The sequence below is a fragment of the Alcanivorax sp. IL3 genome (genome assembly GCF_047495465.1).
GTDB lineage: Bacteria > Pseudomonadota > Gammaproteobacteria > Pseudomonadales > Alcanivoracaceae > Alcanivorax > Alcanivorax jadensis.
On record NZ_CP179931.1, the window covers coordinates 173,015 to 230,685 of the forward strand.

The window sequence follows — 57,671 nt, forward strand, 5'->3', positions numbered from 1 at the left end:
AGAAGGAAGGGCGGCTGTGCTACCTCACTCGCCGCATCGAGCATCAGGTCACCGCCGGCGAACTGGGCGCGCTGCTGCTGGAGAATCGGGAAATCAAACAACGCCAGCCGATTTTCAACCGTCGCCAGCGCCGGTATCGGCAGCTGCACACCTGGCGACTGGAAATCGATGCCCGCGGTTTTCTGGTTCCGGTTTTATACCGACCGCTGGTGGATGACGATGGCTGGCAACAGGACAGCTTCGGCCTGTTTCGCAGCCCTCGCCAGGCAAAGACCATGCTGGACAGCAAAGTGCGCGACGCAGCTCTTTGCCCGCGTATCTGCGGGATGGAAACGGGACGCCACGGTGCCTGCTTTGCGCACCAGCTGGGCCGCTGTCAGGGTGCCTGTTGTGGCAAGGAAACCAGGAATAGCCATAACCAGCGGTTGCGGAAAACGCTTGAAGACCAGCATATCCACGCCTGGCCTTACTCTGGAATGCTGGTGATTCGTGAAGAGAGCCCCCGGCAAACCGACTACCATCTGATTGATCAGTGGTGTCATCTCACTACCTTGCAGCGTCAGCCTGAATCCGCTGTGATTACGCCGGATGCGGATGCCAGCTTTGATCTGGACAGCTACCGCATGTTGATCCGGTTTCTGGATCAGGGTGTCGAGCATTTTGTGTTGCCGCCGGAAACCTAGGGCGGAGGCACCTTGGCAATGATTTCACTGTGCCAGGTGCCACCGGGCATGGCGATGCGACCATACTGCTGATCGCCGAATCCCACCTGCCCGACCAGCGGGTTGCCACCGCCGCTCTGACCAAAGTCGGCACTCTGCCCCAGCAACAGTTCGTTTTCGATGGTCAGGCTGGGCAAGCCGTCACTGTTCTGATCGCCGGATTTCAGCACCACGTTGCCGTTTCGCCAGCCGATACTACCGCTGACATTGGATAGCCGGAACGCTGACTGGGGGCTGGATACTTCTGCCAGTGACAGGTACGCATTGCCATCCAGATTCATATAGCCCTCAAAGCCCAGAGTTGCCAGACCATCGGCAGTGGCCGGGTAGAGCACGAAACGAAACTGGTCCGCGGACAGATTGAAATCCCACAGTGCCACATTGGCGGTGGTTCCCCCCAGGTCACTGAGACTGCCCGCCCCGAGCAGGCCCCGTACCTGGTAGTGAGACAGGGTATCGGTGCGCAGCATGATCCCTGACGCCAGATCCGGAAAGGCCGGGTCGGTGTCCCCCAACGTAAGGTACAGGTCCCGGGCTTCCCAGAGCAGGTCATTATTGAGCAGGCCTACCGCCACATCGCTGGCGGTGTTGGCGAACAGGAAATGGGAATGGGTCTGCCAGTTATCCGCCGCCGCCGCGCGCACCAACGGATCTGCGCTATTCGCCGCGTCCCAGAATCCTGGCGACTGCACCATAACGGTAGCGTCTGCCCGCAGACCCACATTGCCGGCGGGCCCTTGCGGATAAGCCAGGATATCGGCATCGAGCTTGCCCAGAGTGAGAACAACGCCCCAGTCATAACTGTCCGACCAGCCGCTGGTGGGGTTGGCAACGGTCAACTGTTCACTGTAGGCATGCAGATGGCCATTGCGCAGCAGGACGGCAAACGCCGATTCCCCGGCGGCGACCCGGGTCGGATGAAACCCGCCCCCCGCACTGGTACACAAACCACTATCCGGCTGCCCGCCGCTAAAGCCGCCACCAAAGCACAATCCAGCCGGGCCGGTGTTGTTCTGCACCACATCCAGAATGGCATCCAGTGCGAACATGGGACCGGAACCATTTCCCAGTCGGCGCCAGTTCACCAGTTCCATGCGGGTACGGTCACCGTCCGCATGGCCCAGGCGAAGCTGGAAATCCGTGTCGTAATCCCACTGGGTCTGTATCGTCAGTCCTTCTGAGCGGGGGGTATTGATTCCGGCATAATCCCAGTTGCCATTTGGCGCTGTACCATCATAGCCATAGCCGAGCCCACCAGCAGACACCCGCACACGAGCGTCCTTCAGCCCACCGAGCCAGGCGCCGTAGAGCAGAGGCTGACGATCCGTTCGATCAAAATTTGTCGGCGCTGCCTTGTACATCAGGTCGAATTCCAGCGCGGTATAAGTGTGATCCGCTTCCAGCAACAAGCCATTGCTGTCGATACCGATGACGCCAGTGGCTGGTGCATGTCCCCCGGCGGGGCCGTTGGTAAACCGGTTCTGTATGATCAGATTACCAATGCTCATCTCCGCACTGCCGGCTCCGCCCTGGCGGTATATCCAGTCACCAGTCATGGAAAAGTCCAGATTGGCATGCTGGCCATTCGTGCTAAATAGCCCTTGGTTCACCAACGTCAGGTTGCCTTGCGAATACAACCCAACCTGGCCCAGAGAGTGGCCCGCATAAGCCGGATTGGTCCCGGTTTGCAGGGTCATCCCGTCCAGGGTGAACAAGGAAGGCTGCCAGTCATACTGCAATGCCAGTAACGGAACGCCGCCATCGCTGCCCACATCCAGCTGTAGTTGTGCACTCAGAGGATTGCCGTCACCTTGCAGGGTGAGGCCATTCAGTTGTGTGCAGGCATGCTGGTCAGTCACACCGCCACTGCAGGTTCCGGCTGGTGCGTTACCCCTATCGGTTATCCAGTTCAGCTGTTGGGCTTGAATGGCGCCATTGCTTTCCAGATTGACGGTGAGACCGTCCTGACCGCGGATATCAGCCAGACCACTGTCATCAATAGGCGTCATGGCAGTGACCGCAGCGGACAGTGGCAATAGAGTCAGGATCCACAGACGTCGGTGATCAGAAACCATACAGAAACGCCCTCCCGTCAAAACGCATCTGCATGTCGCCGTTGGCGCTCGCCGAATCACTCATTCGAAACGCCAGTGCACTACCAGGATTGTTATCCAGCATGAAACCGGGCGTAGCGCCATCGTCCACTTCCACAGCCATGCGTCCGATATTCAGAAAGGTATGCATATCCTGATACTCGCCCGGCCCTTTCGCAAAGGGGTAATCCAGCTGAATTGCCGGCAGACCATCAGGGTTACAGGGGGAAAGCAGGCAGTTACCGTCAGCATCTTCAAAACGACTCAGGTCACGGTAGCTGGATCCGCTATTACTCAGATATGCCCCTTCCAACCGGACATCTTCAATGGCCAGGCTGCCGTAGAATTCTTTCAATACCAGCCAGTTTCCTTCCCTGGCGACAAACTCCAACCCAAGACGACAGGGGTCCGGGGTGCCGCCACATGCAGTATCCGGTGCATTGTCCTCACCAACATTATTTCGCAGCCGCAGGGTTAGCTGAATGGCATCACCGCCAGTGACTGACTGAAGCTCACTGTCGTTAAGAGGAACCATGGAATCGGTTTTCCCCGTCTGCGGATAAATAATGCTTAGCAGCAACCATAGCGCCACAAACATAAAAGGGATGTATTTCGATGGCATACCATATCCAGACATATTTCCCTCTCTCAGCAGAACATGGTGCTGCCGTAGCAGTTTTGTTTCGGCGCCAGATCAAACTCGGGGTGCTCCAGCAGCAACCCCGGCGCCCCCAGCAATGCAATGGCTTCATCAATGCCGCGGTTACCAAGATCCGCATTGGGGTTGTAAACATCCAGCAGCTTCACGGAAGGGGCGTTGAGCCACCATCCGGTATTCGCCGGAACCGCATAACTGCTTGAGCAACGGGGGGTAGCATTACTGGTGGCACAGATATCAAAAGCGCCAGGAGGCAACTCTTCCGTCGGCGTCAATTTGCTGTAACGGGGGTATGCAATGGGCTCTCTCTGGAAGGAAAGAAAGAAATCCGAGGTATCTTCAAATGTCAGTTTATGAACGTTACGAAGATCGGTATTGAGGCTGGCGAAAACCGTATCCATTACTGCTTCAGCGGCACAGGCAAGGGGGTTAAAAAAACCACAACTTCCCCCCAGGAACTCAAGGTTGTTGGTTTTCAGTTCTGCAGCTTGCAGGCCAAGCGTCTGCATTCTTGTGCCGGCAATATCAACAAAGAGTGCATCAGAAAGATTATTGCCACAGTCATCATGTCCTATGCTGGTCCTTCCCGTACATCCTGTTGCTCTTATTGTAAAAATACTCAGCAACCGAGCCTCAATATCCATGGTCAGTGATAACTCAGAACCCAGAAATCCGCTGACACTGTTTATCCCGGAATGGCACCCCACAACGCCAGAACCTGTTACGGCACTGGGGTTACAGGTAGTGGCAAACGCTGTATTTTCCTGATTCACCGCATTGTTCGTGTAGTACCGCCGCCCTGCACTGATGGCTCCATCTGCGGATTGCGCGCCAATCTTTATGCCGGCAATCTCCCGCAAAGTTGTGGAATTGTCATTCTTTACCGCAAATTCAATATAGGGCCTGTCCAGTGTAAATGGGCTTCCTGGATCGCCGATATCCGTGCCGTTTCTTCCCATCAGGCTCAGGTAATCAATATCGATATCACAACCTGCATGGCCGGAAAGGTGGTCGTTAATTCCACCGCAACCAAGTTGCAACTTTGAAACATTAAGATTCAACTGAAGCTCACCGTCCAGGCCAATTCGATAAAACTCAAAGGGTGTGGAGTAGGCATTAGGATTCGACAATGCGCTGCCTGATATTTTGTCGGAAACGATCAGTCCCTGACCCGTAACAGCTCTCATCTGATCCTCATCAAGAGGACTCATACCTCCAGCATTGAACGCGTAGGAAGATGAAAACCAGAACAATATGAGCGCAGCTGATATTTTTACTGACGGAATTTTTTTTGTTTTATTTTCCATAAAAATTCTCTAATTCCCTGCACCATAGCTGGTAAATTTCATGTAATTCACCTGTAAACCTTCTGCTCTGGCATCTCCAAGGTTTGCAACACCAGTACGAATAACGGGAAGGGTGTTGGTACCGGGAACCCCCAACAACGTTGATGGGTTCATCTTGTTCACCGTGGTGTAATCAGACCCGGCACTGATGTTGTAGCTGCCTCCATAGCCACATTGGTAATCACTCCCGCTATTAGCGGTACAATTAACTGCCTGACGATAATAGCGATCCGCAACACCTCCGGAGCCTCCACGCGGGGCATAATCACCACAGTTGCTTCCCCCCGGGCAGGAGTACTGATCCTGTCCTGGCCGAACATCCACCGCCGTGATCATGTAAGCGAACGCATCAAAGTCATCGCAGCTTTCACACTTGCGAAAGAAGATGCCGTCATCGGTATCGTTGTAGGTATTGCGATTGGGAGAAACCGTTGTCGATACCGCTGGACAACCAACCCCACGACAGGGATACCAGTCCCCCCAACGTGAGTAGCCATGGGTAACAAAGTAGGAATCATCCACCGCATGAGAAGGCGTTGCGCCAGGGGTGTTGCTCAATAACGCTGCCCGGGCAGTGATATAGCCGGCATCCGCACTGTCCGGTACGGCCAGCGAGTAGAAATGATCATGAACCGCTGTATGGGTAGAGACATCGGGTAGACGCGGAATTTCCAGAATGAAATTACCGTCCTGAGACGGCACCGTATCCAGGGTCAGCGCCTGATAGTAAAGCTGTCCCAGCGGAACATAGGCATCCACATTTTTGAAATGCAGACCTTCGAGGGCATCAAACCTCACCGGTTGCCCCACCACATCGCTGGCGCCCGGACCATCATGCTGTGCTGCAGAAAACCGGAAGTCGCCCTGCAGGCGACTGTGGTAAAGGATGGCAAAGGTTTCGTTACCCGGTTGGGTAAACTGGAAAAGGCGGAAGGCTGAATTGGCCGCATTACCGCGAATGATGGTCTGGGTTTTCAGCAAATCCCCGGTACCGACGGCCAGGTTGTCATTATTACCGGAGCGACCTACTTCCAGTTCTCCCCAAAAGGAAAAGGTGTATTCCGGCTGGGCACTGGGCGCCAGATATTCATAGATGGTGCTGTCCGGGTTATTGGGATCACTGTTGAGGACGGTGCCATCGTAGCTGACCCCGCGGGGCGAAAATGCGCGCAACAGGTACGGGTTATCATGGGGCGCAAAGTCACTGATCAGTCCACCACGAGGGCAGCCGAGGCTGGAGGCATCACAGGACGTGCCGAAATTGCCGCCGCTTTCATCCCAGTGAAATCCCCCGCTACCCGCACCGGAAATGTTCACGCCATACCAGCGCAGGTCCCCCCGTTGCAACGTGGTGCTGCCTACCGGATCCGAGCCTACCTGCTCGAAATAACTGGTGGGCTTGATCAGCCAGCGAAAATCCTCGAAGCCAATAGCCAGGCCCGTGCCGGTCACCTGAGACAGGCTTTCTTCATCCAGGGATTCCAGTGCAGCCTTACCCACCATGGGGCCAGCCGCGAGGACAACCAGCAAAACACGGAATAACCTTATGCAGTGTCTGTATTTGGGTCTGGTGAGCATGCTCACCTCATTGCGTTGTTATTGTTTTATGTACAGCCGTTCACTTTTGTGACCGCCCGGTCACAACCAAACCTAGCGCAATGAATATGCAACTCAATGCTCAAAAAAAACAATATGTTTACCAGGCAGATAGGCTTTTGATTTGAAAGGGCTTCGCCACTTATTTCTGTGATGAGCGGTTTGGTCAGGAATGGGGGATATTTGGCCAACCGGGAAGGTTGTGGGTAACTATTGCGGACGGGAGAGTGCTCCGCCCTGAATCCACGGCGGCTATGGCTCTTTCTTATTTACCAATACAGAAGGAGGAAAAGATACGCCCCAGCAGATCATCGGCAGTAAAGGCACCGGTAATTTCTTCCAGGGCTTTTTGAGCGGCGCGCAGGTCTTCGGCCAGCAGTTCGCCGGCGGCATGGCCGTGCAGTTGCTGCTCCCCTTTGTCCAGGGCGGCCAGGGCTTGCTCCAGAGCAGTGATGTGGCGGCGGCGGGCGGAGAACCGGCTCTGCCCTTCGCCCTGGCCCGCACCTTTAAACCCCGCAGCGGCTTTCAGGTGATCGCGCAGATCAGGGAGTCCATCACCGGTGGTCGCAGAGATCACGAAACAGTCGCTATCAAGGGGGCCAGTGGCCATACCGGACAAATCTGCCTTGTTGAGCACCACGGTGACCGGCAGATCCAGGTTTTCCAGTTGTTGCTGACTCTGCGGCAACAAGCTGTGGATATCTTGTGGATTAACCTCACCCTCACGGGAATCCACCATCACCAGCAAACGGTCCGCTTTTCTCATTTCTGCGTAGGCGCGGCGAATCCCCTCCTGCTCCACCACGTCAGCGCTGTCACGCAGGCCGGCGGTGTCGATCAGGTTAAGCGGCATACCATCGAGCTGGATGGATTCGCGCAACACATCCCGGGTAGTGCCAGCGATATCTGTGACGATGGCGGCATCGAAACCCGCCAGGGCATTCATCAGCGAAGACTTGCCCGCATTGGGTTTACCGGCGATTACCAGAGTCATGCCCTCGCGGACCAGGCGGCCCTGGTTGGCTTCATCCAGTACCCGCAGGCACTGCGCTCGCAGTTCGCGCAGATCGCCGGCCACCTTGCCGTCGGAAAGAAAGTCTATCTCCTCTTCCGGGAAATCGATCGCTGCTTCCACATAGATACGCAGGCCGATCAGGTCTTCCACCAGGCGATTCACTTCGTCGGAGAACACCCCTTGCAGGGAATGTAGAGCGGCACGGGCCGAGGCGCTGGTACCTGCGTCAATCAGATCGGCAATGGCCTCGGCCTGGGTCAGATCCATCTTGTCATTGAGGAACGCCCGCTGGGAAAACTCCCCGGCACGTGCCTGGCGGGCGCCGGCGGCAATGCAGGCCGCCACCAGCATATCCAGGATCACCGGACCGCCGTGGCCTTGTAGCTCCACCACATCTTCGCCGGTAAAGGAATGGGGGGCGGGAAAGGCAATCACCAGCCCCTCATCGATAACCTCGCCACCCGCACCCCGGAATCTGGCGAAATGCGCCATTCTCGGGGTCAGTGAGCGATCACGAACAATCTTGCCCGCGATACCTTCAGCGTCAGGCCCTGACAGACGCACCACGCCAACACCACCTCGCCCGGGCGCAGTGGCAATCGCAACAATGGTGTCCTGGGCTGTATTCGACATGAAGTGATTCTGAAAGGCCGGAAAAGGAGCATCAGCATAAAACAAAACCGGCCGGGAAATCCCGGCCGGCTTGCAAAGAATAGCGGGTTGAGCCCGTTATCCCTCGTTTTCGATCTTGCGGGTGATTACCCACTGCTGGGCAATGGAGAGAATGTTGTTGGTCAGCCAGTACAGCACCAGACCGGCAGGGAACCACAACATGAACACGGAGAACACCACCGGCATCCACTTCATCACCTGGGCCTGCATGGGGTCGGCCGGGGTCGGATTGAGGCGAGTCTGCAGGAACATAGAGGCGCCCATCAGGATCGGCAGGACGAAGTACGGATCCATTACTGACAGATCGTTGATCCACAGGAAGAAAGGTGCCTGACGCAGCTCCACGGATTCCAGCAACACATAGTAAAGAGCGATAAACACCGGCATCTGAACCAACATCGGCAGACAACCACCAAGCGGGTTGATCTTTTCGCGCTGGAACAACTTCATGGTTTCCATTTGCGCTTTCTGCTTGTCGTTCTTGTTCTGCTCCTTGATGCGCTGCATTTCCGGCGCCACCTTGCGCATTTTCGCCATGGAGCGATAACTGGTGGCGCTGAGCTTGAAGAAGATCGCCTTGATAATGAGCGTGAGCAGGATAATGGCAACACCCCAGTTACCGACGCCCATACCAATATCGATATCCATGCCGAACACGGACACTTCACCACTTTGCAGGAATACCAGCAGGGCGAAGATGGGCTGGGAGATAAACCACAACCAGCCGTAATCCACAGTCATATTCAGACCGGGGCTAATTGCCTCCAGCTTGTCCTGCTGCTTGGGCCCGGCATAGAACTCGGCGTAAAGCACCTTCTCTTCGCCTGGTGCCACCTTGAGGGTAGGAGACACAAACCGCAGCAGGTACTGACCGCGTTTTTCCAGGTGCACGCTGGAGTAATGGTTCTTCTGCTGGGCATCAGGCACCCAGGCAGTCACAAAATAGTGCTGCGCCATGGCCAGCCAGCCGCCCTGGACCGTCAGGTCCAGCGGGTTTTCTGACATGTCTTCAAAATCGAGTTTGTTGTAAGGCTTTTCACTGTCCCAGTAGGCACCCCCCAGATAGGTGGGCATGGGGATAAAGCCACTGTTGGACAGACCAGGATCTTCGCTGCCATCACGCTTGATCTGGCCATACAAGGCACCGGACCACTCGCTGTTGCCCTGGTTACGGACAATATGGCTAACGCGCACCAGGTAGCTGCCGCGTTCAAAGGTGAAACGCTTGACCAGCTCGGCGCCATTATCCTGACGCAAGGTCAGGTCCACGTTCAGTTCCTGGGTGCCTTCATCCAGCTGGTAGCTCTGTTTGGCTGCACTCCATAGTGGACGGCCGGCGCTGGAATCGGTGCCGTTCTTGCCAATCAGGCCACTCTGAGCCACATAGGTGCGGCTGGCATCCTGCTCAAGCAACACGAAGGGTTGGTCCGGGGTATCCACATGATGGGGGAACTCAGGCAGCGCCAGGCGAACGATATCACCGCCTTGGGGATCGATTTCCACTCTCAACACATCGGTGTTAACTCGAATGCGTTGCTGGCTAGCTGTGGTTTCCGTGGATTCGGAAGAAGGGGCTTCAACCCGCTCTGACGGTGCAGAGGGAATACCGTTATCCACCTCATCTGCCTGAGGGGAAGGCAGGTCGAGTCCGTCGCCATTGCCTTGCGCGCTCTGCGCAACCTCCTCAACGGGGGCTGGCTGGGTCGGGTTGGCATAATCCTGTTGCCAGGCCTGAATCATCAGGTAGGAAACGATGGCAATGCCGGTAATTACAAGGGCGCGCTGGATTTCCATAACAGACTATTCTGTGGCGAGAAAAACGGGCCGCAGTTTCTCAAGCTTGCCCGCACTTAGCAAGCAGCTTGTCGAATAGCTTGCCAAGCTGGTCTGTGACTTCTGCCGGGTCCGGATGATCCACTCGTCCGCGAACCAGCAAAATAATGTCCAGACCTGCCAGTTGATCCTGCCTCAATCGGAACTGTTCCCGGGCTCTGCGTTTGACGCAACCACGGTCAACGGCACGTTTGGCACGCTTGCGACCAATCACCAGTCCCAATCGGGGCAGAGCCTGCTGGTTGGGACAGGCCAATAGCAAAAACGCCGCATTCCCCACCTTCCATTTGGAGTGGTCGAATACGGTCTGATATTGGGGTCCGGTGAGAAGTCTGTGCTGGCGGGTAAAAGCCCGGGTTATTGGCACTGTTACCTCAGCCAGGAGGGCAGAGTAAAACGGTTGGCTCAGGCAGCCAACCGCTTACGACCCTTGGCACGACGAGCGGCCAGGATTTTGCGACCGTTTTTGGTCGCCATGCGAGCACGGAAACCGTGGGCACGTTTGCGCTTGAGTACGCTGGGCTGAAATGTGCGTTTCATGGTGTCTTCCCCATGGAATGAGACAGCAATTGGAAGGCCGGCAAGTCTAGGGAAAGCGAAATCCCCTGTCAATCAGCTTTTCAGGCAAGTTCAAGACGCGCTGGAGAGAACTGTTAATAGAACTTAAATATTTAAATGTTTTTTGTAGTAGTAGTTATTATAGGGGAAAGCACTTTTTGTGGATAAGCGTGAAATCCCTATTTATATCATTAGGTTGCGCCGTTAATAACTTGCGTACCATTGTGTGTAAGTACTGGGGACGAACGGGGGACGACCTGTCATTAAATGTGGGTATAAGTTGTACCTCCATTTGTCCACCGGGTTGTACCTGCATTCCCGCACAGGGTTATGGTCCTAGTTATCCACAGAAATAAAGCCGGAAAAATCCCGGCTGCCCTGTGGATAGTTATCGCTCTGAGGGGGTAGAATGACGGGCTCGATTCCGGTTCTTTGACCGAATTTTCATTCAGTTCATAAAAGACGATTCAGGGCCCAAGAGTGCCGCTGGACTGTGATTTCTGTCGCGGTCGGGTCCCTTGTTCTTCCTCTTTTTGCCTTCGTGTAGAGAGAGGGGCGCAGTATCGTTCCAGGATAATAAGGCGTGTGCGTGTCTGAAGAGCTCTGGCAACGCTGCCTGACTCGACTCGAGGATGAGTTGCCGTCACAGCAGTACAATATGTGGATTCGGCCATTACAGGTGGCTGCATCTGCGGATGGCGCCGAGCTGACGCTGTTTGCACCCAATCGGTTTGTGGTTGACTGGGTTCGTGACAAGTACATGGATCGCATCGGCGAGGTACTGGGCGAGCTGCAAAGTGGCGCGCTGCCCCAGTTGCGGCTGGAGGTGGGATCCAGCCGGATGCCCGCTCCGTCTGCCCAGTCGTCCTCTCCTGCCCCTGCCAGCCCCGCTACGCCATCTTCCGGCCATATGCGCACACCGGAGCTGGCGGAGAGCAAACCGCAGCCTACGGAGCTGGGAGGCGCCCGCAAGCATCGCAGTAATCTCAACACCGGGTTCACCTTTGCCACCTTTGTGGAGGGCAAGTCCAACCGCATGGCAGCGGCGGCGGCCCAGCAGGTGGCTGAGAACCCGGCCAGCCACGGCTACAACCCCCTGCTGTTGTACGGGGGCGTGGGCCTGGGTAAGACCCACTTGATGCATGCGGTGGGCAACGAGTTGCTGCGACGCAACCCCAACGCCAAGGTGGTCTATCTACACAGTGAGCGTTTTGTCGCGGATATGATCTCGGCCCTGCGCAACAAGACCATCAATGAGTTCAAGCGCTTCTACCGGTCAGTGGATGCGCTGCTGATCGATGATATTCAATTCTTTGCAGGTAAAGAGCAGTCTCAGGAAGAGTTCTTCCACACCTTCAATGCGCTGCTGGAAAATGGCCAGCAGATCATTCTCACCTGTGACAAGTTTCCCAAGGAAGTGGATGGTCTCGAGGAGCGGCTCAAGAGTCGGTTCGGCTGGGGGTTGTCCCAGCCCATGGAGCCACCGGAGCTGGAAACCCGGGTAGCGATCCTGAAAAAGAAGGCGGAAGAAGCCAAGGTGGATCTGCCCAATGACGCGGCCTTCTTTATCGCGCAACGAATCCGTTCTAATGTACGGGAACTGGAAGGGGCGTTGCGCCGGGTGATCGCCCATGTGCGTTTCACTGGTGCTCAGATAGATATCGGCCTGATCAAGGAAGCGCTAAAGGATCTGATTGCCCTGCAGGCGCGACAGATCAGCATCGACAATATTCAGCGTGTGGTGGCCGAGTACTACAAGATCAAGATCAATGATCTACTCTCTCCACGACGGACCCGTTCGGTGGCGAGACCGCGGCAGGTGGCCATGGCGTTGTCCAAGGAACTGACCAGCCACAGCCTGCCGGAGATCGGTGAAAATTTTGGTGGCCGTGATCACACCACCGTGTTGCATGCCTGTCGTAAGGTGTTGCAGCTGCGGGAATCCAATCCGGAAATCGAGGAAGATTACCAGAGCCTGTTACGGACGCTGACGTCCTGACAGGGAACCCCGGCCCGGTGGCCGGCTCTGTGCATCATATGTAAAGGAAGGGCCTGGGAGCCTCTGGCCCAAATAACCAGAACGGGAAAGCGCGATGAAATTCTCAATCAATAGAGAACAACTGCTCAAGCCCCTGCAACAGGTGGCTGCAGTGGTGGAAAAACGGCAAACCCTGCCGGTGCTGTCCAATGTCCTGCTGGAGGTGGGTGACGGGCAGCTTTCCATGACAGGCACCGATCTGGAACTGGAGCTGGTGGCTCGCCTGCCACTGGAAGGGGAGCATCAGGCCGGGGAAACCACGGTACCGGCACGCAAGCTGGTGGACATTGCCAAGAGTCTGCCGGCGGAAGCCGACATCCGTTTCGAGGTGGATGGCGAGCGCATGCTGGTTCGTTCAGGTCGCAGCCGTTTCACTCTCTCCACCCTGCCCGCGTCCGAGTTTCCCAATCTGGAAGAAGATGCTGCCGGTTCCAGCCTGGATATCCAGCCAGGCGTATTGCGCAGCCTGATCGACCGTACTGCCTTTTCCATGGCCCAGCAGGACGTGCGCTATTATCTCAATGGCATGCTGTTCGAGCTCAAGCCGGGCCGTCTGCGTGCCGTGGCCACCGATGGCCACCGCCTTGCCCTGTGCGATGCGGAGCTGGATGTGCCGGTAGAAGAAGCCTCTGTGATCCTGCCACGCAAAGGGGTGATGGAGCTGTCCCGTATCCTGGGTGATGCTGGCGAAAATGCCCGCCTGACCGTGGGTCGCAACCATGTCCGTATTGTGGTGGGCGCGATTACGTTTACCTCCAAACTGGTTGATGGCAAGTTCCCCGAGTACGACCGGGTGATTCCCAAGGAAGGCTCGCGCACCATCATTGCCGACCGGGAAACCCTGCGCCAGGCCCTGGCTCGGGTAGCGATTCTGTCCAATGAGAAATACCGGGGTGTGCGGGTTCAGTTGTCCGAAGGCAGCCTGCGCATCGTGGCCAACAACCCGGAGCAGGAAGAAGCGGAAGAAGAAGTGTCCGTAGACTTCAATGGGCAGCCCCTGGAGATTGGTTTCAACGTGAGCTACCTGCTGGACGTGCTCAACACCATGGCAGGGACCCAGGCAGAGCTGGAGATGGGCGACAGCAACAGCAGCGCCCTGGTGCTGGATCCCGAGAGCAAGGCAGCCCTGTATGTGGTCATGCCCATGCGGCTCTGATCAGCAGCCCTTGCTCCTCCCCAATACCCGGCCACCGCGCCGGGTATTTTTTTGCCCGGCATCAGCCGGCTGCGGTAAAGGTATCGTTACCACAGAGCGTTCAGGGGTGAGGATCCTTTGTGAAGCAACACGGCGCCCTTTTGGTCGGAAATGGGGTTTCCTCAGTGAGCTCGGTGTCCTCTGTGGTGGAAACAGGTGTTAGCATCATCGCCCCTGCCCTCTCCCTGAGCTACAATCGGTGCAGTCATTTCTTGCTGCTGCGGCGGCTTCCCTGGTTGTTGTGGGTGGATTCCTTTCTATGTTGAGCCGTCTCCAGCTTGGAGATTTTCGCAATTACCGCCAGTTGGATATTGCCCTCTCCCCTTCCCTCAATGTGATTCTTGGTGATAACGGCAGCGGCAAGACCAGCCTGCTGGAAGCCATCTATTTTATTGGTAGCGGCGGGCGGTCATTCCGTGGCGGCAGGTTGTCCCGGCTGGTCCGCGACGGTGCGCCCGCGGCCACCCTTTATGCGGAAGTGTCGGCAGGCGAGAAGATCCACCGTTTGGGTGTGCGCCGGACTCCGGGTGGGATTGATGCCATCAAGCTCAACGGGGAAACCCCCGGGGCCCTCAGTGAAGTGGCGGGTCTTCTCCCTGTTCTGGCCTTGCATCCCACGTCGGTAGAGCTGGTGTTTGGGGCTTCAGCCCTGCGCCGGCGGTTTATGGACTGGGGAATGTTCCACGTGGAACATGAATTTATGCCCGTATGGCGCACGGCTTCCGCGGCCCTGAAGCAGAGAAACGCCCTACTCCGTACCGGGCGTCCGAACCCCCGTGAACTGGGGTTTTGGGACCAGCAACTGGCGCAGACTTCTGATAGAATCGAAGGGTTGCGTCGTAGCTATCTACAAGCCCTGCAGTCAGGGCTGGATGCGGTGTTGTCTCATCTTGCGCCGGAGTTGAAAATTCGGGTGCATCTACAGACGGGACTACAAAAAGACGAGAGCTATGCGGATGCCCTGGCTCGCCTCCGTCCTGACGATATCCGACGTGGGTTCAGTCAGGCAGGGTATCACCGCAGCGATATTCGTATCGAAACCCGGGGAGTGGTGGCGCGAGATCGCCTTTCCCGGGGCCAGGCCAAGCTGGTTGCCTATGGTCTGGTGCTGGCTCAGTTGCCGTTGATCAGCCAGGCAGGAAAAGTTTGTACTCTGCTGGTGGATGATCTGGCTGCTGAGCTGGATGAAGAACACCGTAATCAGATGCTGGGGTATCTGGCTTCCACTGGCCACCAGACCCTGATTACCGCACTGGATCAGCCCCAATGGGAGGCTGTGGTGCAGCAGAATAAAGCGTTACGGGCGATCGAGAGCAAAATGTTCCACGTGGAACATGGCCAACTTCGGCCCCTCACCGGGAGTGAATAAGGAAATACCATGGCGGAGAAAAATTACGATTCATCCAGCATCAAGGTGCTGAAAGGGTTGGACGCCGTTCGCAAGCGCCCTGGCATGTACATCGGGGATACGGATGATGGCACTGGCCTGCACCATATGGTCTTCGAGGTGGTGGATAACTCCATCGACGAGGCGTTGGCTGGTCACTGTTCCGAGATCAAGGTGGTTATCCACCCGGATGAATCCGTGTCCGTCCAGGACGATGGCCGGGGTATTCCCGTGGATATGCATGAAGAAGAAGGCATGTCCGCCGCCGAAGTGATCATGACCGTGCTCCATGCCGGTGGTAAATTTGACGACAACAGCTACAAGGTGTCCGGCGGCCTGCATGGTGTGGGCGTTTCCGTAGTGAATGCCCTCTCCGAAGAGCTGAAGCTGACCATTCGTCGTAATGGCCAGGTCCACGAGCAGCTCTACCGCCACGGTGTACCGGCTATGCCTCTGGAAGTGGTAGGCAATACCGACAGCAGCGGGACGGCCATTCACTTCCGCCCTTCTCCGGAAACGTTTACCAATATCAAGTTTCACTATGACATTCTGGCCAAGCGCCTGCGGGAACTGAGCTTCCTGAACTCCGGGGTGCGTATCCACCTGCTGGATGAGCGCAATGGCGAAGAGGATGTGTTCGAGTATGACGGCGGTTTGAGTGCCTTCGTCAGCTACTTGAACCAAAACAAGACGCCCCTGAACCAGGTGTTCCACTTCCAGTTCGACCGGGAAGAAGATGGCATTGCTGTGGAAGTGGCCATGCAGTGGAACGATTCCTACCAGGAGAACCTGTTCTGCTTTACCAATAACATTCCCCAGCGGGATGGTGGTACTCACTTGGCGGGTTTCCGCGCGGCTCTCACCCGTACCCTGAATAGCTACATGGAGAAGGAAGGGCTGCTCAAGAAGGAAAAGGCCAACCCTACCGGTGATGACGCCCGTGAAGGCCTCACCGCGGTGATTTCCGTGAAGGTGCCGGATCCCAAATTCTCCAGCCAGACCAAAGACAAGCTGGTCTCGTCCGAAGTGAAAAGTGCGGTCGAGCAGACCATGGGTGAGCTGTTCCAGGATTATCTGCTGGAAAATCCTCAGGAAGCCAGGGCCATTTCCTCGAAGATCATTGATGCTGCTCGCGCCCGGGATGCGGCGCGCAAGGCGCGGGAAATGACCCGTCGTAAGGGTGCCCTGGATATTGCCGGCCTGCCCGGCAAACTGGCGGACTGCCAGCAGAAAGACCCTGCCCTCTCCGAACTCTATATTGTGGAGGGTGATTCTGCGGGGGGCTCTGCCAAACAGGGCCGTGACCGCAAGAATCAAGCGATCCTGCCGTTGAAGGGCAAGATCCTCAATGTGGAAAAGGCGCGTTTCGACAAGATGCTTTCTTCCCAGGAAGTGGGCACCCTGATCACCGCTCTTGGCTGTGGCATCGGCCGCGACGAATACAATGTGGAAAAGCTCCGCTATCACCGCATCATCATCATGACGGATGCTGACGTGGATGGTTCCCACATCCGTACCCTGCTGTTGACGTTCTTCTTCCGCCAGATGCCCGAGCTGATCGAGCGGGGCTATATCTATATTGCCCAGCCGCCGCTCTACAAGGTGAAGAAAGGCAAGCAGGAGACTTATCTGAAGGATGATCCGGCCATGGAGGAGTACCTGACCACCCTGGCTCTGGAAAAAACCGCCCTGTATCCGGGTGACGATGCGCCGCCAATCAGCGGGGAGCCTCTGGCCAACCTGATTGCCGAATATCGCAACGTCATGAAGATTGTCGATCGCCAGTCCCGGGTGTTCCCCAAGGAAGTGCTGGAGCAGATGATCTATATGCCTTCGGTCAGCGAAGAAGGTTTGAAGGACCAGGCGGGCATGGAAGACTGGTGCCAGGTGCTGGGCAAACGGGTAGACGCCATTACCGATGCCACCCAGACCTTTACCATCACCGCCGCTCGAGACGAGGAACGTGGCTTGTACCTGCCACGTGTGCAAGTGCTTGCTCACGGTGTACCCCGCGAGTATCGCGTAACCCTGGATTTCCTGCAGTCGCCGGATTATCAGAAGATCAAGGCTCTGGGGGAAACCCTGGAAGGCTTGCTGGCCGCTGATGCCTATATCCAGCGTGGCGAAACCCAGCGCCCGATCCGCCACTTTGCCGACGCCCTGGAGTGGCTGATGATTCAGGCCCGCCGCGGCACCAGCTTCCAGCGCTACAAGGGGCTGGGGGAAATGAACGCGGAGCAGCTGTGGGAAACCACCATGGACCCGGAAAGCCGGCGTATGCTGCAGGTCACCATCGAGGACGCCATCGCCGCAGACCAGATCTTTACCTGCCTGATGGGTGACGATGTGGATCCGCGTCGGAAGTTTATCGAGTCCAATGCGCTGCAGGTCTCCAATCTGGATGTCTGATAACGAGTCGTTTTGATCGCAAAAAAAGGGGCCGTTTGGCCCCTTTTTTGTTGCTGCCCTCCTCTCTTCCCCTTCTTCCCGTTCCTGTTCCGTTATTCCCGGCGTTGCCAGCAATCGTAAAAGCTGATTTGAACAATATTCAAATTGTAACTATGTACGTGTATTTTGTAAATGTGGCTGACACAGTACCAGCTGAAAGGGCGTTCATGAGGGTCAGTGCCCTGGTAGCCGTACAAGGATGTTGTGAATTATCCGGACTCTTTTGCCCGGACTATCCGCTGCTATGTGGCGGCAATGCGAGGACCCGTAAAACCTCTCTGGTGATTAGGGATTCAAGGAGTCGCATGGTGAAAAAGGAAAGGGATTACCGCGGCCGGCAGCGCCGCAGGGAAAAGCGGAGTGTCGGGATACACCTGTTACGGCAGTTACCTTTGACCGGTATCGCTGGCTTGCTGCTATTGGCAATGGTGACGGTATTGATTCCGGCTTGTAAGGGGCTCAAGCCATCGGTTGGGCAGGAAGGCACATTGCCGCATAACTGGTTACCAGCGGCGCTAAGGGGGTAATAAGCGCATAAAAAAAGCGAACCCTGACGGTTCGCTTTTTTGTCGCGTGGTGCATAAACGTTGTCGCTTACTCGACCGCGAAATCTTCCAGCTTGGCGCCCTTCTCCAGTGCGCCTTGCAGCCACAACGGACGTTTGCCGCGGCCGGTCCAGGTGTTGCTACTATCGTTCGGATCGCGGTATTTCACCTTGGCCGGACGACGCACACCGGTTTTCTTCTTGGCGGCTTTCTTGCGGGTGGCTTTCTTATTGCCGGCGGTATCCTTCAGCAATGCTTCCGGAGAGACGCCCAGATCCTTGGCCATTTTCTCAAGTACCGCCTGAGCATTCTTCAGCTCTGCCTTGCGCTTCTTGTCCAGTGCGGTTTCCGCTTGCTTGATCAGTTTTTCCAGTTCATCAACGGAAAGTTCATCAAGATTAATGCTCATTGAGTAGCCCTTGTTATCGATGATTAACAGCGGCACAAACTCTAGTTATTTTACCGGGGAAAGGCAATTAAACTCGTGGCAGGTGGACAATAAAAAACGATTTTAAAATTATTGAGGGTAATGCTGGCGAATCCAGTTATTGGCTTCTTCGGTAATTTGTTTTGCCTTTTTGCCGTCACTGTCAATTGGTGGACTGATGCGCAGGGTAATCGTACCGGGTAAACGCATCCAGGAACGCGCTGGCCAGCAATTGCCACTGTTATGGCTGATGGCCACAACCGGGACGCCAGCCTGACAGGCCAGCATGGAGCCACCATGATTGAACTTTCCCAAGGTGCCTGGTGCCTGGCGAGTGCCCTCCGGATAAATCACCACGGGGATACCATCGTGCAGCCGTTGCTTGCCTTGCTGCAGTACGGATTTTAGTGCGGCACTGCCATTGCTACGATTGATGGTAATCGGTTTGAGCAGGGCCAGACCCCAGCCGAAGAACGGGAGCCACAGCAACTCGCGTTTGAGCACGGTGGCCTGTGGTCTGATCAGCAGTTGCATATAAAAGGTTTCGAAACTGCTCTGGTGATTGGCGAGAACCACGAAAGCCCCGGCAGGCAGGTTCTCACGTCCTTCCACTTGAATGCGTACGCCGTTAAGCCGTTGCAGCAACCACATGGCAAAGCCGGTCCACAGATTGACGAAATTATAGCGGCGGCGGTAGGGAAGGAAGGGGCCAATCAGTACGCAGAAAACACTGTGGATAATGCCGGCCAGGTTATACAGCACAAAAAACAGAACGCTGCGGATTTTGATGGGCAGCGAATAATGCGTGTGCTGGGTCATGCCTAATCCTTCAAAATATGATCCGTAAAATCCGCCAGGGAGTCGTATACATCGACATGGCCCAGCGCAGTCGGCAAGCCCTTGTCCTGTGTCTTTGCTCCCTTTCCGGTTAATACCAGTACAGGTTGGCAACCACGGGCTACCCCGGCTTCCAGGTCTCGTAGGCTATCACCAATCAGGGGTGCGCCGGTGACATCGCCATACTCGGTAACAATCTGGTCGATCAGGCCGGGAGCGGGCTTGCGGCAGTCGCAACCATCGTCCGGCCCGTGGGGGCAATAAAACACCTTGCCCATCTCGCCGCCCGCTGCACGGACCAGTTCGCCCATCCGTTCATGCATGGCATCCAGTGTTGCCACATCAAAGTAGCCCCGGGCAATACCGGACTGGTTGGTAGCCACCACCACGGTATAGCCTGCCCGGCTGAGACGGGCGATGGCGTCAATGCTGCCCGGTAATGGAATCCACTCGTCCAGGGTCTTGATATAGGCGTCGGAGTCTTCGTTGATGACACCGTCACGGTCGAGGATGATGAGTTTGTTCATGGATTCTTGCCCAATACCAATCATGTCCGTAGGAGCCATGCTCGCATGGCGAAAGGGTTACAGGTTACCAGCACGCTAGCGGAAAACGGGAAAGCCTTTCGCCATGCAAGCATAGCTCCTACAGCGGGTTTCGCTTCGCGTTCAAATCACAAAGGCCGCTGGAAAGCGGCCCTGTGTTTTTGCGTGCTTGCGTGCAAGCGCCAATTTATTCCTGCAGCAGACTGATATCCGCCACATTCAGGAACAGGTCGCGCAGGAACGCCAACAGTGCCAGACGGTTGTTGCGCACGGCTTCGTCTTCCGCCATCACCATGACGGTGTCGAAGAAGGCGTCCACCGGCTCACGAAGTTCGGCGAGCATTTCCAGTACGCCCTGATAGTCGCCTTTTTCCAGCAACGGTTCGGACTGCTCGTAGCTGGCCACCACCAGATTGGTGAGGGTCTGCTCGGCCTCGTCTTCCAGCAGGGCGCCGTCGATTTCCTCCGGCGGTGCCTGGTCCAGCTTGGCGAGGATATTGGACACCCGCTTGTTGGCAGCGGCCAGGGCCTGGGCTTCTTCCCGTGGCTGGAAGGCGGCGACTGCTTTCACCCGGCGATCGAAATCCAGCGGTTTGCGGCAGGCATCGTCGATAGCCAGCACCGACAGGATCACCGGGGTGGCAATGCCCTGCTCCTGGTAGATAGCCCGGTAGCGACCCTTGATAAACTCGAACGCCTCGGCAGCCTCGGCGCGGTTGATGCGCAGCTCAAGCTGGTCACCGGCTTTCTCCAGCAGATGCTGCAGGTCCAGATCCAGCTGGTTTTCGATGATGATACGCAACACACCCAGGGTAGCCCGACGCAGGGCGTAGGGGTCCTTGGTACCGCTGGGCTTCTGGCCGATGCCGAAGATGCCCACCAGGGTGTCGATCTTGTCGGCCAGAGACACGGCCATACCGGTCTTGCTCTGCGGCAGCTTGTCGCCGGCGAAGCGTGGCAGGTACTGCTCGTAGAGGGCCTGGGCCACCTCTTCCGGCTGACCTTCCTGACGCGCCAGATAGAAACCCATGATGCCCTGCATGGTGTCGAACTCACCGACCATCTCGCTGTTCAGGTCAGCTTTGCTCAGCTCGCCGGCCAGCGTTGCCTGCTCGGCATCGCCACCGATCTGTTCGGCGATAATGGCTGCCAGTGCGCCAATCCGTGCGCACTTGTCTGCCACGGTGCCCAGCTGTTGCTGGAACACCACATTGGCCAGACCCTTGCCATGCTGGGCCAGGGTTTTCTTGCAGTCGTTGTCGTAAAAGAAGGCCGCATCCGCCAGACGGGGACGAATTACCTTCTCGTTGCCATGGATCACCTGTTGAGGATCCTTGGACTGGATATTGCTGATAGTGATGAAAAGGGGCATCAGCTTGCCGTTGGCATCCAGTACCGAGAAATATTTCTGGTGCTCTTCCATGGCGCTGATCAGGGCTTCCTGGGGAACACGCAGGAAGTCTTCATCGAAGCTGCCCATCAGGGCCAGAGGCCATTCCACCAGGGCGGTGACTTCGTCGAGCAGGTCCGGGTCGATCTGCGCGGTACCGCCGGCTTCCTTACCGGCGGCGATGGCCTGTTCTTCAATCATCGCCTTGCGGCGAGCGAAGTCGGCAATCACATGACCGTCTTTTTCCATGCGCTCGGCATACTCGCTGGCAGTAGCCAGCTCGATGGCGCCGGGGGCATGGAAACGGTGGCCGTAACTGGTGCGGCCGGCCTGCAGATCCAGCAGCTCGAAGGGCACCACGTCATCACCGAACAGGGCCACCAGCCAGTGGGCCGGACGCACGAACTGTACCTTGCGTTTGCCCCAGCGCATGCGCTTGGGAATCGGCAGCTTCTGTACTGCCTGGGCAAAGAAATCGGGAATCAGCTCGGCGGCGGGTTTGCCCTTTTCGGTGATCTGCGCCACCAGGCGCTCCCCTTTGCCGGTGTCCTGACGACCCAGCTGGTCCACGGTCAATCCCAGAGAGGACGCAAACCCTTGCGCCGCCTTGGTGGGGTTACCGTCCTTGTCGAAGGCAGCCTGAACGGCAGGGCCCTGGCGTTCGATATCCCGATCCGCCTGCTTGTCATCCAGGCCACGCACCAGCACGGCCAGACGGCGCGGGGCGGCAAAGCTTTCTACCTCACCATGGTTGAGGCCGGCTTCATCCAGTTGGCGGACAAATTCTTCCGTCAGCGCCGCACTCAGAGTGGGCAGCGCCTTGGGGGGCAGTTCTTCGGTGCCCAGTTCAATCAGCAAATCCCGGGACATTATTGCTTCCCCTTCTTTTTGGCGGCCTGCTTTGCGGCCTTTTCATCCTGCTTTTTCAATTCCGTCTCCACTTCCTCGCGGATGCTGGCATCCGCCATGGGGAAGCCAAGCGAACGACGCTTGTCGAAATAGGCCTGGGCAACGGCCCGGGCCAAGGTGCGCACACGCAGAATAAAGCGCTGACGTTCGGTGACGGAGATGGCCTTGCGGGCATCCAGCAGGTTGAAGGTATGGGAGGCTTTCAGCACATACTCATAGGCGGGCAACGGCAGGCCGGCCTCGATCAGTTTGGTGGATTCGCCCTCGAACAGGTCGAACTGCTTGAACAGTTCATCCACGTTGGCGTGTTCGAAGTTGAACGTGGACATCTCGATTTCGTTCTGCAGGAACACGTCACCGTAGGTGACCTTGCCGAACGGGCCGTCGGACCAGACCAGGTCGTAGACCGAATCCACGCCTTGGATATACATGGCCAGACGTTCCAGACCATAGGTGATCTCGCCGGTGACCGGGTAGCAGTCGATGCCGCCCACCTGCTGGAAGTAGGTGAACTGGGTGACTTCCATACCGTTGAGCCACACTTCCCAACCCAGACCCCAGGCACCCAGAGTGGGTGATTCCCAGTTGTCTTCCACGAAGCGGATATCGTGGACCAGCGGATCAAAACCCAGCATCCGCAGGGAACCCAGATACAGCTCCTGAATATTGTCCGGGGACGGTTTCAGTACCACTTGGAACTGGTAATAGTGCTGCAGCCGATTGGGGTTTTCCCCGTAGCGGCCATCGGTGGGCCGGCGGGAAGGCTGCACGTAGGCACTGTTCCAGTTTTCCGGGCCGATGGCGCGCAGGAAGGTGGAGGGGTGAAAGGTACCCGCGCCCACTTCCATATCCAAGGGTTGTACGACCACGCACCCCTGTTCGGCCCAGTACTGTTGCAGGGCCAGAATCAGGCCCTGGAAGGTCAAAATATCCGTCTGCGGTTGTTCCGCCATGCTGAATCCTGTTGTTCGAGTTCGATTGCCGCGAAAGGCGCCAAGTATACCGGGCCGACCGGGCCGGTGATACCGCTGGCCGGACGACTACTGACAGCAGGGTGTCAGGAGTGAACCGGTAGAATGACGCACCAGGCCGGCTCGGGTAATGTCGATGGCCAGAGTGGCATAACCAGTGCGATAACAGGGAAAGAGCATGCGACGCGCGGAACGCTTGTTTCAGATCGTGCAGATTATCGGTGCCAGCCAGTGGACTACCGCCCAGACATTGGCGCAGCGATTGGCGGTATCGGAACGGACTATCTATCGGGATATTGATCACCTTTCTGCCAGTAGCGTGCCCATCTATTCCCAGGCGGGTAAAGGCTATGCGTTGCTGGAGGGCTATCAGCTGCCGCCGTTAATGTTTAGCGTGGAAGAATGGCAGGCCTTGCTTACCGGCCTGGCCATGGCGCAGGGCTGGGCGGGCCGGCGCCAGGCGCAAGCCCTGCGGGCGGTACAGGAAAAGCTGGCCATGGCGGTGCCGGCCCAGTTACGCGCCATGACGCCACCGGTGAGCGCCCCGCCGCTACCGGAGCGGCGCATGCTGGGCGCCATGCTCGATCCGTTGCAGCAGGCCATCGCCGAACGGGCCAAGGTACGCCTGCATTACCGGGATCTGCAGGATCAACATAGCCGGCGAGTGATCTGGCCTCTGGGACTATACTTCTGGGGCCACTGCTGGACCCTGGCGGGCTTGTGTGAACTGCGCGGCGCCTTCCGCCATTTTCGGGTGGATCGCATCGTTATCCTGCAGACCCTGGAAGACAGCTACCCGGTACGTGCGGGCCAGACCCTGGCCGATTACCAAGCGTCTTTTGACTGTGCAACAACGGAAGAGAAAAGTGATGAACGACCGCTGTCCCTGGTGCGGGGATGACCCGCTCTACCAGCACTACCACGACCATGAATGGGGGGTTCCCGAATACGATGATCGGGCCCTGTTCGAATGCCTGAACCTGGAAGGTGCCCAGGCCGGCCTGAGCTGGATTACCGTGCTGCGCAAGCGTGAGCACTATCGTAAGGTATTCGACGGTTTCGACGCGGAAAAGATCGTTCGCTATGACGACCGCAAGGTAGCCGCCCTGCTCCAGGATGCGGGGATTATCCGCAACCGTCTGAAAGTGGCTGCCACCATCGGCAACGCCCGGTCCTATCTGGCCCTGCGCGACGAGGGCCTGACCTTGAGCGATTTCCTCTGGGACTTTGTCGATGGTAGCCCGCAGATCAATCATTTCCACACCCTCAAGGAGGTACCCGCCGTTACCCCGGTGGCTGAAGCCATGAGCAAGGCGCTGAAAAAACGCGGCTTCAAATTTGTCGGCCCTACTATCGTCTATGCCTTCATGCAGGCTACCGGCATGGTCAACGATCACCTCACCACCTGCCCGCGGCATCGGGATCTCCGATAGCGCCCTCCAGCCGTGACGCGGCGTGATAGCCTGTATCGAAGCCCCTGTAGGAACGTAGCGTAGCGGAGTAACGCACGTAGTTCCGTGCGGCCCGAAGGGTGAGCGAAGCGAATAACTCCTCTTGAGGGGCGAACCGAGCGTAGCGAGGCAATATGGCAAGGCGGGTCGGCAATGGAGCCTGCCTTGTTCTGATATTCCTGATCGCCCTGCGGGCGATTTCCACGCTGACGCGTGGTTCGCCCCTCAAGAGGAGCTCCTACAGGGGCGTCGTAGAAAGTGTGGCGGTGTTCAAGACGCTGGTTATCGCGCCTGAAAAGTTGGTACAGCCCTTGCTCTGTATAAGGAAAACCAGACAAGGACAGTACGGTGGACAGGCCATGAATCAGAGCAAACCCATTGCCATCATCAAGACCGGCAGCACCTTCCCGCAGATCAGCGCCCACTACGGTGACTTCGAGGCCTGGATACACCGAGGACTGGGGTCGGTCACCGATGTCATGGTCATTGATGCGGAACAGGGGGGGCCGTTTCCTGCCCTGGGCGAGCTGGCGGGCGTGGTCATTGCCGGTTCCCACGCCATGGTCACCGATCAGGCGCCATGGATGCGGACGTTGATGCGCTGGTTATACACCCTGGTTCACGAGGCGGTGCAAGTGCCGGTCCTGGGGCTGTGTTTTGGCCACCAGCTGTTGGCTCACGCCCTGGGTGGCGAAGTGGCGGATAACCCCATGGGTCTGGAAGTGGGCACGATTGCCCTGCGGTTGACCGGTGCCGGACGACAGGATGCCCTGTTAGGCGCCATCGCCGGACATCCGTGGGCACAAGTGGTGCATCGTCAGTCAGTACTGACTCCGCCCCCCGGCGCCATGGTCCTGGCCAGCAACGGCCACGATGCCTGCCAGGCCTTCCGCTATGGAGAGCAGGTCTGGGGGGTGCAGTTTCATCCGGAATTCAGCGCCGATGTGATGCGCGCCTACCTGCAGGCCTTGCGTGGTGAGGGACTCACCCAGCAACAAGTGGATAGTCACCTGCCGGAAGTGCGCGAATGCGATGATGCCCGCACCATCCTGAATCGCTTTGCCCTGCTCACGGCAGCGCAGGTGGCGTAACCAACCTATGGCGTAGGAGCGTAGCGACGTTCCTACGGCCGCCCCCCGCTTTTTACCCGCCCTTGCCTGAACCAAACACCGCACCGATCAGCGCACTGCCCTGTTGCATGGGGTTCTGGCGGATCAGGGATTCCTGTTCGCCGATGCGGGTGTAGAGTTCGTCCATGCTGTTGTCGATGACGTAGCTTTCCAGGTTCATACTGGGCTTGTTAGTGAGTGGTAACTTATCGTACACCGCAAGCAGGCTCTTATACTGGTCGTAGAAGCCGGTCTTTTTCAGGTTGTCTTCCACAATCGGCTGGTAGCGCTGGCGCAGGCTGCTTTCGGTCTCACCCCGAAAATAGGCGGTGGCCGCGGTATCGCCGCCACGGATAATTCCCAGGGCATCATTGACGCTCATGCTGGTGATGGCCTGCTTGAACACCGGTGCCGCTTCCGCCACCGCCTGCTCCGCGCCACGGTTCATGGCCGTTTCCACCTTATCCACATAGCTGCCGAAACCGAACTGGCGCAGGGTATCGGCAACTGGCTGGGCGGCCGCGGGCAGCTTCAGATTGAATGCCCCGGTCTGGGAGAGCTGGGTGCTGGCCCGGTCGGTGCCGGTGATCAGGGCTTCCTTGATGCCGGCGGCCAGTTTCGAGTCGGTGTCGTAGCCGGCGTTCTTGGCCATCTGGTTGCCCATGTCCACCCAGGGCATGGCGGCTTCCATGGTCTTGCAGCCGCTCACCATGCTTACTATCAGTAACCCCGCCAGAACCCGAAGCTGTTTCATACCGTGTTCTCCTTATGATGTGCGGCCAATGCTACTGCATTCCGGGCTGGCTGCTAAACTCATATTGTTAATTGTAGGAGCGGCGCTTGAGCCGCGAATCTGCTTGCGAGAAGGCCTTCCCAAGTACGATTCGCGGCTCAAGCGCCGCTCCTACGCAGGGAGTGACGAGGGAATGACCGAAGACGACTACCGCGAACAACATAAAAAACGCCTGGCCTACATGCCCTGGCTGTACGGTCGCCTGAAAGCGAAGCACCGTGCCTGGGCAGAGCCCTGGCAGCGGGATATCCAGCAAAGCCTGATGGCGCTGGAAACCGTTCGTTTCGGGCAGGACTGTTTTGTGGCACCCCAGGCGGTACTGTTGGCTGAGCCTGGTCGCGACATTATCGTGGCTGATGGCTGCCAGATCGCTGCAGATTGCGTCATTCATGGCCCGATCCGCCTGGGCGAACGGGTCAGCCTCAACCATCATGTGACCCTGGATGGCGGTGCCGCGGGCATCCAGATCGGCGACGACAGCCGCATTGCCGCTTACTGCACCCTCTATGCGTTTAACCACGGACTGGACGCGAACCGACTGGTCCGCGAGCAGCCGGTGACCTCGAAGGGGATCCGAATCGGTCGGGATGTGTGGATCGGGGCCAGGGCCGGCATCGTCGATGGGGTCACCATTGGCGATCATGCGGTGGTCGGCATGGGGGCCGTGGTCACCCGGGACGTGGAACCCTGGACCATTGTCGCCGGCAACCCGGCTCGCCCGGTAGGCCGCCGCCCGGGTGGTATCTGATTTATCGCGCTTCCCCCTATTGAACACCCCGCCACATAATCGGTAACACCCTCTTTGTTGAACGATGTTTAGCAATGTTGTTTATTAAACATCGTTAAACAAACAACAACACAAACCGAGAGGGAAACCCCATGGACGAGAGCGCGATTCAACGTCATTCCGGCGGCTGGTTGTTCTACGTGAAAGCGGCCTTCGGCATCAGCCTGGGCCTGATGATTATGGGTATCGTCTGGTTGCCCACGGACCTGTGGATCAAGGGCTACCTGGTGATGGGCATCATGTTCGTGGTGGGCTCCACCATCACCCTGGCCAAGACCCTGCGCGACGACCACGAAGCCCGGCGACTGATCAACCGCATCAGCGAGGCGAAGACCGAGCGCCTGCTCAAGGAATACACGGAGTGAAGAACGCCTGACGCCGGCCTGGGACAACCCCCAAGGTTTTGTCAGGCCCCTGGATAACGACCAAACTCTGGAGAATCATCATGGCGACCGCCTGGAACAAACTGAAAACCCTGATGCGCGGCCAGGCCCGTGTCAGCATGGAACAGATCGTCAATGCCAACGACATGCTGTTGCTCGATCAGCAGCTCTATGAAACGGAACAGTCCCTGCGTGATGCCCGCCGACAGCTGGCGCGGTTGATGGCTGAGCAAAAACTTAACCGCCGCCGCAGCGACGAGTTGCTTGGTCAGATAGGCTACTACGAAGATGGTGCCCGCCAGGCTCTGGCCGCCAGCGAGGAAGCGCTGGCTCTGGATATCGGTAAACGGCTGGCGGACTTGGAACAGCAGCAGGCGCGCCTGGAACAACAGGGCATTGCCCTCAACCAGCAGGAAGCGGAATACCAGCGCTTCATCCAGCAAGCGGCAGACCAGTTGAAAACCCTGCGCCACGAACAGTCCCTGGCCAGAACCCAGGAAGCGCTGTTCGGGCAGAGTCAGAATCGGGATGCTCAGGGGCGCGGTCTTGCCGAACGGCTCAGCGACAGCAAGCAGACGCTGCAGCAAATCCAACAACGGCAGGAAGAATGCCGTCTGTTGTGGCACAGTGAGATTCACTGTGACTGGCAGACAGGCGATGGTCAGATCGACAGTCTGGACAGGCGCATGGCCGATGCCGGCATCGGTGACAGTCAGGCCGAGCGGGCGCGGGTGATTCTGGCCAGGTTGCAACCGTCCTGAATCAGATCATCTGTGGGATGGGTCGAGCGATCGCTCCCACAAGGTCCATGCGGAAAATGGCATCAGCAATAAGGAATACCGGTGGCACGTCGTAACCAACACAGCCGCGAGGAACTGCAGGCGCTGGCCGTTCATGCGGTGCGCGAACTGGTGGCGGAACAGGGGCTGGCGAAACTCAGTGTGCGCAAGGTGGCAGAGCGCATCCGTTATACCCCGGGTATGCTGTATCACGTTTTCGCCAATCTTGATGACCTGATTCTGCATGCCAACGCGGCCACGTTGGATGCCCTGCTGGCGGATATGGAAACCGGCAAAACCGTCTCCCCGCAGCAGGCCCTGCACCACATGGCCAGCGCTTACCTGGATCTTGCCCGGGAGCAGACCGCCCTGTGGCAGATGGTCTTCATGCATCGCATGCAGAAGGCGGCGCCGGTACCGGACTGGTATCTGCAGCGCACCGCCCGGTTGTTTGCCCAGGTGGAGCAACAAGTGGCCCGACTGGCCGACGGCCAATCCGGCCCGGCGATTCACCTGGCTGCGCGGACGCTGTGGAGCAGCGTCCACGGTATTGCCGTACTGGCGGCGGAAAACAAACTGGATGTGGCCGGGGATGTGGATGAACAGGCCATGCTGGATTCATTGCTGGAGCATTATCTGAATAGCTGGCCGGGAAAGTAACAAGCGACAATGCGAATCACAGCTACTGGTAATTGTTAACACAACAGCCGCGCCCGGATTTTCAGCGCGCAACGATCAGTCTTCAGGCGGCTTGCCGTTTCTCCTGAAATAAGAATGAAAAGGCGACAAAATGAAAAAAGGGTTGTTCTCTCTGCTGGCGTCACGCCGCTTCGGGCCTTTCTTCTTTACCCAGTTTCTCGGAGCGTTCAACGACAACGTGTTTCGCCAGGCCCTGATACTGTTGATTGCTTCCGGGGCGGTCACCGCCGTCAGCGTCAACACCCTTAATAATGTCGCTCTGGCCCTGTTTATCCTGCCCTTCTTCCTGTTCTCCGCGCTAGCGGGTCAGGTGGCGGATAAATACGACAAGGCGTCTCTGGTCCGCAAGATCAAGTTCGTGGAAGTCTGCATCATGTCCGCCGCCGCGGTGGGCTTCTTTTTCGACGCGGTGTATTTCCTGCTTGGCGTCCTGTTTTGTATGGGCCTGCAGTCCACCTTCTTCGGGCCTATCAAATACTCCATCATTCCCCAGCAGCTGGATGACAAGGAACTGGTATCCGGTAATGCGCTGGTGGAAATGGGCACCTTCCTGGCCATTCTGCTGGGCTCCATTTCCGGGGTGTTGTTGAAGATGGATGGCGTGGGTGATGGTGTGGTGGCGATCACGGTGGTGGGGCTGGCCTTGCTTGGCTACCTGGCCGCACGTGGCATTCCCTCGGCACCGGCGGCGGACGATGGCCTGAAAATAAACTGGAACCTGTGGAAGGAAACCTGGCATATCGTTGGCTATGCCCGGGAGGTGAAATCTGTCTGGATGTGCGTGCTGGGGATCTCCTGGTTCTGGTTTCTCGGCGCCGCCTATACCACCCAGCTCAAGGTCTACGTGGACGACTACCTGCTGGGTACCGACGGTCTCTACGCCGTGCTGCTTGGCACCTTTTCCATCGGCATCGGGCTGGGCTCTTTTCTCTGTGAAAAGCTGTCCGGCAAACGGGTAGAGCTGGGGCTGGTGCCGCTGGGTTCCATCGGCTTGAGCGTGTTCGGGGTGGATCTGTTCTTTTCCTATGCCGGGCTGCAAGGCAATGGCCAGGTAGATATCGCCGGCTTTCTGCAACAGGCCGGGGGCTACCGGGTACTGATGGACTTGCTTGGCATCGGTGTGTTTGGCGGCTTTTATATTGTGCCGCTGTTCGCCTTTATCCAGCACCGCAGCAATCCCAAGCACCTGTCGCGAATCATCGCCGCCAACAACATTCTCAATGCCCTGTTGATGGTGGGGTCGGCAGTGGCCGGCATCGTGCTGGTGGGTGTGCTGGAACTGACCGTGCCGCAGTTCTTCCTGGCGCTGGCGTTGGCCAATGTGCTGGTGGCCAGCTACATCTATACGGTGGTGCCGGAATTTCTCATTCGCCTGCTGGTGTGGATGCTGACCCACACCATGTACCGGGTGAAACACCATGGCATGGAGCATATTCCCGACGAAGGGCCCTGCATGCTGGTGTGCAACCATGTGAGCTATGTGGATGCCCTGCTTTTGGCCGGGGCAATCCGTCGTCCGGTGCGCTTTGTCATGTTCAAGCCCATCTATGACATGCCACTGCTCAACTATATTTTCCGTACCGGCAAGACCATCCCCATCGATTCCAAAATCCGCAATCCGGTGATTTATGAGCGTGCGTTCGTGCGCATCCGTGAGGAGCTGGAGGCAGGCGAAGTGGTGTGCATCTTCCCGGAAGGCAAGCTCACCGACGACGGCGAGGTGGCCGAATTTCGCGCCGGGATTGAAAAGATTGTCGCCGATTATCCAGTGCCGGTGATCCCCATGGCCCTGTCCGGTCTGTGGGGCAGTTTTTTCAGCCACAAGGGAGGCAAGGCCCTCACCCGGCTGCCGCGCCGCTTCTGGTCGCGGATCAAACTGGCGGTGGGGGACGCGGTGGCACCGGAACAGGTACGTGCGGATGATCTGCGCGAACGCGTCATGACTTTACGCGAACGGCCGTGAATCCATGGCGTTGCGTAAAACATACGGACAGTAACTTGCACTAAAATGAAAACCGAGCACACTCAATAATAAAGCGGTCTTTGTTTATTTTCGGCGATATCGGGAAACATCGGTAAGCCAGCAAGACCCGAAACCACAATAAGAACAGGAAACAACCGTGTCTGATTCCCCACTCTCGCCCGCCGCCCTGCGGGCGCGAATACAGCATTTGTTGTATCAGTTACCACCGGTGCAGCGTGCCGATGAACGCCTCCATCAAGTGGAACAGGATGTCCTGCAGGGGCTGAAACATCGCCTGGAAGGGTTGGAACCGCCCGGCAGTCTGGGGGGCGCGGCCGACAGTTTTCAGCAGTTGCTGGAAGTGTCCATGGAGCAGAGCCAGGAGCAGGCTCGCGCCATGCTGATCAGCCAGGTTCTGGCCGGCACCACGGCCGATGAAGCCCGCTTGCTGGCCGCCCTGTCCGATGGCAGTGGTTTTCCCATGCTGACGCTGTTCACCGGCGGTCGTCTGTCACGCGGGGAAGTGTTGCACCGACATTCCAACATCGGTCGGGCTGCCGGTATCCAATGCACGGATTTCATCGCCTTTTATCTTAGTCGTCTTTTTGCCCGCGGCCTGGTGGTGGCATCCGGGTTCAGCGAGGAGCGGCGCACCGATTACGAACTGCTGGAAGGCGACAGCGATTATCGCAACGCGGAAGCGGCGCTGAAGGCGCACTCCCCGAAATTGAAAGTGCGCCGTGAAACTCTCCACATCAGCCCGGTGGGCAGCAAGGTGTGGGCGTTGTTGAGCGAAGCCGCAGTGAGTGAGGAGTAGCCTGTGATTACCGATCCCAATCTGATTCTGGCGGACCTTCAGGCCAACTGGCTGCTCTATCTGGCGATGCCGTTTGTGGCCGCTGCCATTGGTTATTACACCAAGGTGGTGGCCATCAAAATGATGTTCAAACCACTGAAGTTTGTGGGCTGGCGACCCTTTCTGGGCTGGCAGGGTATCGTACCGCGCAAGGCCGCCACCATGGCGAGCGTGGCCTGCGATCTGATGATGGAGCGCTTACTCAAACCTGAAGATGTGTTCGATAAGTTGGACCCCCAGCGGGTGGCTGCCGAGATTCGCGATCCGCTGATTCGCGCGGTGGAAGACATTACCCGCGAGGTCGCTGCCGAGTACCAGCCAGGGCTATGGGAGTCCGCCCCGGAATCCGTGAAGAACCTGCTGATCCAGCGTATCCAGAATGAAGCGCCGCACATGGTCGAGCAGATCATGACGGATATCAAAAGCAACATTACCCGGGTGTTCGATCTCAAGGATCTGGTCACCAGCGCGCTGGTGCGCGACAAGGAACTGCTTAACCGGGTGTTTCTGGAAGCCGGTCATGTGGAATTCAAGTTCATTCGTAACTCCGGCATCTATTTCGGTTTTGCCATCGGTATTGTTCAGGCCATCGTCTGGGCCTTTACCCATAACATCTGGGTGATTCCGTTGTTTGGTCTGTTCACCGGCTGGTTTACCGACTGGCTGGCGCTGAAGATGATCTTCAACCCGAAACAGCCGGTGCGTTATCTGGGACTGTTCGAATGGCAGGGCCTGTTTCTGCGCCGCCGCAAACAGGTGGCGGCTCGTTATGGGGAATTGGTGGCCACGGAGATCGTTACTCCGGCGGCGGTGATCGGCGCCATCCTGACTGGCCCCATGTCCGACCGGTTGTTCGGCCTGGTCCAGAAACAGGTGCAGCGCACCATGGATGAACAGGCCGGTCTGGCCAAGCCGCTGGTGGTGTTCGCCGTGGGCAGCACCCGGTACCAGGAAATGAAGCGCTCCGTGTCCGAGAAGGTGATGCAGCACCTGCCGGAAACGCTCACCCACATGGAAGCCTATGCCGAAGAAGCCATGGACCTGAAGAACCTAATGGTAGAAAAAATGCAGGAGCTTACCGAAGAGGAATTCGAGGGATTACTCAGGCCGGCCTTCCAGCAGGATGAATGGATTCTGATTACCGTGGGGGCGTTACTCGGCTTCCTTGTTGGTGAGCTGCAGGTGCATGCGATGATTCACTTTGCGGTGCCGGTGGGGTGAATCGCGAGTAACGAGGTACCAGTTGCGACAAGCCGGCACGTCAGGGTTTTCGCAACTGATCCCTCGCTCATCAGACTCTTGTTCCCCGCCCTGTCACGCTTTCCCCTTCTATCCGCAAGATCGCAAATGTAAGACATTGCCCACTATTCTTTCCCGGAATGCTCACTAAAATATTCCCCTTTCACATTGACTCTCTGGGGGAAAATCATGCTCAAGGACAAGCTCAAGGGTGTATTACCCTTGCCGGGATTGGTTGGCACGGTCATCGCTGTGCTGGTACTGGTGTTTGTGGCGAACAAATCCATCTTCTATGCCGAGCCTGGCTATGTATATCACGTGCGCACCATCACCGGTCAGGAACAGGTGGTGTCCGATGTGGGTTACCAGTTCTTTTTCTTCGGTCGCTGGAATTCCTGGAAGCGCGCGCTGACCGTTCAGGCGGTAAAGGGCGGCACGGAAGATCTTGCCTATGTGGAAGTAGAAAGTTCTGAAACGTCAGCCGCACTGCCACCCCAGAACATCATGTTCCTTGATCAGGTTGACGCTGATGCACAGGCTACCGTGCGTTTTACCATCCCCACCGACAAGGACAGCTTCCTGCAACTGGCTCATGAATACCGCAACCCGGAAAACTTGCTGCGTACGGCACTGATTCCGGCTTTCAAGGAAACCTTGCAGGCCAATGCGTCGTTGATGAGCGCTGAAGAGTATTACTCCGGTGGTCGTACCGAGTTCAACACCGAGTTCGAAAACCAGATGATCAATGGCATCTATATTGTTCGTCGCGAAGAGATCAGCGAAAAACGGGTCAACGAAGTCAAAGGCAGCGCCAATGTCGCCTTGGGCACCCAACAGAAAGATTACGGCGACGACTCCAAAGTGGTGTTTGTGGTGCGAAAGATGCTCGATGATACCGGTATTCCGCGGCGCAAATCCCAGAGGTTTATCGATTACGGGGTTTCAGTAGTGGAAGCCCGTATCACCCAGATGGACCCGAACCAGCGTTTTGTAGAGCGTATGCAACTCAAGCAGAAAGCCTCAGCCGACCGTGCTATTGCCCGCGAGCAACGGGTGCAGGAAGAAGAGCAGCGGTTGCTGGCCATCGCCCGGGGTGAGCGGGAAGTGGCGGAGCGTCAGGCCAAGGCCAAGGTGGACCAGATCCAGCGCACCACGGAAGCGGAGACCGAGAAACAGCTGGCCATTACCGAAGCGCAGAAAAAACAGGAACAGGCGGAAATCGACAAACAGACCGCCCAGGTCAACCTGGAAAAAGCGCGCATCGAAGCGGAAACCCGTCGTACCCTGGCCGATGCAGAAGCCTACCAGAAGAAAGCGGTGCTGCAGGCGGATAACGCCCTGGCGCAGAAGCTGGATGCGGAAATCGAAATCCAGAAAATCTGGGCTGAAGCCTTCGCCCAGCGCAAGGTGCCGCAGTATGTCTTTGGCGGTGGTGACGGTAATACGCCTACCGGCTCGGATTCCGAAACCAAGGCCTTCATGCAGTTGCTGACCCTGGATGCGGCCAAGCGGCTCAACTATGACCGTGATGTGAAGAATTAAAGCAAACGCCTGCAGCAGTATCGAATACGCTGCAGGCGTTCCTCATCGGCACTCGGGTTCACACCTTGAGAGGTCGTTCATGCAGCGGCGTCACTTGCTCCTCTTTCCCCGAAGCCGCTACAGTACCCCTCATGCTGCAAATCACTCCCAACCTGTCCCTGGCGGAACAGGAAATCGACCTTCAGGCAATCCGCGCCCAGGGCAGCGGCGGCCAGAATGTGAACAAGGTCGCCTCCGCAATTCATCTGCGCTTCGATATTCGCGCCTCCTCCCTGCCGGAACGCTACAAGGAACGCCTGCTAGCCCTCAGTGATCAGCGCATCACCAGCGATGGCGTGGTGGTGATAAAAGCACAGCAGTTTCGCACTCAGGAAATGAACAAGGAAAATGCCCTGGCCCGGTTGGCCCAGTTGATCAAGAGCGTGACGGTGGAACAGAAAAGCCGTAAGGCCACCCGCCCCACCCTGGGCAGCAAGCGACGGCGCATGGACAGCAAAACCAAACGCGGCAGAACCAAATCCCTGCGCGGCAAGGTGGATCCGGGCTGAAAGCTGCGTCGCGGCTCAGCCCATTCTCATACCTGAAGTAGTTACCGGCATTGCAGCGTATGCTTGGCTTGCCGTTGTATTGACACAAACCGCCGCTTCCTTGGCGCTATCTGACCGCTCCCTTCACGCCCTCCTTTGTTAAGCTTGAATTCGCTGATTTCACCACGGAGCCGTATCCATGAAAGCGATCACCACATCAGGCTGGGGCCTGTCTGCCGAATTGGTCCTGAACACCATCTCTGCGCCCACCCGCCTGGGAGCCAATGATGTGCTGGTGCAGGTGCATGGGGCGTCCGTGAACCCCAAGGACTGGAAGTTGAACTACCATGCGGCCGTGGCGTTTACCCCCCTGCTGGTTAACAAGCTGCCGCCCTTCTTCGGTGACGATCTGGCCGGCGTGATTATCGACAAGGGCAGCAAGGTGCGGGACTTCGAGATCGGCGATGCGGTTTACGGCATGGATATGCGCCCGCGCACCGCGTCTCTGGCGGAACTGACGCGCATCGACCAGAAGCGCATTGCCAAAAAGCCGCCGTCGCTAACGTTCCAGCAGGCAGCTTCCATGCCGTTGGCGGCACAGACGGCGTTACAGGGACTGCGTAAGGGCAAGGCGGAAGCCGGCAAAAGCGTATTGATCATCGGCGCTTCCGGGGGGGTCGGTACCTTTGCCGTGCAGATTGCCAAGGCAATGGGTTTGCACGTTACCGGGGTCTGTAGTGGCCGCAATGCTGACTTCGCTCGCGAACTGGGTGCCGACGAGATCATCGATTACACCCAGGGTGACTACCGGAACACCGCCGGTTCCTTCGATCTGGTCTTCGACGTGACCTCCTACGAATCCCCGCGCACCTGTGATGCCCTGATCGCTGAAGATGGCTGGTTCATCTCCACCGGCGGTGACACCCGCTCCATGCTGATCACACCGTTCTACCGGGTGTTCGGAAAGCACTGCGGCACCGTGGTGGTGGAATCCTGGACACGGGATCTGGACACCCTCTCGGAGCTGGTGGAAAGCGGCAAACTGCGCCCCATCATCGACAGCGTTTTTCCTCTGGCGCAGAGCCAGCAAGCCTATGATCGCAGCCGCACGGGTCGCTGTCGGGGCAAGGTGGTGATTGAGGTGATGGCCTGAGAGTGAATCATCCGTAGGGGCTATGCTTGCATGGCGAACCCTTCCGCAAGCTTGTTCGCCATGCAAGCATAGCTCCTACAGTAATAGGTATTGGGGGGCTGGTTACGCTAGCCCCGCCTTGGCCGCCCTCGCAGCGTGCAGTTTCTTGTAGCTTTCAATAAGACGCTGGTGCTTCTCCAGTCCTTCAAGCTGCATGTTGGTGGGGGTAAGGCCGTGGAAACGCACCGTGCCATTCACTGAGCCCACCACCGCTTCCATGGTCTCCTTACCAAACATACGCTGGAAGTTAACCAGATAATAATCCAGCTCAAGCTCGTCATCCAGAGTGATCTCCAGCACCGCGCGCAGGGCCTGGTAGAACAGCCCGCGCACTACCGTGTTGTCGTTGAACTGCAGGAACATATCCACCAGTTCCAGGGCTTCTTCATGGCGCTGTAGCGCCAGGTTGATCAGCAGCTTCAGCTCCAGCACGGTGAGCTGGCCCCACACGGTGTTCTCGTCGAACTCGATACCGATCAGGGTAATGATGTCGGTGTAGTTGTCGATCTGGCTTTCTTCCAGGCGCTCAGTCAGCTGGCTGAGCTGGTCGTCGCTGAGGCGGTGCAGGTTGAGAATGTCTTCCCGGTAATCCAGCGCCATATTGGTGTTGTCCCAGATCAGGTCTTCCACCGGGTAGACCTCGGAAAAGTCCGGCACCAGAATCCGGCAGGCCGATGCACCCAGCTGGTCGTACACCGCCACGTAGGCTTCTTTTTCCAGATCGTCGAGAATGGCGAAAAGTCGCGCAGCTTCTTCCTCATTGCTGCCGGAAAAATCCCATTCGCAGAAATCTTCATCCGCCGTGGCGCTGAAGAAGCGCCAGCTCACCACCCCGGTGGAATCAATAAAGTGCTCCACGAAATTGTTGGGTTCGGTGACTTCCTGGCTGTTGAAGGTGGGCGGTGGCACGTCGTTGAGACCTTCGAAACTGCGGCCCTGCAGCAGCTCGGTGAGGCTGCGCTCCAGCGCCACTTCAAAACTCGGGTGGGCGCCGAAGGAGGCAAACACCCCACCAGTGCGCGGGTTCATCAGGGTCACGCACATCACCGGGAACTGGCCGCCCAGGGAGGCATCCTTCACCAGCACCGGGAAGCCCTGTTCTTCCAGTGCCTGGATGCCTTCCACAATCGCCGGGTACTTGGCGAGCACGGCATCAGGAACATCCGGCAGGGTGATTTCTTCCTCGATGATGTGCTTCTTCACCGCCCGCTCGAAGATTTCCGACAGGCACTGCACCTGGGCTTCGGCCAGGGTGTTGCCCGCGCTCATGCCGTTACTGAGGAACAGGTTTTCGATCAGGTTGGAGGGGAAGTACACCGTCTCACCATCGGAGTGGCGTGTGAAGGGCAGCGAGCAGATGCCACGGTCCACCCGACCGGAGTTGGTATCAATCAGGTTGGAGCCACCCAGCTCCCCCTCCGGGTTGTAGATACCCAGGCAGTAGTCATCCAGGATCTCTGTCGGTAGCGCATCGTTGGGGCCGGGCTTGAACCACTTCTCGTCGGGATAGTGGACGAAGTCGCTGTTGGCGATCTCCTCACCGAAGAACTGGTCGTTGTAGAAGAAGTTGCAGTTGAGCCGCTCGATAAACTCGCCCAGCGCCGAGCACAGCGCCGCTTCCTTGGTGGCGCCCTTGCCGTTGGTAAAGCACATGGGCGAGGCCGCATCGCGGATATGCAAGGACCACACATGGGGGACGATATTGCGCCAGGAGGCGATCTCGATCTTCATCCCCAGTTCTTCGAGGATGGCGCTCATGTTGGCGATGGTCTGCTCCAGCGGCAGGTCCTTGCCCTCGATAAAGGTGCGGTGCGCTTCATCCGGCGTCACCATCAGCAGCGCCTGGGCGTCCTCGTCCAGGTTGTCCACTTCCTCGATCTGGAATTCCGGCCCGGTCTGGATCACCTTCTTCACCGTGCAGCGGTCAATGGAGCGCAGAATGCCCTGCCGGTCCTTGTCGGAAATATCCTCCGGCAGTTCCACCTGAATGCGGAAAATCTGGTTATAGCGGTTCTCCGGGTCGACGATGTTGTTCTGCGACAGGCGGATATTGTCCGTAGGGATATCCCGCGCCTTGCAGTACACCTTCACGAAATAGGCCGCGCACATGGCCGACGACGCCAGGAAATAGTCAAACGGGCTGGGCGCCGAGCCATCACCCTTGTAGCGGATGGGCTGGTCGGTGATGACGGTGAAGTCGTCGAACTTGGCTTCCAGTCGAAGGTTATCGAGGAAGTTGACGTTGATTTCCATGGCGGGGCTACCGGAGTTAAGAAATGGTGAGCTAGGGGCGCCATTATCCAGCTTTTACCCCCTACCGTCTGTAGGGGCGACCTTCCAGGGTTGGAATCCGGGCCTCCCCCTACGGTGTTCAAACATTGATCTATGTCTACATCGCCTGATCTACCCCTTGCTAGCGTAACTATCCATCACAAACCGGAGACAGATCATGCGCATCGTATGGAGCCCCGACTACGAACTGGGAATATTGCTGATCGACCAGCAGCACCGTCGTATCGTCGACTACATCAATGATCTGGACCGGCTGGCCGGCCAGCCCGACGCCCAGATGGGCGTGGCCCGGGTCCTCTATGATCTGGTGGACTACACCGAATCCCATTTCAGCTTCGAGGAAGCACTCATGGAGCGGGCCGGTTATGAAGGCCTGGATGACCACCATCACCTGCATCGAAAGTTCACCTTCCACATCGAATCCCTGATGCGTCGCCATGAAGAAGGCGTCGACGTGGCAGAGCCGCTATTGCAGGTGCTGGAGAAGTGGCTGCTGCACCATATTCTTGAAGAGGATCGTGACTATACGGAACAGGTGCGGGACTTTATCGACAGTATTGGCCGTGAGCGATTGGGTGGCTGGGTGAATGATAATTTGCGCAAGCATTTCCGGGTGTCATAGTCGTCATGGCGCCTAGCGCGCTATTGGCGTGCTGATATCAGCGGCCATGGAGGCTGTGTTGTTGCGTTAAGCGGGGGGTTGCGCGGAGAATCAACCGAGGACACACACCAAGTGAGGGAGTCACGAGTGGCAGCGTCGCGCAGCGTAACCGTGTTTTATGACGAGGTAATGCTCGGCCATGATCCGCAAGTGGATTTGCCCTTTCTGCCCAGCCGGGTGGAAAAGCGGGTAAGGAATATTCTCGGTGGGCTGAATTTCAAATGGAACTACCCGGAACACCCCGGCCGGCTCTCCGCCATCATGGACCTGCTCAAGCAGGAGCCCATCCCCGGTGTACAGTTCCAGTCCGGTCCGCGCGCCACCTACGAACAACTGGGCCGTGTCCACACCACCACCTATCTGGACCACATCTTCTCCCTGGAAGGGCAGCGCGCCTGGCTGGACAGCGATACCACCGCCGTCTCGCCGGAGAGCATTCCGGCAGCCACCTCTGCGGCGGGCAATGCCATTGCCGCCGTGGAGAGCGTGGTGAAGGGGGAAACGCAAAGCGCGTTTGCCCTGGTTCGGCCCCCCGGCCACCATGCCGAACCGGTGCGGGCGCGGGGCTTCTGCCTGTTCAATAACGTGGCCGTGGCCGCCGCCCATGCCCAGGCAAAACTGGGTTGCCAGCGTATCCTGATCGTTGACTGGGACGTGCACCACGGTAACGGCACCCAGGACATCTTCTGGGCCGACCCGGATGTGCTGTTTTTCGACACCCACTGCGCCGCGCCGTTTTACCCGGGGTCCGGAAATTTGAATGAGGTGGGTGCCGGCCTGGGTGAAGGCTATACGGTCAACGTTCCTCTGCCGGAATCTGCTGGCGACATCGCCATGGAAAAGGCCTTCCGCGATATTCTGATCCCCGCCGCTGACCGCTTTGAGCCCGACCTGGTGCTGGTCTCCGCAGGCACCGATCCCCACCACAACGACATGGCCTTCAATCTGAGCTACGACGGCTTCGCAGTACTCACCAGCATCGTCCAGAGCATTGCCGACAAACACTGCGATGGCCGCCTGGTACTGGTTCTGGAAGGCGGCTACAACCTGACCTCTCTCGCCCGGGGGGTGCATACCATGTTGACGGTGATGGCCGGCGGCGACGTGCCGGAACTGATGGAGTGCGGACTCCGTGAGGTGAGGGAAGCGGCGGAGTTTCATCGGGATGCGTTTGAGGAGGAATAGGTGGTGTCTTCCATGCCCAAATAGAACCCGCCTCAAAGTGCGTTCAAGCAGCGACGCCACTTCAATACCCAATGGCTAAATATCATCAATGTTGACCGTATTCGCTGCGTTCCAACAGTGACATTTGTTCAGTGGGAGCGGTGGCTGCGTATCAGGCGACGGAGCCGAACACCTGAATGATATTGCCCAGTCGCGCGGTAAACTTGTCGCCGCTGTTGAGCGGGCCGACGCCGGCGGGGGTGCCGGTGAAGACCACATCACCGGGTTCCAGGGTGAAGGTCTGGCTGATTTCGCTGAGCAGCTCGAAGGTGGGAAACAGCATCTGGCCGGTGTGACCGTGCTGGCGTACCTCGTCGTTGATTTCCAGGGTGACGTTGAGCTTCTGCTTCACGGAGATGCCGCGGGCATCGATGAAGCCGGAGACCGGGGCCGCGCCGTCGAAGGCTTTTGCCCGTTCCCAGGGGTGGCCTTTTTCCTTCAGGGTGTTCTGTACCTCACGCAGGGTCAGGTCCAGGCCGACGGCGTAGCCGGCGATGCTGAAGCGGACGTTGTCCAGGTCGGTTTCCTTGTGAAGCCGTTTGCCGATCAGCACCACCATTTCCACTTCATGGTGTACTTCGCCCTGCCCTTTGGGCAGCTCGAGAGGTTCATGCAGGCTCACCAACGAGGTGGCCGGCTTCATGAACAGGATGGGGGAGTCCGGCACGTCATTGCCCAGTTCCCTGGCGTGGTCGGCGTAGTTGCGGCCCACACACACCACCTTGCCCCCCGGGATGTCGATGGGAGCACCGTCGATCCAGCGATGTTGGTAGCCGTCCTGATCCACAGGGGTGTTCACTTCATCAAACATCGAACAGTTTCCCCGGGTTCATGATGTTGTTGGGATCGAAGACGTGCTTCACCGCTTTCATGCAGGCGATTTCTTCCGGGCTGCGGGAATATTCCAGGTAGGGTTTCTTGGTCATTCCCACACCGTGTTCCGCAGAGATGGAGCCGTTGTATTTCTCGACGATCTCGAACACCCACTTGGACACGTTGTTGCACTGGGCGAAGAAGTCTTCCTTGGCCAGGTCGGCGGGCTTGAGGATGTTCAGGTGCATGTTGCCGTCGCCGATGTGGCCGAACCAGACGATCTCGAAATCCGGGTAGGCCTCTTGCACCACGGTGTCGATGTCTTCCACGAAGTCCGGCACCTTGGAGACAGTGACCGAGATGTCGTTCTTGTAAGGGGTGTGCGGGGCGATGGATTCGGAGATGCGCTCACGCAGCTGCCACAGCTGATCCAGCTGCTGCAGGGACTGGCTCATGACGCCGTCCAGTACCCAGCCTTCTTCTACACACTTTTCAAAGATGGCCATGGCCTGATCGCCGGTGGCCTCTGACAGCTGTTCGAATTCCAGCAGGCAGTAGAACGGGCACTCGGTGTCGAAGGGTTTGGCAACGCCGTGTTCGAGTACATGGGCCATGGCCTTGTCGGAAAAGAACTCGAAGGCGGTCAGGTCGATGTCCTGCTGGAAGGCGTGCAGGATCTTCATCACTTCCCGGAAGCCGGGGGCGCCCAGTACCAGGGCGGTCAGGTCTTTCGGTTCGCGGGCCAGTTTTACCGTGGCTTCTACCACAAAGCCCAGCGTGCCCTCGGCGCCGATGAACAGATGACGGAAGTCGTAGCCGGTGGCGTTCTTGATCAGGCCCTTGTTCAGGTCCAGCAGTTCGCCCTTGCCGGTGACCACTTTCAGGCCGGTGATCCAGTCGCGGGTCATGCCATAGCGGATCACCTTGATGCCACCGGCATTGGTGCCGATGTTGCCGCCGATCTGGCTGGAGCCGGCAGAGGCGAAGTCCACCGGGTAGAACAACCCCTTCTGTTCGGCGAATTCCTGCAATTGCTGGGTGATGACTCCGGGCTGCACGGTGACAGCGCGGTCGAATTCGTTGAATTCCAGGATCTTGTTCATGCGATCGAAGGCCACCACCAGCTCGCCGTTGGCGGCCACCGCCCCGGCGGACAGGCCGGTGCGGCCCCCGGAGGGCACCAGGTGCAGGCCGTGGTCGTTGGCGATTTCCACGATCTGTTGCACCTCGTCGATGGTCTCCGGCAGCGCTACCGCGCTGGGGGCCGGGGCCCATACCTTGGTCCAGTCGACCCCGTAGCGCTGGGCGCTTTCCGGGTCGGTAAGGAGGCGATTGCCAAGCAAATCAGTCAGTTGCTCCAGCGCAGCATGGGCATGGGCGGTCATCAACAGGTCTCCTGCAGGGGTAAAACGCACGATGTTGAGGCGTTCTCACGGCAACTTGAGCAATCCGACGGCGCGGCTGCTCTCAATTTGAGCGGGCTATGTTAACATACGCGCCCATTTCACAGGCTACCGAGACTTCAATCATGGCCGATACTTCTCTTGAGAAGGACAAGATCCGCGTTCTCCTGCTCGAGGGCATCCACGAAAACGCCGTGGAGAACCTGAAAGCGCACGGCTATAGCAATGTGGAGCTGCTGCCCACCGCGCTGACCGGCAACGATCTGGCAGACAAGATCAAGGATGCCCATTTCGTCGGCATTCGCTCGCGCACCCAGCTCACCGAAGAGGTGTTCCAGGCGGCGGAGAAACTGATCGGTGTGGGTTGTTTCTGTATCGGTACCAACCAGGTGGATCTCAACGCCGCCCTGAAGCGTGGTATCCCGGTATTCAATGCCCCCTATTCCAACACCCGCTCGGTGGCCGAGCTGGTGATTGCCCACACCATCAACCTGATGCGTGGCATTCCCGAGAAGAACGCCTCTGCCCACCGCGGTGGCTGGCTGAAGTCTGCCAAGGACAGCTACGAGATCCGAGGCAAGACCCTGGGGATTGTGGGTTACGGCAACATTGGCGCTCAGGTGTCCGTGCTGGCCGAATCCATGGGCATGAAAGTGAAGTTCTACGACGTGATTCCCAAGTTGCCGCTGGGTAATGCCGAGCAGGTGAGCAGCCTCACCGAGCTGCTGGGTCAGTCCGACGTGGTCAGCCTGCACGTGCCGGATACCGCCGCCACTCGCTGGATGATCAAGGAAGAACAGATTCGCGCCATCAAGCCCAAGGGTTACCTGATCAACTATGCCCGCGGCAAAGTGGTGGACATTGATGCCCTGGCCGGTGCCCTGCGTGATGGCCACCTTCTGGGCGCTGCCATCGACGTGTTCCCGGAAGAGCCCAAGGGCAACGACGACGAGTTCATCAGCCCGCTGCGTGAATTCGACAACGTGATCCTGACGCCGCATATCGGGGGCTCTACCCAGGAAGCCCAGGTGAACATTGGTACCGAAGTGTCCGAGAAGCTGATCCGCTACTCCGACAACGGCGCCACCCTGGGTGCGGTGAACTTCCCGGAAGTGGCCCTGCCGGCCCACCCGGACATGCACCGCCTACTGCACATTCACAAGAACGTGCCCGGCGTGCTCACCCAGATCAACACCGTGTTCTCCGAGAACGGCATCAACATCTGCGGTCAGTACCTGCAGACTAACGAAGAGATCGGTTACGTGGTCATTGATGTGGACAAGGGCTACAGCCAGCTGGCGCTGGAGAAGCTGCGCACCATCGACGGCACCATCCGTACCCGGGTGTTGTTCTAGACGACCCGGTGTTTCCGCAGGAGCGTTCGTTCGGGCGCTCCTGCGGAACTGTGAAACACTCGACAAAAAGTCGGTGGCGGGCTACCTTGCTTGCTCCGGCTTTTTTCGTATTTAACCTATGAGACGACTCAGGAAAGGATGCCTGTTGGTTGCAGGGCTGCTGGCATTGTCCGGCTGTGCCACAAACTCCCTGTTTGTGCCCTACCCCAATCAGGCCCAGCAATGGAAGGCCTCGCTGGCCACCGCCCCGGTGACCCCGGCGGCCACCCAGAAGCTGGAAAAAGCGGCCAGTGGCGGCGATGGCGTGCTGTATCTGCAGGAACTGGGTCGAGTCAGTCAGCTTACCGGCCAGCGTGAGCAGAGCCGCGAAGCCTTTGCCGGCGCCATTCAGAAATATGACGACGAAGACGCCAGTGCTCGCATTCAGGTGTCATCCCTGACGGCTTCCGCCTCCTCATTGATTACCAACGACAATGCCCGCGGCTATGTGGCGCCGGACTACGAGCGCATCTTCACCCATGCCTATCAGGCCCTGAATTACTGGGATGCCAACGATCCTACCGGCACCGCCGTGGAATTGCGTGGTGCGGCCCTGGAGCAGCGGGTAGCCGCCGACAAGCGCGACAAGGAAATTGCCAAGGCCGAGGAAGCCGCAGAAGAAAACAACGTGGACCTGAGCCAGTTCGATGGCTATTTCCAGGGCATCAATGCGGTGGCCGGGGAGGTCAAAGCCAGCTTCCAGAATGCCTGGACCTTCTACCTGTCCGCCCTGTTCTGGGAAGCCCACGGCGAATACAACGATGCCCTGGTGGACTACAAGAAGGCCCTGGAGATCCACCCGGAGCTGGACATGCTCAAGGAAGATGTTGAGCGAGTGTCCAATGCCATGAAGGGCCGGCCTGAAAAAGACGGCATGGTGGCAGTGCTTTACGAGCAGGGCTTTGTGCAGGCCCGGGAAGAATTCAGCCTGCCCATTCCCACCGTCCACGGCATCTTTTCGGTGGCCTTCCCCACCTATTCTCTGACCAGCAAGCCGCGCCCCAACAGCCTGCGGGTGCTGGACAGTGCCAGCCAGCCACTGGGGGAAACCGTGGTGCTGGCCGATGTGGGAGCCCTGGCCGCCAAGGATCTGAAAGAACGTCTGCCTGGCATGTTGGTGCGCCAGACCCTGCGCGCCACCGCCAAGTACAATCTGCAGAAAAAGGCCAATGACGATTTCGGCCCGCTGGGGGCCTTCGCCACCCAGCTGTATAACCTGGTCAGTGAGCAGGCGGACCGGCGTAGTTGGTTGACCCTGCCTGCCTACGCCCAGGCAACACGATTTTCACTGCCCCAGGGGGAACATACCCTTGTATTGAGCACCCCCGAGGGCAATGCTACGTTGACGGTACCGGTGGTAAACCGTGGCCTCACCGTGATTCATGTGGCGGCCGTTCCCGGCCAGCTGATTACCCGCGTGTTACCCGTTCAGGAGGGACCCTTATGACACTGTTACGCCCGATGCTGGCGCTGCTGCTGGCTGCGATGCTGGCGGCCTGTTCGGCCACCAATATGGGTCGCATGGAAGTGGATGAAGACGGCCAGACCATCACCAAGGTCTATTCCAGCAACAGCCTGCTGGCCAGCCGTATTTCCGTGCAGGATCTGAAGCAAAAGACCGTGGGGGACCTGCTCTATATACAGGCCACCCTGGAAAATGACTGGAAATTTGAACTGGATTTCCAATACAAGTTCAAATGGTTCGATAAGGATGGTTTCGAGCAGGCGCCGGAAGGCCAGCCCTGGCGGCAGGTGGTGATGGCGGGTCGTAGCCAGAACAGCGTCCAGGCCGTTGCCCCCAACCCGTCCGCGGTACGCTTTGAAATCTGGGTACGCGAATAAACGTCGTGTGCCTTTCTAAAGGGAACAAGGAGAAAATCATAATGCTACGCGTACTTTCCATGCTGCTGCTGGGCAGCGCCCTGGCCCTGTCCGGCTGTGCCTCCAAGGTGGATTACGGTGATGCCCAGGCCCGCGAAACCGTGAACACGGATTTCGGTTCCACCGACCTGCAGATGATCGCCGCCAAGATGGTGGATGACATGATGGTGTTCCCGCCCATCGTGCAAATGACCCAGAACCGCCGTCCGGTGGTATTCGTGGATCGCATCAAGAACAAGACCACCGAGCATGTGGACACCGAGTCCATTACCGACACCATTCAGTCCAAGCTGATCAACTCCGGCAAGTTCCGTTTTGTGGACATGTCCGTGGTCGATCGTGTGCGTCAGCAGCTGGACTACCAGAGCGATTCCGGCCTGGTGGATCCGTCCACTGCCGCCGCCATGGGCCGCCAGATCGGCGCCGAAATGATGATGTACGGTAACTTCTCTTCCATCGTCAAACGCGATGGCAGCACCAAGGACGTGTACTACAAGTTCACCCTCAAGCTGCTCAACATCCAGACCGGCATCATCGAGTGGACCAACGAAAAAGAAATCCGCAAGACTCGCAGCAAGAGCCTGTTCGGGTTGTAAGGACGCTGCACGCCACCGGTGTTCCCGGAGGCGTGCATGCTAACCAGACATGGAGGCCGTTATGACCAAGCACCTGTTCGCTCCGTTATTTTTCATCCTGTTGCTGTGTGCGTCACTGGCCCAGGCAGCCACGGAAACCATTTCCGTGTCGGCCCGGGGTTACGGCGACAACCCGGAACAGGCCATGACCAATGCCCTGGTGGCGGCGGTGCGACAGGCTGGCGGGGTCAGCGTGGCGGTGGACCCGAACTTCCGCACCAATGTGCTGCAGTGGGTGGTTCGCCAGCAGGGTGATGTCAGCACCTGGATCGGTACCGAGACCTCGGTGCCGGAGCCGCAGCTGCCTACCCTGGGCAATATCAAGAGTTACCAGGTGCAGTCGGTGAAGCAAGTGGAAGACGGCCTGTGGCAGGCCAACGTGCAGGCGGGGGTGCTTCGTCCCAAGACCCTGGGTGCGGACCGCTCGCACCTGCCCGGTATTGCCATTACCACCTTCGACAGCCGCCAGCCCCGCTATGATCTGGGCGATCTGCAGGTGCCGGCCAGCCAGGTGCAGCGTCAGTTGCGCGATGATCTGGTTACCGCCTTTACCCAGTCCGGTCGCTTCCGGGTGCTGGACCGGGCCAACCTGGATGCCATTGATCAGGAGCAGTCCGTTGTCGCCAGCGGCAGTGTGGCGCCGGAAGAGCTGGTCCGTCTGGGACAGCGCAAGGGTGCCGATCTACTGCTGGTAGGCACCATCGAGGACTTCAGCATTGGCGACAGCCAGCGGGAATTCTACGGTGCCAAATTCTCCGGCTACGAACCGCGTATTCGCGTTCGTTATCGGCTGATCGACACCACCACCAGTGAAATTCTGTGGGCAGATCTGTTCGACTGGAACAAGTCGGAAGCCTCCATCCGCGAAGTGGCCCGTCAGCTCAATATCGACGACCGCAACCACCCGGAACGGCTGGCGGATGAGCTTTACCCGGCCATTGCCCGTGCCATGGCCGGTGCTGCCACCGACGTGCTCTACCCGGTGCAGATCATCAAGGTGCAGGGCGATACCGTCTTCCTCAGTCAGGGCCAGGGCCGGCTGGAGCAGGATGCCAGCATGCAGGTCTACCGCCCCGCCGGGGAAATGAAGGACCCGGACACCGGCCTGACCATCAAGCTGGAGGGCAACGCCCTGGCCACCCTGACGGTCACCGACGTGCGCCCGGATTATGGTGTGGCCCGTCTGGAAGGCCCGGCCAGTAGCGCGCTACAGGCGGGTGACCGTGTGCGAACCTCGCACCAGTCCAGCGCCTCAACGGCTCAACCTGCCGGGCAACCGCCCAGCCCGGGCTCGTCGGAAGCGCCGATTCAGTGGTAACGACAAGCCCCCTTCCCGGGGGCTTTTTATTGGCTCAGCCGGAGATAACGTGTCCCGCCCCGACATCTCACGCCCCGAGATCTTGCTGGTCTACGACAAGGAATGCCCGGCCTGCCATGCCTACTGCCAGGTGGTGCGGATTCGCGAAAGCGTGGGTGAGCTGCGCATCGTGGATGCCCGGGAAGACAGTGAGGTGATGCGCGAGATTACCGGCGCTGGCCTGGATATCGATCAGGGCATGGTGCTGAAGATGGGCGACCAGCTCTATTACGGCGCCGATGCCATCCATGCCCTGGCCCTGATCGGCAGCCGCTCTGGCGTGTTTAACCGCTTCAACTACTGGATGTTCCGTTCCCGGCGCGTGTCGACAGTGCTCTACCCGCTACTGCGTTTCTTCCGCAATCTGTTGCTGAAACTGCTGGGCAAAACGCGAATCAACAACCTCAACCAGCCCGGCCGCGATCGCTTCTAATGCTTGCTGTTGAGTGCCTGCTCTCGTTCGCTTGATCGTGCCGCCTACAGAAAATTCAGCGATATCGACTTTGCTGCCTTGTGCTTAAGCGCAATCCTTTTTGCATGGCGAAGCGATATCAGGGAAACCGTCTCAGGCAGGGGCGTTACTCCGAGGCGGGAAGGATTTATCACGTCACTGTGGTGACCAATGGGCGGCATCCTTGGTTTGAAGACGCACAGCATGCGCGGACCATGTGCCGGACATTGCTCTGGTCCGATAAGCAAGGCATGACATCCTCATTCTGTTTTGTCGTGATGCCGGATCATATCCATTGGCTCTTTACGCTGGAGGGGAAGTACCCACTTTACACAACCATGAATCTCGTCAAAGGTAGGAGCGGTCGTTTGTCAGGGGGGCGCATCTGGCAAAGGGGCTACCACGACCATGCGATCCGCTACCAAGAATCGATCAAGGATATTGCCCGTTATATCGTTGCCAATCCCTTGCGTGCCGGCCTGGTCAAATCCCTCAGATATTACCCTTACTGGAATGCGATGTGGCTTTGAGGGTTGCTGTAGGAGCGCCACTTGAGGCGCGAAATATGCTTGCGACAAGACGATAGAACGGAGTGGCTATTAAACCACACGGTTCGCGCCTCAAGTGGCGCTCCTACAGGGCGGTTAGCAGGCCGTTCAGGTTGCTGATGTGGCGGCGGATGTGTTGATCCGCTTACGCTTTCTAATGGCCACCCTGGCCTTGCGCTTCTTCCACCAGATCACTACGCCGGTAATCGACAGCATGGCCACGGCGATGCCCATGATCGACACGATGATGCGCCCTGGCATGCCGGCGATGCGCCCGGAGTGCAGGGGGAACTGTAGCTGGTTGAAGACGTCGGCGGCAGTGCCCTGCCAGGGGACTTCATCACCGATCAGATTGCCGTTCTTGCCGTCGTAATAGAGGCTTTTGACTTTCATGCCGCCGCTGTCATGGTCTTCGCCCGGGTAGTAGAAGCGCACCCCGAAGACGGCAAAATTGTCGCTGTAGAAGGTGTCGCCGATGGGCTCTTGCCAGTTGCGGTTATCCGCTTCGGTGCGGGCCTTATCAAACAGGGCCGGCCAGCTTACCCGGGGTTCCACCGGGTCATGCAGGGCGGTGGGGGTGCGGGTCTCGAAAGGCCCGGGGGTGGTCTCTGAAACCATGGACATCACCGGGTAGAAAACTTCCCGATACAGGTTCAGGGAGAAAGAGGTAAAGGCCAGGATGAGTAGCAGGCCAAACACCCACAGCCCGACCGCCGTATGCAGATCAAAATTCAGTTTGTAGGCGCCAGCGCCGCGACGAATCATCCAGGCAGGCTTCCAGCGTTGCAGCCAGCTCTTGCCGCCGGCTTTCCGGGTACGGCGCTTGCGCGGCAGGGTCAGCGCCATGGCGATAAAGGTATCGAACAGCCACACCATGGCGGCGGCGCCCATCAGCCAGATTCCCCAGCGGTTAATGCCGTTCCACTCCGGCAGATGCAGGGTGAAGTGCAGCTTGTAGAGGAATGACATCAGGTGTTCCGGGTGCAGGGAGATCTTGCCCCACAGACGTTTGCCGACGATCTCGCCGGTGACCGGATCCACGAACGCGTGGTCGTAGTCCAGATCATAGCGCTGTCCGGTTTCCGGGTTCTCCCTGGCATCTACCCAGATTTCCGCGTTATGGCCGGGTTCCGCCTCCAGATTGAAAAAGCTGGCGCGTACCCGGGGATCGGCTTGCTCCACCCGGTCCACCAATTCCAGCATGGGCAGCGGTTGCCCTTCGCTCTGGCTCTCGAACAGGTGCGGATTGAGCCATTCATCCAGCTCGTGGTCCCAGGAAATCAGCGCCCCGGTAAGGCCGGCAATAATCAGGAAGCCGGCAATAAAGAGGCCGAACCAGCGATGAAGAACCACCAGAATTGCGCGCATGATGCACCTGTCACGATCAGATTGAGCGCGGCAGTCTAACAGTAATAAAAGTAATTCTCATTACGAAAGTGGCTCAGTCGTGTTGCCTGCGACTGCGCCATAGCGGATAGGGAATCCCGGCTATCCGGTTGATGATGAAGGCCTGGGCGACCAGCAGGGCCACGGCGCTGATCAGTACCGGCAGTTGCTGCAGTTCGTGCATCAGGCCCAGGGAAACAATCAGTGCCGTGGCCCCGGCCGGTGGGTGGGCGACCCGGAACAGGATCATCAGCGCACTGGTAAAGCCCAGCGACAGACTGGCGGCTACCACCCGTGGCCATTCCACCCCGGTCAGGAAGGCGGCGGGGGCATCATGCAGCCCGCATAGCCATAGCGCGGCCCAACCACAGAGGGCGCCAATCACGTGGCCGCTGAGTACATTGCGCGGTGAGGCCGCTTCCGCCAGGGGCAGGTGGAATAACAAAAAAGCAGTGGCGCCCAGGGACGGAAAGATAAACGACTGCTGGGTGATCAGCGCGACGATGGCGATCAGGGCAATACTCAGCCCGCCGTTGACCAGATTGAACAGCGCCAGCACCAGGCGGGGGTTGAACCGCTGGCTCATCACATCCAGATGCAGTTGCCGCAGCAGGCCGCCGACCAGCTGCTGGCGCAGCCGGTCATTCTGTTCACTCATCTCGCGCACTATTCCGGGGCGAATAAAGAGCGCGCATGGTAAGGCTTTGGTAATGGTTGAGCAATTTTGGTGCACTGCAGGCCGATAGCGCTTTTTAACAACGGCTAATGGGCAAATCCGCTAGCATGAGCGGATCAGAAAAAGGAGATCACCGTGGAAGGCTTTTTCTCTCAGGCGCTGGTTCTGCTGGCGGCTACGCTGTTGTTATTGCCGCTGTTCCAGCGATTGGGTCTGGGCAGCATTCTTGGCTATCTCGCCGCCGGGATTGTAGTGGGGCCTCTTGGGCTGGCGCTGGTCAGCGGCGGCACCGATGTGCTGCACTTCGCCGAGCTGGGGGTGGTGCTGATGCTGTTTCTGGTGGGGCTGGAACTGGCGCCGCAACAGCTGTGGGCGCAACGCAAGCGGTTGGTGGGTCTGGGTGCCAGCCAGGTGATTCTCAGTGCCCTGCTGCTGGCCGGTGCCTTCCTGCTGCTGGGCTTCGAGACCAACGTTAGCCTGGCCATCGGCTTTACCCTGGCGCTGTCCTCCACCGCCTTTGTGGTGCAGATGCTGGTGGAGAACAACCAGCTGGGCACGCCCCAGGGCCGCTCGGCGTTTTCCATTCTGTTGTTCCAGGACCTGGCGGTGATCCCGATCCTGCTGCTGTTGCCCCTGCTGGCCGGAGCGCAGGCGGGGGATGACAGCCCGCAGTTGCTGGCGGGGCTGGCGGCGCTGGCGGGCATGGTGCTGGCGGGTAAATACGCGCTGAATCCGTGGCTGGGGTGGCTGGCCAAACTGCGCAACCGGGAACTGATGATCGCCAGTGCGTTGATGCTGGTGCTGGGTGCCGCAGCACTGATGGAGCACCTGGGCCTGTCCATGGGCCTGGGGGCCTTTGTGGCCGGGGTGCTGCTGGCCAACTCGCCCTACCGGGAGCAACTGGAAACCGATATCCAGCCCTTCAAGAGCCTGCTGTTGGGCCTGTTCTTCCTGGCCATCGGCATGACCATGGATCTGCGTCTGCTGGTCGACAACCCCGGCGACATTGCGCTGTATCTACTGGTACTGCTGGGCGTGAAGGCGCTGGTGCTGGCGGTGATCAGCCGGGTACGCGGGGTGGAATGGCGCAATACCGCCCTGTTCGGCATCCTGCTCTGCCAGGGCGGTGAATTCGCCTTTGTGCTGTTCACCCAGGCCCAGGCACTGAATCTGCTCGACAGCACCCTGGTGGGTCAGCTCAACCTGGTGGTCGCCCTGTCCATGGCTGCCACCCCGTTGCTGTTGAAGCTGGTGACACTGCTGTGGCCGGAGCGCCGCACCAGCAGCGCCCGCCCGGATCTGGAAGCGGAAGATATGCCCGATCACCACCCACGGGTGGTGATTGCCGGGCTGGGACGTTTCGGCCAGATCACCGCGCGGATTCTGGTGGCACGCAAGATTCCCTTCACGGCGCTGGACTCCGACCCGGATGAGATCGACATGCTGCGCCGTTATGGCAACGAGGTGTACTTCGGCGATGTGACCCGTCTGGACCTGTTGCGCAACGCTGGCCTGGAGCACGCCAGGGTAATGGTGCTGGCCGTGGATGACGTGGATGCTTCGCTGAAGGCAGCGGCACTGGTGCGCCATCATTTCCCCGATGTGACCATCGTGGCGCGGGCCCGGGACCGGTTCCACGCCTACAAGCTTCATGACCTTGGGGTGCAGCAGGTGATCCGTGAAACGTTCGAGTCCGCCCTGCTCAGTACCCGGCTGACGTTGATGCAACTGGGCGTGCCGGAATCCACCGCCATCGATCTGGTGCGCAGTTTCCGCGACCTGGACGAAAGCCTGCTGCGTGAGCAGGTCGAACACCAGAACGACGGCGACAAACTGGTGGAAGCCAACCAGCGTGGTCGGGCGGAATTACAGTCTCTGCTCTCACAGGATGACGGCATCAGTCAATAATACTATTGAGAATCGTTATCATATTCATTAACATCCTCAGCCAGTTTCGGCCCGGATCATTGTTGGGGGCAGAGAACACTCTGTCAGCCGAAGCCGAATATGTGTGAACTGACTGGGGCTTTCCATGGGAAATCGAATATTGTTTGGGGCGATAAACGCCTCGCTGTTGCTGCTATCGCCTGCCCTCCAGGCGGACAAGACGGATGCGTCTGTTCATGAGCTGAGCGAAATCACTGTCGGTGCTTCTGCGTCTGGTGAGGTAGCCAACGATACCGAAAGCTATGCTCCCCAAAAGGCTGTCTCCAGTGCGACAGGTCTTTCCATGAGCTTGCGTGAAACGCCGCAATCCGTGTCCGTGACCACCCGCACGGAAATGGATGATTTCGGCCAAAACACAATGAATGATGTGTTGGCCAATACCACCGGTATTACCGTGCAGAAATACGAAACCGATCGGTCTGAATACAATGCCCGCGGTTTTGATATTGATACCTTTAAATATGACGGTGTGGGTTCGCCTTCCGGTCGCCCCGGCGTGCGCGGTGAGTTGGATACCGCGTTGTTTGAGCGTGTGGAAGTGATTCGTGGTGCCAATGGTCTGATGGCTGGCGCGGGCGAGCCTTCCGCTGTGGTGAACTTTGTCCGCAAGCGTCCTACCCGTGATGCGCGCGCGTCAATCGGTTTGACCGGAGGCTCCTGGGACACCTACCGCGCCGATGGCGATGTATCAGGTAGTCTGACCGATAATGTCCGGGCACGTGTGGTGACCGCGTACCGGGATGGGAACTCCTACCTGGACCGGTATGAAAAAGAGCGTGGCGTCCTCTATGGTGTGGTTGAAGCAGATTTGACTGAGAACACCTTGTTCACCGTTGGCTATTCTCGCCAGGAAGATAACGCGGACCAGAACATGTGGGGCTCCTTACCGCTGTTCTACGCGGATGGCACCCCCACAGACTTTAGCGTCTCTACCAGCACAGGGGCCGATTGGGCCTTTTGGGATACGGTCAAAGAAGACGCTTTTGTCGAACTGGCCCACCAATTTGATAATGGCTGGGAAGGCAAAGCGGTTTATCAATACCGTAAATGGGTGGGCGACTCGAAGTTGCTTTACCTGTTCGGTAACCCCACCCGTGATCTGGATGGCATGTTTGCCTACCCCAGCAAGTTCCAGAGCTATGAACGCCAGGAAACCGTTGACCTGTCTGCCCGGGGGCCCTATGAGGTCGGTGGGCGTGTCCATGAAATGGTCATCGGCTTTAACCGTGGCAAAGTCCGCCCTAAAGAAATGTCCATTTTTGCTGATTTCGGCGGTTCGCGCTTTACACCGATTGACTCGGAGCAAGTGTTCACCGGGGACTTCCCTGAGCCAGCCTTTGACGGGGAGCAAGAAGGCAGTGACTGGGTCGATCGGTACCTGGGGGGTATCTGGCCACCCGCCTGAATCTGGCTGACCCGCTGACCGCGGTGGTTGGTGCGCGTTATCAGGATGTGGAAAGCGAGGGGGAGGCCTACGGCGCTACCCGCACCACCAGTGCCTCTGAACTGATTCCCTATGCCGGCGTGATCTTTGATCTGACCGAGCAGCATTCTCTGTACACCAGCTATACCACTATCTTCAATCCGCAAACGGAACAGAAGCCGGACGGAAACCGTCTGGACCCGATCGAGGGTGTCAATATCGAGTATGGCCTGAAGAGCGAATGGTTCCAGGGCCGCCTGAATACCTCTTTGGTGGCATTCGAAACCGAACAGAAAAACGTGGCAGAGGAAATTGACAACGGCACACCGATAGCCGAATACCGGGGAGAGGACTTCGATAGCGGGGGCTATGAAGCCGAGGTGTCCGGTGAGGTCATGAGGAACTGGAATATTTCAGCTGGCTACTCCTATCTGGACATTGAGGATGATGATGAAGGCAATGAGCTGAGAACCTATATTCCTGAAGAAACCTTCACACTGGCGACCACCTATCGCCCGGCCGGCTTGGAGAAACTGAAGGTGGGCATGACCGTTAACTGGCAGAGTACGGTGACTAACACCAGCGGCGGTAATGAATCAAAACAGGAAAGTTATGCATTGGTTAACCTGATGGCAGGCTATGACTTCACTGATAACTTCAATGCCAAACTGCGAGTGAACAACGTGACCGACGAAAAGTATCTGAGTAGCTTGCGGTACTTTGGTCAGAGCTACTACGGTGCACCGACCAACGCAAACCTGAGTCTGAACTATACGTTCTAATTACGGTTAATCACTGTCGCAACCGTTCAACGTCGGCATCTGTGCAAGCAAGGGTGTCGGCGTTTTTTTATGTCTGAAAACTTCTGTAGGAGCCATGCTCGCATGGCGATTCAAAGAGGGTTCGCCATGCGAGCATGGCTCCTACAGAGTGCGGCTTACAGCTTCAGCTTGTTCAGCCCACGGCTGATGGCCTGGCCCAGGCCGGCTTTCACTGCCGGGCCGATCAGGGGCAGTTTGCCTTCAAACTCAATCACGTAGTGCAGCTGGCTGCCGCCGTTGCCGTTTTCGGAAAAACGCATGGTGCCTTTATGGTTCTTCAGGGGGCTGCCCTTGCTGATCTTGTACTCGATCAGTTCGTTCGGCACGACCTTGGTGACGGTTTCTTCGAACGGCGGTGCGATAAGGATGCGCATGCGACGGGTGGAGCCCACGCCGTTGGGGCTGTCGATGCCGGGTTTCACTCGCTTGATCTTGGCCGGGGCGAAAATCACTTCCAGGTTTTCGTGGTCGCTGAGAAAGTCGAACAGCTTGTCCACGGAAAACGGGAAGGTCTTGGTAATCTCGATACGCTGCATGAAAAGCACTCCGCTAGGGCCCGGCAACGGGCCGGGCAAGTCTCACACCGGCATGGCCGGTAAACAGGATGTCGATTCTGACCGTTAGCCGCTGGTCTGCAAGGTTAAATCGGGCCATAGGGGACGCGGCCCTGCCAGGTTTTCTGTAGGAGCTATGCTTGCATGGCGAACAGGTTCTGAATTCTTCGCCATGCAAGCATAGCTCCTACGTAAAAACTAACTCCAGCCTTCGGCCAGCCACCGGGTCACTTCTACTGCCGATACATCCCGGCAAGCACTGGCAAACTGCCCTGCCCACAACGGTGAGCAGTCACCGCTGCCCTGGGCTTCCGCAGCGGCGCGCAACGGGCCAATGGCGTTGCCCGCCAGCGGGAAGGCCGGGGCTGTCTCCGGCATCGTGCCTACTGTTGCCATCAACCGGTTGATTATTCCCCGGGCCGGGCGTCCGGAGAATGCCGTGGTCAAGGCCGTATGGCGGGCACGATCACTCTGCAGCCACTGCCGATGCACCCCTTTGGTGGTGGCCTGCGGGCACAGCAGATAGGCCGTGCCTACTTGAACAGCTGAGGCGCCCAACGCGCGGGCGGCCTTGACCCCTGCCGGTGTGGCAATGCCGCCGGCGGCGATCACCGGCAGGGAAATGGCGTCGCGAATCTGCGGCAGCAAGCTGACGGTTCCCTGCTGCAGGCTGAGGTCGTCACTGAGGAAATGGCCACGATGACCGCCGGCTTCCAGCCCCTGGGCAATCACCCCATCGGCGCCGTTGTCTGCCAGCCAGAGGGCTTCTTCCACCGTGGTGGCGCTGGACAACACTTTGGCACCGGTGGCCTTGACCCGGTCCAGCAAGGCGGCCTCCGGCAAGCCGTAATGGAAGCTCACCACCGCCGGGCGAAATCGCTCCAGCACTGTGGCGCAATCCTGGTCGAAGGGCTGGCGGGAAGGGCCATGGGGAATGGCGGCGGCATCCGCCGCGAACTCTTCATAGAAGGGTTGCAGGGTTTCCACCCAGCGCTGCTCCCCTTCCGGGTCCGGCGTCGGTGGTGTATGGCAGAAGAAATTCACATTCCAGGGCTGGTCCGTGGCCGCGCGCAGTTGCGCCAACTGTTCTTCCAGTCCCTGCGCATTGAGCATGCCCGCCGGCACCGACCCCAACCCACCGGCTTCACACACCGCCGCCGCAAGGCGCCAGTCCTGCACGCCGGCCATGGGGGCCTGGATTAGGGGAGGTGCTGTATCAAACAGGGAAGACATGGGCGGCTCCAGTCATGATCATGGGAAGAGCAACGCTAACGGGAACCAGAGAATTCTTCTACTTTTCGATAGGCTCTCGCTTTTTAGTCAGTGGTGAGACAATCAGCCAGTGCGTATTAGCTGCTGGTGAAGGGTGTAAATAAAAAATATACGATAACTCTGTCGCCAGGGTTGGCTGAGTGTTGAATACGGTTGAAGTCCATGTGTTTTGTGAGACGATTTTGATCGTCAACTTCTGGCCATGATTTTACGATATCAATGTCGTAAACGCTCCCGTCTTCAGAAACCCTAAATGAAGACATGACATAGTAGTAATGCTCGGTTCCGGAATGAATGACGTTGTGTGAAATATCTGTAGTGTTGCCTCGTTTTTGTATGCGGTAACTCCATATCGCATCAATGTGGGCATACCGAAAACTTTCTAAAACAATTTTTAGATAGCCGGTATCAATATTTTTGAAAGAAAA

General features: G+C 58.1%; 52 protein-coding genes (2 of these 52 running past the window's edge). 30 read left to right on the forward strand and 22 right to left on the reverse strand.

Annotated features, from left to right (window positions below):
* On the forward strand, nucleotides 1-683 hold the 3' portion of the coding sequence (locus ACMG4M_RS00815) for a GIY-YIG nuclease family protein (protein WP_198030618.1). It extends 172 nt beyond the left edge of the window; the window shows 683 of its 855 coding nt (coding positions 173-855); the start codon falls outside the window, past its left edge; it ends in the stop codon at nucleotides 681-683.
* Here ACMG4M_RS00815 and ACMG4M_RS00820 read toward each other — a convergent pair.
* From ACMG4M_RS00820 to rpmH, 8 genes are all read right to left on the reverse strand, one after another.
* Entirely contained in the window at nucleotides 680-2,797 is a 2,118-nt protein-coding gene (locus ACMG4M_RS00820) for a DUF6160 family protein (protein ID WP_414430531.1), read from the reverse strand. The two genes, ACMG4M_RS00815 and ACMG4M_RS00820, sit on opposite strands and share 4 nt — an antisense overlap.
* On the reverse strand, nucleotides 2,787-3,437 hold the full coding sequence (locus tag ACMG4M_RS00825) for a hypothetical protein (protein ID WP_156964831.1): 651 nt from the start codon (nucleotides 3,435-3,437) through the stop codon (nucleotides 2,787-2,789). Before ACMG4M_RS00825 ends, ACMG4M_RS00820 begins: the two co-directional genes overlap by 11 nt.
* Nucleotides 3,438-3,463: 26 nt before the next feature.
* A complete protein-coding gene (locus ACMG4M_RS00830) occupies nucleotides 3,464-4,780 on the reverse strand; it encodes a hypothetical protein (RefSeq protein WP_414430532.1) in 1,317 nt (438 codons plus the stop codon).
* Nucleotides 4,781-4,789: 9 nt separating this feature from the next.
* Nucleotides 4,790-6,349, reverse strand: a complete 1,560-nt coding sequence (locus tag ACMG4M_RS00835; protein ID WP_414430533.1) for a hypothetical protein — start codon at nucleotides 6,347-6,349, stop codon at nucleotides 4,790-4,792.
* Nucleotides 6,350-6,680: 331 nt separating this feature from the next.
* Nucleotides 6,681-8,063 carry a tRNA uridine-5-carboxymethylaminomethyl(34) synthesis GTPase MnmE gene (gene mnmE / locus ACMG4M_RS00840; RefSeq protein WP_273009972.1) on the reverse strand — a complete coding sequence of 461 codons (1,383 nt, stop codon included), beginning with the start codon at nucleotides 8,061-8,063 and terminating at the stop codon, nucleotides 6,681-6,683.
* 96 nt (nucleotides 8,064-8,159) lie between these two features.
* Nucleotides 8,160-9,896, reverse strand: a complete 1,737-nt coding sequence (gene yidC / locus ACMG4M_RS00845) for a membrane protein insertase YidC (RefSeq protein ID WP_035245687.1) — start codon at nucleotides 9,894-9,896, stop codon at nucleotides 8,160-8,162.
* Between the two features lie 40 nt (nucleotides 9,897-9,936).
* Nucleotides 9,937-10,302, reverse strand: coding sequence for a ribonuclease P protein component (rnpA, locus tag ACMG4M_RS00850; protein ID WP_272963023.1), 366 nt, complete (start codon nucleotides 10,300-10,302; stop codon nucleotides 9,937-9,939).
* A gap of 38 nt (nucleotides 10,303-10,340) precedes the next feature.
* Entirely contained in the window at nucleotides 10,341-10,475 is a 135-nt protein-coding gene (gene rpmH, locus ACMG4M_RS00855) for a 50S ribosomal protein L34 (RefSeq protein WP_011590025.1), read from the reverse strand.
* 607 nt (nucleotides 10,476-11,082) lie between these two features.
* Between rpmH and dnaA the strand changes: the two genes are divergently transcribed.
* The 4 genes from dnaA to gyrB all read left to right on the forward strand — a co-directional run bounded on the left by dnaA (nucleotide 11,083) and on the right by gyrB (nucleotide 17,522).
* Nucleotides 11,083-12,492 carry a chromosomal replication initiator protein DnaA gene (gene dnaA / locus ACMG4M_RS00860; protein WP_035245691.1) on the forward strand — a complete coding sequence of 470 codons (1,410 nt, stop codon included), beginning with the start codon at nucleotides 11,083-11,085 and terminating at the stop codon, nucleotides 12,490-12,492.
* 94 nt (nucleotides 12,493-12,586) lie between these two features.
* Nucleotides 12,587-13,687, forward strand: a complete 1,101-nt coding sequence (gene dnaN / locus ACMG4M_RS00865; RefSeq protein WP_035245693.1) for a DNA polymerase III subunit beta — start codon at nucleotides 12,587-12,589, stop codon at nucleotides 13,685-13,687.
* Between the two features lie 298 nt (nucleotides 13,688-13,985).
* A complete protein-coding gene (gene recF / locus ACMG4M_RS00870; RefSeq protein ID WP_414430534.1) occupies nucleotides 13,986-15,095 on the forward strand; it encodes a DNA replication/repair protein RecF in 1,110 nt (369 codons plus the stop codon).
* A gap of 9 nt (nucleotides 15,096-15,104) precedes the next feature.
* The gene (gyrB, locus tag ACMG4M_RS00875; RefSeq protein ID WP_035245697.1) at nucleotides 15,105-17,522 is read left to right on the forward strand and encodes a DNA topoisomerase (ATP-hydrolyzing) subunit B; all 2,418 of its coding nucleotides are present in this window, start codon (nucleotides 15,105-15,107) and stop codon (nucleotides 17,520-17,522) included.
* A gap of 633 nt (nucleotides 17,523-18,155) precedes the next feature.
* Here the strand turns inward: gyrB and ACMG4M_RS00880 are convergent.
* The 5 genes from ACMG4M_RS00880 to glyQ form a co-directional block, all read right to left on the reverse strand.
* Entirely contained in the window at nucleotides 18,156-18,515 is a 360-nt protein-coding gene (locus tag ACMG4M_RS00880; protein WP_035245701.1) for an H-NS family nucleoid-associated regulatory protein, read from the reverse strand.
* 108 nt (nucleotides 18,516-18,623) lie between these two features.
* Nucleotides 18,624-19,352 carry a lysophospholipid acyltransferase family protein gene (locus ACMG4M_RS00885; protein ID WP_035245702.1) on the reverse strand — a complete coding sequence of 243 codons (729 nt, stop codon included), beginning with the start codon at nucleotides 19,350-19,352 and terminating at the stop codon, nucleotides 18,624-18,626.
* Nucleotides 19,353-19,354: 2 nt separating this feature from the next.
* Complete coding sequence (gmhB, locus tag ACMG4M_RS00890) at nucleotides 19,355-19,897, reverse strand: D-glycero-beta-D-manno-heptose 1,7-bisphosphate 7-phosphatase (protein WP_035246251.1); 543 nt, start codon at nucleotides 19,895-19,897, stop codon at nucleotides 19,355-19,357.
* A 205-nt stretch (nucleotides 19,898-20,102) separates the two neighbouring features.
* Nucleotides 20,103-22,175: a glycine--tRNA ligase subunit beta gene (gene glyS / locus ACMG4M_RS00895; protein ID WP_414430535.1), complete on the reverse strand. Its 2,073-nt coding sequence runs from the start codon at nucleotides 22,173-22,175 to the stop codon at nucleotides 20,103-20,105.
* Entirely contained in the window at nucleotides 22,175-23,167 is a 993-nt protein-coding gene (gene glyQ, locus ACMG4M_RS00900; RefSeq protein WP_035245707.1) for a glycine--tRNA ligase subunit alpha, read from the reverse strand. The genes glyS and glyQ overlap by 1 nt, the downstream gene beginning before the upstream one ends.
* Before the next feature lie 196 nt (nucleotides 23,168-23,363).
* Between glyQ and ACMG4M_RS00905 the strand changes: the two genes are divergently transcribed.
* The 3 genes from ACMG4M_RS00905 to ACMG4M_RS00915 all read left to right on the forward strand — a co-directional run bounded on the left by ACMG4M_RS00905 (nucleotide 23,364) and on the right by ACMG4M_RS00915 (nucleotide 25,727).
* Entirely contained in the window at nucleotides 23,364-24,086 is a 723-nt protein-coding gene (locus ACMG4M_RS00905; protein ID WP_414430536.1) for a helix-turn-helix transcriptional regulator, read from the forward strand.
* Nucleotides 24,055-24,618, forward strand: coding sequence for a DNA-3-methyladenine glycosylase I (locus tag ACMG4M_RS00910; protein ID WP_297767651.1), 564 nt, complete (start codon nucleotides 24,055-24,057; stop codon nucleotides 24,616-24,618). The genes ACMG4M_RS00905 and ACMG4M_RS00910 overlap by 32 nt, the downstream gene beginning before the upstream one ends.
* Nucleotides 24,619-24,995: 377 nt before the next feature.
* Nucleotides 24,996-25,727, forward strand: a complete 732-nt coding sequence (locus ACMG4M_RS00915) for a glutamine amidotransferase (protein WP_414430537.1) — start codon at nucleotides 24,996-24,998, stop codon at nucleotides 25,725-25,727.
* A gap of 52 nt (nucleotides 25,728-25,779) precedes the next feature.
* Here ACMG4M_RS00915 and ACMG4M_RS00920 read toward each other — a convergent pair whose 3' ends face one another.
* Nucleotides 25,780-26,499, reverse strand: coding sequence for a DUF4197 domain-containing protein (locus tag ACMG4M_RS00920; protein WP_414430538.1), 720 nt, complete (start codon nucleotides 26,497-26,499; stop codon nucleotides 25,780-25,782).
* Nucleotides 26,500-26,671: 172 nt separating this feature from the next.
* On the opposite strand from ACMG4M_RS00920, the gene ACMG4M_RS00925 reads away from it, so the two are divergent.
* The 10 genes from ACMG4M_RS00925 to ACMG4M_RS00970 all read left to right on the forward strand — a co-directional run bounded on the left by ACMG4M_RS00925 (nucleotide 26,672) and on the right by ACMG4M_RS00970 (nucleotide 36,466).
* Complete coding sequence (locus ACMG4M_RS00925) at nucleotides 26,672-27,286, forward strand: acyltransferase (protein ID WP_414430539.1); 615 nt, start codon at nucleotides 26,672-26,674, stop codon at nucleotides 27,284-27,286.
* A gap of 131 nt (nucleotides 27,287-27,417) precedes the next feature.
* On the forward strand, nucleotides 27,418-27,690 hold the full coding sequence (locus ACMG4M_RS00930) for a YiaA/YiaB family inner membrane protein (RefSeq protein WP_414430540.1): 273 nt from the start codon (nucleotides 27,418-27,420) through the stop codon (nucleotides 27,688-27,690).
* Nucleotides 27,691-27,770: 80 nt separating this feature from the next.
* Complete coding sequence (locus ACMG4M_RS00935) at nucleotides 27,771-28,469, forward strand: PspA/IM30 family protein (RefSeq protein ID WP_297767639.1); 699 nt, start codon at nucleotides 27,771-27,773, stop codon at nucleotides 28,467-28,469.
* A gap of 81 nt (nucleotides 28,470-28,550) precedes the next feature.
* Entirely contained in the window at nucleotides 28,551-29,147 is a 597-nt protein-coding gene (locus ACMG4M_RS00940) for a TetR/AcrR family transcriptional regulator (protein ID WP_297767636.1), read from the forward strand.
* 130 nt (nucleotides 29,148-29,277) lie between these two features.
* The gene (locus ACMG4M_RS00945; protein WP_414430541.1) at nucleotides 29,278-31,149 is read left to right on the forward strand and encodes an MFS transporter; all 1,872 of its coding nucleotides are present in this window, start codon (nucleotides 29,278-29,280) and stop codon (nucleotides 31,147-31,149) included.
* A 157-nt stretch (nucleotides 31,150-31,306) separates the two neighbouring features.
* Nucleotides 31,307-31,966 (forward strand): hypothetical protein, encoded by a 660-nt coding sequence (locus ACMG4M_RS00950; RefSeq protein ID WP_272974658.1) that lies wholly within the window; start codon nucleotides 31,307-31,309, stop codon nucleotides 31,964-31,966.
* Nucleotides 31,967-32,032: 66 nt separating this feature from the next.
* Entirely contained in the window at nucleotides 32,033-33,226 is a 1,194-nt protein-coding gene (locus ACMG4M_RS00955; RefSeq protein WP_289622860.1) for a DUF445 domain-containing protein, read from the forward strand.
* Between the two features lie 207 nt (nucleotides 33,227-33,433).
* Complete coding sequence (locus ACMG4M_RS00960; protein ID WP_052042499.1) at nucleotides 33,434-34,786, forward strand: SPFH domain-containing protein; 1,353 nt, start codon at nucleotides 33,434-33,436, stop codon at nucleotides 34,784-34,786.
* Nucleotides 34,787-34,917: 131 nt separating this feature from the next.
* Nucleotides 34,918-35,334, forward strand: coding sequence for an alternative ribosome rescue aminoacyl-tRNA hydrolase ArfB (arfB, locus tag ACMG4M_RS00965; protein ID WP_035245718.1), 417 nt, complete (start codon nucleotides 34,918-34,920; stop codon nucleotides 35,332-35,334).
* A 178-nt stretch (nucleotides 35,335-35,512) separates the two neighbouring features.
* Entirely contained in the window at nucleotides 35,513-36,466 is a 954-nt protein-coding gene (locus tag ACMG4M_RS00970; protein ID WP_035245719.1) for an NAD(P)-dependent alcohol dehydrogenase, read from the forward strand.
* Between the two features lie 102 nt (nucleotides 36,467-36,568).
* On the opposite strand, the gene ACMG4M_RS00975 is transcribed toward ACMG4M_RS00970, so the two are convergent.
* On the reverse strand, nucleotides 36,569-38,758 hold the full coding sequence (locus tag ACMG4M_RS00975; protein ID WP_414430542.1) for an OsmC domain/YcaO domain-containing protein: 2,190 nt from the start codon (nucleotides 38,756-38,758) through the stop codon (nucleotides 36,569-36,571).
* Between the two features lie 196 nt (nucleotides 38,759-38,954).
* Here ACMG4M_RS00975 and ACMG4M_RS00980 point away from each other — a divergent pair, with 196 nt between their 5' ends.
* Both ACMG4M_RS00980 and ACMG4M_RS00985 read left to right on the forward strand, forming a co-directional pair.
* A complete protein-coding gene (locus ACMG4M_RS00980; RefSeq protein ID WP_035245722.1) occupies nucleotides 38,955-39,419 on the forward strand; it encodes a bacteriohemerythrin in 465 nt (154 codons plus the stop codon).
* A 126-nt stretch (nucleotides 39,420-39,545) separates the two neighbouring features.
* On the forward strand, nucleotides 39,546-40,643 hold the full coding sequence (locus tag ACMG4M_RS00985) for a histone deacetylase (RefSeq protein WP_035245723.1): 1,098 nt from the start codon (nucleotides 39,546-39,548) through the stop codon (nucleotides 40,641-40,643).
* Between the two features lie 151 nt (nucleotides 40,644-40,794).
* Here ACMG4M_RS00985 and ACMG4M_RS00990 read toward each other — a convergent pair whose 3' ends face one another.
* Both ACMG4M_RS00990 and ACMG4M_RS00995 read right to left on the reverse strand, forming a co-directional pair.
* Nucleotides 40,795-41,493, reverse strand: a complete 699-nt coding sequence (locus ACMG4M_RS00990) for a fumarylacetoacetate hydrolase family protein (RefSeq protein WP_414430543.1) — start codon at nucleotides 41,491-41,493, stop codon at nucleotides 40,795-40,797.
* Complete coding sequence (locus tag ACMG4M_RS00995) at nucleotides 41,486-42,880, reverse strand: FAD-binding oxidoreductase (protein ID WP_035245726.1); 1,395 nt, start codon at nucleotides 42,878-42,880, stop codon at nucleotides 41,486-41,488. Before ACMG4M_RS00995 ends, ACMG4M_RS00990 begins: the two co-directional genes overlap by 8 nt.
* A gap of 143 nt (nucleotides 42,881-43,023) precedes the next feature.
* Here ACMG4M_RS00995 and serA point away from each other — a divergent pair, with 143 nt between their 5' ends.
* The 7 genes from serA (at nucleotide 43,024) to ACMG4M_RS01030 (ending at nucleotide 49,146) form a co-directional block, all read left to right on the forward strand.
* Nucleotides 43,024-44,253, forward strand: coding sequence for a phosphoglycerate dehydrogenase (gene serA / locus ACMG4M_RS01000; RefSeq protein WP_035245729.1), 1,230 nt, complete (start codon nucleotides 43,024-43,026; stop codon nucleotides 44,251-44,253).
* Nucleotides 44,254-44,398: 145 nt separating this feature from the next.
* Entirely contained in the window at nucleotides 44,399-45,739 is a 1,341-nt protein-coding gene (locus tag ACMG4M_RS01005) for a COG3014 family protein (RefSeq protein ID WP_414430544.1), read from the forward strand.
* A complete protein-coding gene (locus ACMG4M_RS01010; protein WP_035245734.1) occupies nucleotides 45,736-46,134 on the forward strand; it encodes a YcfL family protein in 399 nt (132 codons plus the stop codon). The genes ACMG4M_RS01005 and ACMG4M_RS01010 overlap by 4 nt, the downstream gene beginning before the upstream one ends.
* A 41-nt stretch (nucleotides 46,135-46,175) precedes the next feature.
* On the forward strand, nucleotides 46,176-46,769 hold the full coding sequence (gene lpoB, locus ACMG4M_RS01015) for a penicillin-binding protein activator LpoB (RefSeq protein WP_035245737.1): 594 nt from the start codon (nucleotides 46,176-46,178) through the stop codon (nucleotides 46,767-46,769).
* Nucleotides 46,770-46,830: 61 nt separating this feature from the next.
* Entirely contained in the window at nucleotides 46,831-48,126 is a 1,296-nt protein-coding gene (locus tag ACMG4M_RS01020) for a CsgG/HfaB family protein (protein ID WP_414430545.1), read from the forward strand.
* Between the two features lie 49 nt (nucleotides 48,127-48,175).
* The gene (locus ACMG4M_RS01025; protein ID WP_414430546.1) at nucleotides 48,176-48,598 is read left to right on the forward strand and encodes a DCC1-like thiol-disulfide oxidoreductase family protein; all 423 of its coding nucleotides are present in this window, start codon (nucleotides 48,176-48,178) and stop codon (nucleotides 48,596-48,598) included.
* A 104-nt stretch (nucleotides 48,599-48,702) separates the two neighbouring features.
* Complete coding sequence (locus tag ACMG4M_RS01030; protein WP_414430547.1) at nucleotides 48,703-49,146, forward strand: REP-associated tyrosine transposase; 444 nt, start codon at nucleotides 48,703-48,705, stop codon at nucleotides 49,144-49,146.
* A gap of 126 nt (nucleotides 49,147-49,272) precedes the next feature.
* Here the strand turns inward: ACMG4M_RS01030 and ACMG4M_RS01035 are convergent, their stop codons facing one another.
* Both ACMG4M_RS01035 and ACMG4M_RS01040 read right to left on the reverse strand, forming a co-directional pair.
* Nucleotides 49,273-50,532 (reverse strand): PepSY-associated TM helix domain-containing protein, encoded by a 1,260-nt coding sequence (locus ACMG4M_RS01035; protein ID WP_414430548.1) that lies wholly within the window; start codon nucleotides 50,530-50,532, stop codon nucleotides 49,273-49,275.
* A 73-nt stretch (nucleotides 50,533-50,605) separates the two neighbouring features.
* The gene (locus tag ACMG4M_RS01040) at nucleotides 50,606-51,208 is read right to left on the reverse strand and encodes an HPP family protein (RefSeq protein ID WP_414430549.1); all 603 of its coding nucleotides are present in this window, start codon (nucleotides 51,206-51,208) and stop codon (nucleotides 50,606-50,608) included.
* A 153-nt stretch (nucleotides 51,209-51,361) separates the two neighbouring features.
* Between ACMG4M_RS01040 and ACMG4M_RS01045 the strand changes: the two genes are divergently transcribed.
* From ACMG4M_RS01045 to ACMG4M_RS01055, 3 genes are all read left to right on the forward strand, one after another.
* Nucleotides 51,362-53,134: a monovalent cation:proton antiporter-2 (CPA2) family protein gene (locus tag ACMG4M_RS01045; protein WP_414430550.1), complete on the forward strand. Its 1,773-nt coding sequence runs from the start codon at nucleotides 51,362-51,364 to the stop codon at nucleotides 53,132-53,134.
* 124 nt (nucleotides 53,135-53,258) lie between these two features.
* Nucleotides 53,259-54,578, forward strand: coding sequence for a TonB-dependent siderophore receptor (locus ACMG4M_RS01050; protein ID WP_414430551.1), 1,320 nt, complete (start codon nucleotides 53,259-53,261; stop codon nucleotides 54,576-54,578).
* A gap of 23 nt (nucleotides 54,579-54,601) precedes the next feature.
* On the forward strand, nucleotides 54,602-55,378 hold the full coding sequence (locus tag ACMG4M_RS01055; RefSeq protein ID WP_414430552.1) for a TonB-dependent siderophore receptor: 777 nt from the start codon (nucleotides 54,602-54,604) through the stop codon (nucleotides 55,376-55,378).
* Between the two features lie 155 nt (nucleotides 55,379-55,533).
* Here ACMG4M_RS01055 and ACMG4M_RS01060 read toward each other — a convergent pair whose 3' ends face one another.
* From ACMG4M_RS01060 to ACMG4M_RS01070, 3 genes are all read right to left on the reverse strand, one after another.
* Nucleotides 55,534-55,953 (reverse strand): SRPBCC family protein, encoded by a 420-nt coding sequence (locus ACMG4M_RS01060; protein WP_289622856.1) that lies wholly within the window; start codon nucleotides 55,951-55,953, stop codon nucleotides 55,534-55,536.
* 216 nt (nucleotides 55,954-56,169) lie between these two features.
* Nucleotides 56,170-57,204, reverse strand: coding sequence for an NAD(P)H-dependent flavin oxidoreductase (locus ACMG4M_RS01065; protein WP_414430553.1), 1,035 nt, complete (start codon nucleotides 57,202-57,204; stop codon nucleotides 56,170-56,172).
* A gap of 116 nt (nucleotides 57,205-57,320) precedes the next feature.
* Nucleotides 57,321-57,671 carry the final stretch of a hypothetical protein gene (locus ACMG4M_RS01070; protein WP_414430554.1) on the reverse strand. 411 nt of this gene lie beyond the right edge of the window, so only the last 351 of its 762 coding nucleotides appear in the window; its start codon lies beyond the right edge, outside the window; the stop codon is at nucleotides 57,321-57,323.

Coding starts and splice junctions, on each gene's coding strand:
- ACMG4M_RS00820 (WP_414430531.1), bottom strand. CDS start 2,797: ATGGTTTCTGATCACCGACGTCTGTGGATCCTGACTCTATTGCCACTG.
- ACMG4M_RS00825 (WP_156964831.1), bottom strand. CDS start 3,437: ATGCCATCGAAATACATCCCTTTTATGTTTGTGGCGCTATGGTTGCTG.
- ACMG4M_RS00830 (WP_414430532.1), bottom strand. CDS start 4,780: ATGGAAAATAAAACAAAAAAAATTCCGTCAGTAAAAATATCAGCTGCG.
- mnmE (WP_273009972.1), bottom strand. CDS start 8,063: ATGTCGAATACAGCCCAGGACACCATTGTTGCGATTGCCACTGCGCCC.
- yidC (WP_035245687.1), bottom strand. CDS start 9,896: ATGGAAATCCAGCGCGCCCTTGTAATTACCGGCATTGCCATCGTTTCC.
- rpmH (WP_011590025.1), bottom strand. CDS start 10,475: ATGAAACGCACATTTCAGCCCAGCGTACTCAAGCGCAAACGTGCCCAC.
- dnaN (WP_035245693.1), top strand. CDS start 12,587: ATGAAATTCTCAATCAATAGAGAACAACTGCTCAAGCCCCTGCAACAG.
- recF (WP_414430534.1), top strand. CDS start 13,986: ATGTTGAGCCGTCTCCAGCTTGGAGATTTTCGCAATTACCGCCAGTTG.
- gyrB (WP_035245697.1), top strand. CDS start 15,105: ATGGCGGAGAAAAATTACGATTCATCCAGCATCAAGGTGCTGAAAGGG.
- ACMG4M_RS00880 (WP_035245701.1), bottom strand. CDS start 18,515: ATGAGCATTAATCTTGATGAACTTTCCGTTGATGAACTGGAAAAACTG.
- ACMG4M_RS00885 (WP_035245702.1), bottom strand. CDS start 19,352: ATGACCCAGCACACGCATTATTCGCTGCCCATCAAAATCCGCAGCGTT.
- gmhB (WP_035246251.1), bottom strand. CDS start 19,897: ATGAACAAACTCATCATCCTCGACCGTGACGGTGTCATCAACGAAGAC.
- glyS (WP_414430535.1), bottom strand. CDS start 22,175: ATGTCCCGGGATTTGCTGATTGAACTGGGCACCGAAGAACTGCCCCCC.
- glyQ (WP_035245707.1), bottom strand. CDS start 23,167: ATGGCGGAACAACCGCAGACGGATATTTTGACCTTCCAGGGCCTGATT.
- ACMG4M_RS00905 (WP_414430536.1), top strand. CDS start 23,364: ATGCGACGCGCGGAACGCTTGTTTCAGATCGTGCAGATTATCGGTGCC.
- ACMG4M_RS00910 (WP_297767651.1), top strand. CDS start 24,055: ATGAACGACCGCTGTCCCTGGTGCGGGGATGACCCGCTCTACCAGCAC.
- ACMG4M_RS00915 (WP_414430537.1), top strand. CDS start 24,996: ATGAATCAGAGCAAACCCATTGCCATCATCAAGACCGGCAGCACCTTC.
- ACMG4M_RS00920 (WP_414430538.1), bottom strand. CDS start 26,499: ATGAAACAGCTTCGGGTTCTGGCGGGGTTACTGATAGTAAGCATGGTG.
- ACMG4M_RS00925 (WP_414430539.1), top strand. CDS start 26,672: ATGACCGAAGACGACTACCGCGAACAACATAAAAAACGCCTGGCCTAC.
- ACMG4M_RS00930 (WP_414430540.1), top strand. CDS start 27,418: ATGGACGAGAGCGCGATTCAACGTCATTCCGGCGGCTGGTTGTTCTAC.
- ACMG4M_RS00935 (WP_297767639.1), top strand. CDS start 27,771: ATGGCGACCGCCTGGAACAAACTGAAAACCCTGATGCGCGGCCAGGCC.
- ACMG4M_RS00945 (WP_414430541.1), top strand. CDS start 29,278: ATGAAAAAAGGGTTGTTCTCTCTGCTGGCGTCACGCCGCTTCGGGCCT.
- ACMG4M_RS00955 (WP_289622860.1), top strand. CDS start 32,033: ATGCCGTTTGTGGCCGCTGCCATTGGTTATTACACCAAGGTGGTGGCC.
- ACMG4M_RS00960 (WP_052042499.1), top strand. CDS start 33,434: ATGCTCAAGGACAAGCTCAAGGGTGTATTACCCTTGCCGGGATTGGTT.
- arfB (WP_035245718.1), top strand. CDS start 34,918: ATGCTGCAAATCACTCCCAACCTGTCCCTGGCGGAACAGGAAATCGAC.
- ACMG4M_RS00970 (WP_035245719.1), top strand. CDS start 35,513: ATGAAAGCGATCACCACATCAGGCTGGGGCCTGTCTGCCGAATTGGTC.
- ACMG4M_RS00975 (WP_414430542.1), bottom strand. CDS start 38,758: ATGGAAATCAACGTCAACTTCCTCGATAACCTTCGACTGGAAGCCAAG.
- ACMG4M_RS00980 (WP_035245722.1), top strand. CDS start 38,955: ATGCGCATCGTATGGAGCCCCGACTACGAACTGGGAATATTGCTGATC.
- ACMG4M_RS00990 (WP_414430543.1), bottom strand. CDS start 41,493: ATGTTTGATGAAGTGAACACCCCTGTGGATCAGGACGGCTACCAACAT.
- ACMG4M_RS00995 (WP_035245726.1), bottom strand. CDS start 42,880: ATGACCGCCCATGCCCATGCTGCGCTGGAGCAACTGACTGATTTGCTT.
- serA (WP_035245729.1), top strand. CDS start 43,024: ATGGCCGATACTTCTCTTGAGAAGGACAAGATCCGCGTTCTCCTGCTC.
- ACMG4M_RS01010 (WP_035245734.1), top strand. CDS start 45,736: ATGACACTGTTACGCCCGATGCTGGCGCTGCTGCTGGCTGCGATGCTG.
- lpoB (WP_035245737.1), top strand. CDS start 46,176: ATGCTACGCGTACTTTCCATGCTGCTGCTGGGCAGCGCCCTGGCCCTG.
- ACMG4M_RS01020 (WP_414430545.1), top strand. CDS start 46,831: ATGACCAAGCACCTGTTCGCTCCGTTATTTTTCATCCTGTTGCTGTGT.
- ACMG4M_RS01030 (WP_414430547.1), top strand. CDS start 48,703: ATGGCGAAGCGATATCAGGGAAACCGTCTCAGGCAGGGGCGTTACTCC.
- ACMG4M_RS01035 (WP_414430548.1), bottom strand. CDS start 50,532: ATGCGCGCAATTCTGGTGGTTCTTCATCGCTGGTTCGGCCTCTTTATT.
- ACMG4M_RS01040 (WP_414430549.1), bottom strand. CDS start 51,208: ATGAGTGAACAGAATGACCGGCTGCGCCAGCAGCTGGTCGGCGGCCTG.
- ACMG4M_RS01050 (WP_414430551.1), top strand. CDS start 53,259: ATGGGAAATCGAATATTGTTTGGGGCGATAAACGCCTCGCTGTTGCTG.
- ACMG4M_RS01060 (WP_289622856.1), bottom strand. CDS start 55,953: ATGCAGCGTATCGAGATTACCAAGACCTTCCCGTTTTCCGTGGACAAG.
- ACMG4M_RS01065 (WP_414430553.1), bottom strand. CDS start 57,204: ATGTCTTCCCTGTTTGATACAGCACCTCCCCTAATCCAGGCCCCCATG.